The organism is Microcoleus sp. D3_18a_C4, assembly GCF_036702415.1.
GTDB lineage: Bacteria > Cyanobacteriota > Cyanobacteriia > Cyanobacteriales > Microcoleaceae > Microcoleus.
Genome location: NZ_JAUBTI010000047.1, coordinates 1 through 50,466, shown reverse-complemented (window position 1 = coordinate 50,466; position 50,466 = coordinate 1). Strand labels below are relative to the sequence as shown.

The window sequence follows — 50,466 nt, the reverse complement described above, 5'->3', positions numbered from 1 at the left end:
GCGTCCCCGCTCGCGTATTGTACAATACGCGAGCGGGGACGCTCGCACTGTAAATGCAAAACTGAGATGCTCCCCACACCCTTAACCTAATACAGGGAGAGAATCGTGTTTGGCGGCTGAGGGTCTAAAGTCTTCAAGCTGTTTCCCTATCTTGTTTTCAGTTTACTCTTTCTGGGTTGAACTCACGTTTAATAAATAATGCTTATGGCGATCCAATATCGCTGTTCTCAAAAGAACGGTTGAGGATTTAAACAGCGTTTAGTGCGTTTATGCTCGTACATTAGTTTGTCAGCCTTGGCCAGCAATTCTTCTAATAAAACTTCATTGTTTAAATCCCCAAACTCCACACCAAGACTTATTGATATAGAAGCTCGCTCGGACTGTTGATTAAAGCGATCTATATTTTCTTGCAGCCGAGCATGAAAATTAGTAGATGAATCACCCGAAAAATTAGGAATAAATAAAGCAAATTCATCTCCTCCCAGTCGAGCCACAATATCCGCCTCACGAAAGGTTTGCTTCAATATTTGAGCTGCGTCAACGATTACTCTGTCTCCCATTTCGTGTCCGAAAGTGTCGTTAATCTTTTTCAAACCATCTAAGTCAGCGAACAAAATAAAATAGGATGTTTGCGTGCGTCGAGCAATTTTGAGTTGTTGATCGGCTAGTAAAAAGAAGCCACGTCGGTTATATAATCCAGTTAATTCATCCGTCACGGATAGCTGCCTTACTTCGGCTTCTGCCCTCAGACGTTCTTGGATTTCGTGTTCTAAACGTTGATTTTGTTCGAGCAGTTGTTGGCGTTGCTGTTGGATGAGTAATTGATTTTTTACTCGCATCAGCACTTCCTGCTCTTGAAAGGGTTTGGTAATATAGTCTACACCACCCAGTTCAAAGGCTTGTACCTTGTTTTCTACTCTTTCGAGCGCACTGATAAAAATAACCGGGATCTGAGCAGTCGCTTCCGATGCTTTTAACTTTTGGCAGACTTCGTACCCATTCATCTCCGGCATATTTATGTCAAGTAAAATTAGACTCGGTGGGTCGCGATGAACACCTTGGAGTGCCATTCTGCCGTTGAGCGCTTTACGCACAATATAGCCCTGTGATTCTAGAATTTTGGCTAACAAGCGCAGATTGTCTGGGGTATCATCCACGATGAGAATATTCGTTTCGGCGGCAAGTTTGAATATAGCTGTCATGGTCTTCTTTCTAAATCTGGGTGAGAGTTGCGATCGCTTCAAGCTGAAAGTTATCGACCAGAGATGTCATCGCCGCGATGAAATCTTGTTTGTCCTTGGGAATTTGAGCGATAAGTTGATAAAGCTTATTATCACTAAGATCGAGTGCTGCTTCATGAACTTCTGCAATCCACTTGGTTGGCATGGTTTTCAAGTCGGGAGTAAATATCTTTGGTGGCGAAGCTGATGAGTCTGGTCGAACTTTTTCGGCGTAGCAGTAGCGGACGCCCAAGTGATGAGCTATTTTGGCGAAAAGTGTGTCTTCAGTAAACGGCTTGGCAATGTAGTCATCGCAACCGACTTGCAGACTGGCGATGCGATCGTCTTCAAAAGCATAGGCAGTGAGGGCAATGATGCGTGTAATTTGTCTTTTGTCCTGTGACATTTGCCCTCTCGTGTCTGCTGATGACCCATGACTAAGGACTAATGACTGTTGCGATCGAATCTGTCTGGTGGCTTCATAACCATCCATGACAGGCATTTGAATGTCCATCAAAATCAGGTCAGGGTGCCATGTTTGCCAGCGCTCGATCGCCTCTACCCCATTTTCCACGGCACACACATCAAACCCAACTGACTCCAGCAGCGTCACCAGCAGTTGCCGATTTTCTAGAACATCTTCTACTACTAGAATTCGGTAGATAGGTTGCCCAGGTGCGAGCCCGATAATCCGATCGCTCGTTTCAGGTTCCTCTAAATCAAGGGACTCTGGTAGTTCCAAAACGACTTTGCAGGTAAAAGTCGAGCCTCGATCCAGGGTGCTTCGCACGGTGATATCGCCTCCCATCAGACGCGCAAACTCACGACTGATAGACAGTCCTAAACCTGTTCCTCGATCGTGACGACCGCGATTGGTTTGGATGAATGCGTCAAAAATCGATTCTAAATCTGAGGGGGAAATGCCAGATCCGGTATCCTCAACTTCGACACACAGGGTAATAGTTGGTTTAACGTCGGGTTGATTAGTGGCCCGATCGCAATTTGTACCGGATGGCATATCATCTGATGAAAAAGCTCGTCCGCGCAGGGCTATGCTTCCTGTTGTGGTAAATTTGAGCGCGTTCCCAAGCAGATTAATCAAGATTTGGCGAAGTTTTGCTTGATCGCCACACACATAACGGGGCACAGTAGCATCCCACTCGCTGCTCAGATGTAACCCTTTCTCAGGCGCTTTGAGGGAGAACATCTCGTTAATAGAACCCAGCAGTCGATGCAGATTAAAACAGCTTTTACTCAGTACCAATTGCCCTGCTTCAATCCTAGACATTTGCAAAACATCGTCGATCAATGTCAGCAGATGTTCTCCACTACGGGTAATGATGCCTAAATGCTCTTGAAATTCTTCTGGGATATAGGGGCTGCGGTTCATAAGCTGGGTAAATCCCAGAATGGCGTTGAGCGGCGTTCTGAGCTCGTGGCTCATGTTGGCAAGGAACTGGCTTTTGGCACGGTTGGCTATTGCTGCCCTTTCAGCAGCGTGTTCTAGGGCAGCTTGCGAAAATTCTAACACCGCCAGCATGAGGATATGTCTCATTTCGGCTGCAGCTTCTAACTCTGCAATCTGCCACGGATAAGACATCTGGCGCACTGTCTCTTGCCACCGTTCAAAGGATTGGCGGGGACACAGGTGCATTTTTCCAAGTTCGTCGATCGACACAGCATCCTGTGGATTACCTGCCCAGTTTATGGTTTGAATTTGTTCGGGTCGGAACCACAGGATGTGGTATGACTTTTGTGTGGCGTAGCATAGCAAGATTGAGATTGCTAAAACACCGCTAGCTCGATCTTTGAATTGCTTCGCTTGGGGATAAAACTCAGACAAAGAAGCTGTTGCAAACACTCGTTCTTTGTTCTGTTGCACCAACCACTGCACGAGCTCGCCAACCTCAGCTTCAGATGGTGTTTGACCCACCAATGTCAGACGACCGTCGAGCAGGATTGCAGCTCCCTGAGCGTGAACTAAATCTAGCAATTGAGAAGCATTTTCGGTCAATACCTGTTCGATAAAATTAGACTCTCGCCGGAATGCCTGCTGAAGTTTATCCTGAATAGTTTTCGCCTGCGATCGGTAAACGTTCAATTCTCGCTCTTGTTGATGCACCAGTTCGATCGAGGCAAATTGTCCTAAAAACTCACAGGTTTTGCGAGTTTCGTAATCTACCAATCGCGGGCTGTAATGGTGACAGGCAATTAATCCCCACAGCCGCCGATCGTCAATTAACGAAATCGTCAGTGTCCCAGCCACTCCCATATTCTGCAAATATTCAATGTGGTAGGGAGATACTCCCCTTAACACACAAGCACTTAGATCCTGGGGTGTATTGGTTAGGGGATGGTGGGTGGGAATTAGGCGGGCCGGGGTGTAATTGATATTGGGAATTTGGCGAACCCAATTGCTGTAAAACAATTTGCGGGCGGGTACGGGAATATCGATCGCCGGGTAATGCAATCCCAGATAGCTTTCTAGATAGCTTTCTTTCTCTTCAGCAATCACCACCCCATGATCATCGGCTTCAAAGCGATAAATCATCACGCGATCGAACCCGGTCATGGCTTTAACTTCTCTAGCAATGGTTTGAGCTAAATCAGAAAGACCGATCGCAGTGCGAAAGTTGAGAATAACTGTTTGCAGGCGATGATAGAAATCCATTGAATGATTCTTTTCAATAGACCCTTGGGCTTCTAGCTCCAGAATCAACTCATTTGGTAGCTGATGCAGTGTGCTTCTAAATGTTTGAAGTTTGCCGTTTTTGAGAGGTATTTTTAGATCGAAGCTATTATGAATGTTTAATTGTTGTTGAGCTGCTAGATACCTGACAATTTCTTGTACTCGATCGTGACCAAATAACCCTGGCAATGGCTGACCTAGCAATTCTGTGGCAGAAATGCCAAAAAACTGTTCTACATTTTCGCTAGCTTGTAAAATCTTGAGGCTTTTTTCTTGCAGCACTAAAACGATTCCGTGGGGCTGAATATGACCGGGAGCATACACGGATTCTTCACTGCATTCCTCTAAACTTTTTAAATTTAAAGGAGTAATTGGGGAAATTTTGGGTGTGTTATGAGGCATTTTAGAGCAACAATTTTCAATAAAAATTAACGAATTTTTTTTCAAAACTTACCAAGAATTCACTTGAATTATTGTTGGCTGTTCCTAATTCCCCAGTCCTAATCAAACGTTTAACTGCACAACAGCTTATAAATCCAATGGAGGAATTCCACTTGGGAAATTACCTTGAATTAGATTAAGGATTTTCTCAAATTGATACTGGTGGGCGAGTTCCGTCAGATGAATACCCAATTGAGCGAGGTTTGAGGAAAGTTGAGCTACCAGTTCAACGATCGCAACATCATCCCCACATAAAGCAGCATCTTCCAACTCAACCACCCATTCTTTTGGTAATGTCGCCAGAAGCGTTGGATCGAGGGAATCTGGAACCCCAGGGGCAACAGAACACAGGTAAGAAGGAAAACAATCTGTTCCCCGTTTCCCCTTTTCTGTTTCCTCTTCCTCATATACATACTCTAAACCTAGGTATTGGGCCATCTTAAGAAATAGGGTCTGTTCCCGGAAGGGCTTGCTTATGTAGTCGTTGCAGCCAGCAGCTAAGGCGAGGGCGCGATCGCTCTGGGAAGCCTGGGCCGTAAGTGCAATAATGATACTGTTGTGTCCGTCTTCCATTGCCCGAATTTGCTTGGTAGCTTCGTATCCATCTAACACGGGCATCCGAATGTCCATCCAGGTTAGGTCGGGTTGCCATTCTTGCCAAATCTGCACCGCTTCCTGTCCGTTGGTAGCTTCTTTTACCTCTAATCCTAATTGTGTCAGTAATCTGACTATTAGCAAGCGATTTTCTGCTCGATCGTCAACCACCAAAATGCGACGATCGGGTTGACCGGGAGCCAGCCCAATCACGAGGCGATTATTCTCTTCGGGTGTAACATTAACTCCACTGATGGGGCTGACGGGAAGGGTAAAGCTGAAGGTACTCCCCTGTCCCAGAGTGCTGCTGACAGAAATTTTTCCGCCCATGAGTTCCAACAATTTGCGGCTAATGGTTAGACCTAGCCCAGTACCGCCGGTCAATAGCTTCCCAGCTTGGGCTTGCACAAACGCATCGAAGATGGTATTGAGTTCGATCGGTGCAATCCCTACACCTGTGTCAGCCACTACAAACTGGAGAATCGGCCGAGTTGTGGCTAATGCCCCTGTACCGTTCGGCTCAATGCTGACTTGCAAAGTAATGCTTCCCCGATCGGTAAATTTGATAGCATTACTCAGCAGATTGAGCAAAACCTGACGGAGTTTTTGAGCATCGACAAGCATAAATTGGGGAACTTCTGGCGCAATCTCGAAACAAAGGTCAAGTCCTTTAGAACTTGCTCGTTGCGCCAACATATTTCGGAGGGAATGCAGTAGCGCAATTAAGTCCAATCCGCTTTCTTCAACGGTGAAGTGTCCCGATTCAATTTTGGAAAGATCCAACACATCGTTAATCAAACTCAAGAGGTGATCGCCACTCCGCCGAATTGTTTGCAGGTCTTCTTTTTGGTTGGGAGTTAGAGAGGGGTCATGGGTCATTACCTGAGCAAATCCTAGAATCACGTTGAGGGGAGTGCGTAATTCGTGGCTCATATTGGCTAGGAAGGTACTTTTTGCCAAGTTCGCTTCTTCTGCTGCTTCCATTGCGTGCTGCAGTGCCAGTTCTTTTTGTTTGCGATCGCTAATATCTTGCCCAATGCCCAAAAAATACCCGCTAGAAAGTGCCACGTTTGCCCAAGATGTCTCTAACTGCTGTCCCCTGGCGGTGAGTGTTGTGAAATCCTTCCACTTTCCGGTTGCCGATAGCATATGTTCTAAGACACTTTGGCAATAAACCGGGTCAGGATAACACTCAGCTAAGATATCTTTTTGCTGCCAATCTTCTAGCGACCAACCTAAAATTTTTTCAAATTCCGGGTTGAGCAATTCTATTTTACCCTGCTTGTTAAACAAACCAATCATTACTGGAATATGATCGACGATTGTTTGAAACATCTCTTTCTGATAGCGCAGAGCTTCCTCTGCCTGTTGTCGAGCCGTAATATCTCGCAGAAAGGTAGTAAAAATAATTTCACCGTTGATCTCGATCTTGGAAATCGAAGCCTCTGCCGGAAACTCTGAGCCATCTTTGCGTCGTCCAAAAATAGCTCCTCGCTCTGCCATTTGCCTTGCACAGCCTCCATTCTGGGCATAGTGGCTGACGTGCTGATGGTGAGCATCGGCAAGGCGCGAGGGCATCAACATCGCCAGGGGTTTCCCTAAAATTTCCTCGGCCGCGTAACCAAAAATTTGTTCGGCTCCCTTGTTAAACAAAGTGATTTGCTGATTGGTATTGATCGAAATGATCGCATCGCTGGCAATTTCTAAAATTCCGGCAAATCGCGCTTGAGAGATTTTTAACTCGATTTCGGATTGTTGGCGATCGGCTTCGTTGCGTTTACGTTCGCTAATATCCCGGCAGATACAGAAGTTCATCATCTCATCTTCTAATTTCACCCGGTTCCAGCTAATTTCCACGTCATATACAGAACCATCCTTGCGGCGATGTCGCGTTTCAAACAGCGGAATAACCTCCTCTCTATCGAGTATAAGTTGTAGTTCTTCCTGCGTCCATTCAGCATCCCAATCAAACACACTCAGATTCAGGGTTTCTTCTAGGGTGTAGCCTAGCATTTGAGCAAAACTGGGACTCGCTTCGACAACTTTTCCGACCCTATCCATGACAACAACGCCGTCCAGTGAAGTGTTGAAGAAGGTTTTACTCCGCAGGAGTTCCTGTTCTAGTGCAAGTTCGGCTTTTTTGCGATCGCTAATATCTTTCATGAAGCAGTAATGCCCCAAAAATTGATGCTGTTCGTCGTAAGTTGAAATCATCACCAATTGCTTATAAAAAACAGAACCGTCTTTACGGACTCCTTTCGTTTCAACTTCTACTCTGCCCTCTTGCACCATCAGCCAATAGGCCGCAACCAGTTTTTTCAACTCATCGGGATGTACGGTTTTTTCCCAAGACATCCCCACCATTTCTTCTGGCTGATAGCCTGTCACGTCAGAATATGCTTTATTGGCATAGAGGTAACGTCCTTGTACATCCACTTTGGAAATGCCGGACAGCGCATTTTTCATCACCTCACTCAGTTCTCTAAGCTCTGCTTCTGCGTGTTTGCGATCGGTGATATCTTCTGAAAAACAAAGTAGGTACTGGGACTGATGCTGTTCGTCGTAAATGGGAATCTCCACCGTATGCAGCCAACGTTTTCCCAGACAATGACGGTCAATGACTTCTTCGAGAATATCCTCAGTCATACCTTTTTCAAAAACTTCTCTATCCTTTTGGTCAAAAAAGATAGCCTGTTCTGTTGGGAACAAATCATAGCCAGTTTGGCCGATCGCTTGTTCGGCTGAAATGCCAAATAACCGTTCGCTGGTTTTATTCCAAAACTGAAATACACCAAATTGTTTAGGCTGTGCGTCCTTAACAAAAACCGCAACCGGTAAATTATCCAGCAGTGCTTGTAAGAAATTGCGAGTTTTTTGGATTTCCAGCTCTACTTTTTTGCGCGGGCTAATATCAATAAACGTAACTATAACTTGTTTAATTTGACCTTTTCGATCTAACTCCGGGTAGGCATTAACTAATACCCAAACACAACTATCAATTTCTTTTTTAATTCCTAAAACCTGATTTTTAATGGAACTTCCAGTAGATAAAACCTGATTCACGGGATATTCCTCTAGGGGCATCTCGCTGCCATCTTCCCGCACCAAATGCAATGCCGGATCGCTCACGGGTTTTCCCAGCATTTGATCCATTGAAAACCCTAATAATTCAGCGGCCGTTTCATTACAGAATTGGAGGCTGGTATCTGTCGCATGAATCACAAAACCCGCATTTAAGTTATCGATCAATTGCCGATATCTGGCTTCGCTGACCTGTAAAGCAACTTCAGCTTGCTTGCGCTCCGTAATGTCGGTGTGAGAGCCAGTCATCCGAATTACGTTACCTGCATCATCCCAAAGCGCCTGACCGCGATCCAAAATCCATTTGTAGGAACCATCTTTGCAGCGAAGGCGATGTTCTGTGATATAAAAAGGAGTTTTCTTGGCAAAATGATCTTGAATGACTTGCATCACCCATCCCAAATCATCGGGATGTACTAGATTAGCCCATTCGTCTAGAATGTTTTGGATTTCATGGTCTTCATAGCCCAGCATTTCCTTCCAACGACTAGAAAAGAAGACCTCGTTGGTTTGAACATTCCAATCCCAAATGCCGTCATTATTCCCGCGTACAGAAAGTTCCCAGCGTTCTTCACTTTCACGTAGTGCTGCTTCTGCTTGTTTGCGGTCAGCAATATTCCTGCCAATCTTTGAGGCTCCAATTATATTCCCTGCTTGGTCTTTAATGGGGGAGACACTCATCGAGACATCGATTAATGTTCCATCTTTCCTCAGCCTCTTTGTATCGTAGTGTTTGATGCGTTCTCCTCGCCGAATTTTGGTGATAATTTCGTTTTCCTCATCTCGATAGTCTGCGGGAATCACTTTTATCCCTGATTGCCCTACTATTTCGACCGCTGTATATCCAAAAATTGTTTCTGCTCCTACATTCCAACTTGTAACTACACCATCTAAATCTTTGCTGATAATGGCATCTTCCGAAGATTCAACGATCGCAGCTAGTCGAGCGATCGCAATTTCTGCCTGTTGTCGTTGGTGAATTTCCCATTGCAACTGGCGATTTACTTTTTTAAATTTATCGACTTCGCCATAACTAACTTGTGCGAGATACACGACCAACATCAGCAGCCACACTAAAATTAAGCCACCAATTAACACAACTGTTGGCAAATAAAAATCTTCTTTTCCTACTAAATATAAGTTGGGATAAATATCTAGTCGCCACTCTGCACTATAGGCTCTTATTACAACTGTTTTATGCAGTGAATGATGAGATAAAGGCTCTTGACCGTAGATCAAATTTGTGCCATCATATATAGCCACTTTGTACCCAGGAGGCACTTTTAAAATACTGTCAAATAGAGTTTTAAACTTAAAAACTCCGACAATAAACCCATCAAACCGCTCCCCTACAAATAAAGGAAAACTTGCTAGAAATCCTTGACCCCCTTGAGCGAGGGAAACATTGCGAGTTAACATAGGTTGACGCAAATCACGAGCCACTTGCAAAGTGATTTTGCGACGCAGTTCCAGATTAAGATCTAGGTTTTGCGCTGCCTCATTCCCAGCCAGTGGCACAATCGATCGCACTTTAAATGATGGATCGACTAATGCGATCGCCTGATAACCGTAGAAATCCTTTACATAAGCCTCAGCATCGGCTTCCCAAATAGCCTTTGGTGTACCGCCATTGGCTTCCCAGCGATTCGCCATCTGCCGAAGTGTCAGCATCCGAATTGATAATTCTTGGGTCAGTTGTGAATGAATCGCATTGGCTTCCTGCTGAATTAACTGCTCGATGTGAATTTGTCCGTTGAGGGTTAGCTGTTGCCACGTAAGTAAAACAGCAAGAGAACCCACCACACCAAGCAGAAGAGGTAGCAATCGTTTAAGTGGTCTTTGCCATAAGGTTATCATCAGGTTTAGTCTAGTAATAGCCATAAATTAAGCGATCTCTGAATAGATATGCATTCAATTTGTTGGGCGATAATTTCAATTTAATTATACAACACAGCAAAGTTTTGAGCGTGAAAACCCGTTAACGCTAGGACAATCTCTAAAGTTTATCAGCCCTAAATAACACTGTTAAATTCTACATATAAAGAATCTTGTTCCTTAAGCCCTAGCTGGCTAACTAAATTTAGAGAGGGCGATAAGCTAGATATGTTCCGATTGTAAATAGGTATTGTTTGCCAACAGTGGCGGCAAAACCAGTAGATTTGATGCTCGCGAACGTGACGGAGCATTTGATTCGAGCAGCAGGGGCAGTGTGTCATAAAGACCTCTTTTTTAACTAAAAAGTATTTCACTCTTGTGGCAAAGTGCTGTAAGCTCGCTTGAATCAGCAATAACAAGACCCTAGAGAACAAAAATAAAGATTTGGTAAAGAATACAAAATGGTTAAGGAAAAGATACAAGTTTAAACATTTTGTAATAAAATTAAGAGCGCAGAGAATTTTTATCCCACAATACGCACCTTCTAATGTCCCATCTAGTTTGTTATAATTCTATACTATTCAGATGCAGCTTTTGAGACCCATTCCTACATAAAATAATTTTCCTGTTCCCTGTTCATTGATTTGATCGGAGAGTCTAAATCCTAGCCCTACACCTTTGTATGAAGGTATCGCGGGCCGACAGTCTGGTGTAAAAGATGCGGCATCCGGCACAATCGATGCCTTCGCTAGCGACGGAATGCTGTTAGTAGGAGAAGCGCTGAGACAGGGTTTAACTCAAAGCCAATATTCTGTTATACCGCAGCAGCCTTTAACCTGCATTTCTTACGGCACGATCCTGCCAGCCAGCGACACTGAATGGAAAGAAACAGTCAATAATTTTATTCGCAATCAAAGTTCGACGAATTTGTTGGAAAAAGTGCTCGGGCGCAATTCTCCTTTCCTACCGATGAGTGTCGCCGATCGAGATAAATGTATTTGAACTCACATCTTGCACCATTCTCAATTACTTGTTTAGGAACAGGCTTTTCGGCCTGTGAAGCGAGAAAACTCATTCTTTGTGGAACGGGCCGGAGAGCCCGTTCTTGACAATGGTGCAACATCTGAGTTTGAACCCAAATCGTGCGGATCTTGTCAGGGCAAGTCCGATCGCTGCAACCAGTGGCGTCAATAGGCTCTAAACTGGATTCAGGAAGGCGCGCAGCACAGGTTTAGGAGGGTCATCAGTGACAGAAAAAAGTTATCAATCGTCTTCTCTACCCACCTACGCGCGGAAAGAACTGCGGGAATTAGTTCGATCGCAGTTAAGGGCCCTGTTGGAAGAAGGAGACTTTAAAGGAGCAAAAGCGATTTTGCACCCGGTGCAGGAAGCAGACATAGCTGAAGCTATCGAAGGCCTGCCAGAAACCATGCAAGTAATAGCTTTCCGCTTGCTTTCCAAAGACGAAGCAATCGCAGTCTACGAATATCTCGACTCCAGCGTTCAGCAGTCCCTCTGCGAAAAATTCAAACGCCAAGAAGTCATTGACATTGTAGACAAAATGTCCCCGGACGATCGAGCTAAACTCTTTGACGAACTCCCGGCAATATTAGTCCGTCGCCTGTTGGGTGAATTGAGCCCGACGGAACGCGAAGCTACGGCTCAACTTTTGGGTTACGAAGCCAGTACCGCCGGTCGGATCATGACCCCGGAATATATTTCTCTCAAAGAAAGCTTTACCGTCGCCCAAGCTTTAGACCGAATTCGCTCTTTGGCTAAAACTACCGAAACAATTTATTCTCTTTACGTCACCGACGCCGGACGCAGCTTGACAGGTATTTTATCTCTGCGGGATTTAGTAACTTCCCCCCTCGACAAAACTGTCGGCGAAATTATGACCCGCGACGTAGTTTCTGTTCAAACAGGAACGGATCAAGAAGAAGTAGCTAGGCTGATCCAGCGTTACGATTTTTTAGCTGTGCCCGTTGTAGACCGCGAACAGCGTCTCGTCGGCATCATTACAGTTGACGACGCGATCGACATTTTAGAACAAGAAGCAGCCAAAGATATTTATACCTTGGGCGGCGTCCAGTCCGGCGGCGACAATTATTTTCAGACCGATTTAATCACTGTTGCCCGGAAAAGGGTCGTGTGGCTGTTTGTTCTGCTTTTAACGAATACTGTCACCGGCGCAATTATTAGAGCTCAAGAAGATGTTTTGAACCAAGTAGTCGCCCTAGCAGCCTTTATTCCCCTGCTGACTGGCACTGGAGGCAATGTCGGAGCTCAGTCCTCAACTGTGGTAATTCGCGGTTTGAACACTGACGAAATTACAGCTATGGGCCCGTTTCAAGTAATTGTGCGCGAGGGGATGGCGGGAGCGCTGCTAGGAGCTATATTGGGGACTGTAGCGACGGGCTGGGCTTACACTCTGCAAGGGAGTTTAGAAGTGGCGATGGCGGTGGGGATTAGTTTGTTTGCGATCGCAATTTTAGCTTCTATTGCCGGTTCAGCTCTGCCGTTTCTATTTCGTTCTTTGGGTTTAGACCCCGCTTTAATGTCTGCTCCTTTTATTACCACCGCCGTTGATGTCCTCGGGGTCTTGATTTATTTCACTTTAGCTCGAGTAATTTTGCAGATTTAATATATTTAAGTAGATTGGCATCAATAAAAAAACCATAGTAATTTTAAATTCGGTGATGTACAGCCTCCCAATGACTGATGACCAATGACCAATGCCCAATGCCCAATGCCCAATTCCCAATTAAGCTATGTCATCATCCAACTCACCCACCAAAATCCAAAATCCCAAGTCGAGCAATTGGTTAGAAACTGCTGAAGTGGTTTTTATTGCTGCCTCTGCTGTGGGATTGGCTGCTAGTTTGGTTTGGGGGCAGAGCGTTTATGCTCAAGTGCCTGTAGTGATTTCGTTGGTGTTGAATTTTGTGAACCGGCAGAAGCTGCACAGGCAAGTTAAAGCAAGTACGGCTGCCACGTTCGATCGCGTAAATCAACAAGCAGCTACTACCGATCGGGCGATCGAGCAATTGCAACTTGCTGTAAATGCTTTAGACGAAGCTCTTGCTCAAACATCTCGCGAAAATCTCAATGTTGCGCCGGGAGAAAACGTACACTCTCTAATTTCAGCAATTGAGAACCTGCGCCAGCGACTAATAATTTTAGAAAAAACTATTAAAATGATTCAAAGCGAGATCGAACTCACCAGCCGCCAATTCAAACAGCGACCGGAGTTGCAACAAGTCGAAACTTTGACAACAATAATTCTGGACTTGCAGCAGTTTATCAACGAACTGCCGCAGTGGGGCAATTTGCAGCAGCGGCAGCTAACAGAACTTCAGCAAAAAGTAGACAATGCTTTGGCTGAGCTCTCAGAAGAAATTGCTGCGCTTCCCAACCGCGTGCAAGAGGCGCTAGCTAGTCGCGCTGGGGAAATTAACCCACAGTTGGGTTCTGGTTTGAATGGCGAGCAAAAGAATGGTTATCGACCTAAAACCCAGAATGAGAAAATTCGCCAAAAATATCCCAGAGCTTATGTCAAGTGGAGTCAGGATGAAGACGAAAATTTGAAGAAAGAATACGCTAGCGGTCAACAAATTGACGAATTAGCTCAGAGATTTCAACGACAGCCTAGTGCCATTCGTTCGCGATTACACAGGTTAGGATTAATCGAATAATGGGAATGGTATAAGCTGCTACGCATTTAAATTGAATTCAGAGACGGGCAGGATGCCCGTTCCACAATAATTGTAGAAAAATTGAGTGTCAAATTAGGTGCACAACAGCTTAGACAAAAATGAGTAAATCTAAAATCTAAAATCTAAAATCGGCAATAACAAAGCGATCGCCCTTTTTTTTCAAAAGAGCGATCGCTTTGTGTCTGTATTCAGTACCGGCTGCCAACAGCGCGCCACTAACATTACATCTCAAGGCTTTTTAGCCTTGGTCTACCGATACTTTTTTGCTAACATTTGCTAACAAATACATAAGTTGAGAGCTGATCTCAACCAAGGCGTATCAACCGATGCCCGTAGAAATTTCTACAAGCACTTATATTCTTGCCTTCAGCTTGGTTATCGCTTACAGCTATTAGCCAATCTGATTATTTGCTTTGATAGTGTAGAGGCAACTTATTTATATAGCGGTTGCGTACTACCAAGGTTTTTCACCTAAATCAGAGTGGCTAAATTCATTCTAAGCTGTCGCGCATTTAAATTGTATATTCAGGGCGGGCGGGACGCCCAACCCCTACTCCCCACAAGACTTTAATTTTTTTTGACAGACAATTTAAATGCCGCAACAGCTTATATGATATAAAGATCTCTGGCAAATGTAAGTGATTGTTAGCAAATGTCAGAAAAAGTCTTACTGTTAATCTACCTCATTTTAGAAATCTTGGGGTAACAAAGAACTTAAACGCTCCAACAAAGGATCGGAATCCCGAGGACGAGCAACTTCAGCATCAGACACTACATTATCATCCGCCACAGATTCAGATTCAATCGGGCCAGGCTCTACTACTTTTGAAACTGGGGCAAAAGAAACTTGAGCAAACTTACTGTTAACACTCCCCTGCAATTGATCCAACTGCGCGCTGAGTTGATTCAGGTGATGTTCCAGTCCCTCCAAACGGCTTAATTCCTCTGCCGAAACATTGTGCTCAAACTCAGCAAATTTTACCACAAGTTCAGCAATACGCTGTTCCAACCGCTGAAAGTTCTGTGTAGAGCTAGCAGACTCAGATACAGACAAAAACTGCCACAAAGCTTGCTTGCAGAGATTGCTGAAAGTCTGATACTTCGTGAAAGCCAACTCTTTTTCAATAGCGGCCAGCAAAGTTTGATCCGCAGCATCTTCCGTAAACGCCACCGAGAAATTCGCCTTATTTTTTGCCCACAGTGCCATAGGGTTCAAGCCTTAATGCGTTACTTTATCGTGGCTAGCTGAGCCTCAGCATAAATAAACTGTCCCAAAGCATTAGCTTTCCGGGAAGGCTGAGCCAAGTGAGCCTTAAGATTGGCGTCTTTAAGCAAAGGTTGCAAAACCTCCCAGAAAAACTCGCCGCCACCGCCAGTCAGAACCACATCCGTCACACGTTCGGGCAGCCACTGCACCAAACGTTCGGACAGTTCGTTAGCGAAAGCCTCCCGCAAGTCCTTAATAATCGGATCCAAATTAGTCGGCTTAGTCGCTCCTCTGGGACGGTAAAAACGCTGGCCCTCGGGTTTATTCACTGCTTCCAGTAAAGACAGAGATTGAGGGTCTGCTCCCGGAATCTTTGAGGCAACTTGTTCGTAGAACTTGTTCATTGCGAAGGAATCGCTCTTAGAAGCAGCCCGCGCGAACCGGAAACGATCGACCATTAACAAATCCGTAGTTTGGTGTCCGATATCCACAACCGCCACCGACAGTTCGGGCAACTCCGGCGTAAACTCCTTGTTATCTTGAGCCTCGCACCAAATCAGGCTGCCGAACCCTTCCGGCATCACCCAAACGTGACTGATGTTAATATCCACCCGCTCGCCCCGGTACACCACAACGTGGGGAGAGCGCAGTTGGCTGATAATCTCTTCCTTTTCCTTCTCAAACTGATCCTGCGAATAAAATGGCAAACCCAGCACAACTGCTATTTCGCCTTTCATCTGGAAATATCCAGCACAGGAAAAGACCTTAACCAAAGCATCTACTACTTTCGACTGGTCAGCGCCACCGAGATTAGCGCCAAAATCTGCCGCCAATTGACCGATCGCGTAGCCCTTGCCCTGGTACTCCAGCCACATATCCAACAGAGGGTCTGTTGCTTTGGACTCAAAGCTGCCGCCCCGCACCTTTTCCACGGGCATAGCAGCCACGTTGGCAGGGATGAAAACAACGCTACTAGGGTTGCGACTCACGCAAGCTTTAGTTGCCGTCCGACCCAAATCAGCACTAATAATCGATTTGTTAGAAGCGACTTTAGTCTGCTGGGTCAGCATAGCCGAATTAGGAACAAGCTGTCTAGTTGTCATTGAAATGTGTTACCTCACTGAGCCTCACCATTATCATGCCTTATCCCTTGACACTGCCACGCTTAAAGACAGTGGGTTTTGCGGCGATTCTTCTAACTCTACCTAGATCGGTATCGAAATCAGCACCAAACATTATATTCGGGACGATCGCCCTTACCGTAACTAACCTAACTTTTTCTGGAGCGATCGTCCTCGAACCTCTGTTGCCTGAGAGTGCATTGTTAAGTTAAATTTAGTTAAGATTCTGAGTGTAAACTTTTGTCGCACTTCTCCGACACCGCGATCTTACCCGATCTGTCCCCAATTCAAGGCATCCGCATTTATGAAAATTTCTTGGCGAACTATACTACTTTGGACTTTACCCGCCTTAGTCATCGGCTTTTTCTTGTGGCAGGGGGCCTTTGCCCCATCCCCGGCAGAAATGAGCAAGAACACCGCCAGCACCCGCCTGAGCTACGGTCGATTCTTAGATTACTTAAACGCCGGTCGAGTGACCAGCGTTGACCTTTACGACGGAGGCCGGACGGCTATTGTCCTAGCAGTCGATCCCGAACTGGACAATCACGAGCAGCGGTGGCGGGTAGACTTGCCCTCAAATGCCCCGGAACTGGTTTCTAGGCTCAGAGACTCCAAAATCAGCTTCGACACTCACCCACTACGCAACGACGGCGCTGTCTGGGGACTTTTAGGCAATCTAGTATTTCCCCTCTTGTTAGTAGGAGGCCTGTTTTTCCTCTTCCGCCGCGGTGGCAACGTGCCAGGGGGCCCTGGCCAAGCCATGAACTTTGGCAAGTCCAAAGCTCGCTTTCAAATGGAAGCTAAAACAGGCGTACTGTTCGACGACGTAGCAGGCGTTGAGGAAGCCAAAGAAGAACTACAAGAAGTAGTGACATTCCTCAAAAAACCCGAACGCTTCACCGCAGTCGGGGCGAAGATTCCCAAAGGCGTGCTGCTAGTGGGCCCTCCCGGAACCGGTAAAACCCTGCTGGCAAAAGCGATCGCAGGCGAAGCCGGCGTGCCTTTCTTCAGCATCTCCGGTTCGGAATTTGTCGAAATGTTCGTCGGTGTCGGCGCTTCCCGCGTTCGGGACTTGTTCAAGAAAGCCAAAGAAAATGCTCCTTGCATCATCTTTATCGATGAAATCGATGCAGTCGGTCGCCAGCGCGGCGCCGGTATCGGCGGCGGTAACGACGAACGGGAACAAACCCTGAACCAGTTGCTGACCGAAATGGACGGTTTTGAGGGCAATACTGGCATTATCATCATTGCTGCCACGAACCGCCCCGACGTGCTCGACTCAGCGCTGCTGCGTCCGGGACGTTTTGACCGCCAAGTTAGCGTAGATACGCCGGATATTAAAGGCCGTTTGGAAATTTTGGAAGTTCACGCGCGCAACAAGAAGCTGTCTGCGGAGATTTCTTTGGACGCCATCGCCCGCCGCACTCCTGGTTTTACCGGCGCTGATTTGGCTAACTTGCTCAACGAAGCTGCTATTTTAACCGCCCGCCGCCGCAAAGAAGCGATTACGATGCTCGAAGTTGACGATGCAGTCGATCGCGTGGTAGCAGGTATGGAAGGCACTCCTTTGGTGGACAGCAAGAGCAAGCGCTTGATTGCTTACCACGAAATCGGCCACGCGATCGTCGGTACAATCATTCAAGCCCACGATCCAGTTCAAAAAGTTACCTTAGTTCCTCGCGGACAGGCCCGCGGCTTGACTTGGTTCATGCCCAGCGAAGACCAAGGTTTGATTTCTCGATCGCAAATTTTGGCCCGGATTAGCGGTGCCTTGGGTGGCCGCGCAGCCGAAGAAGTAGTTTTCGGCGATGCCGAAGTAACCACCGGTGCCGGCAACGACTTGCAGCAAGTAAGCGGCATGGCGCGGCAAATGGTGACTCGCTACGGGATGTCTACCTTGGGCCCCATCGCCCTGGAAGCTCAGCAAAGCGAAATTTTCCTCGGCCGCGACTACACAGCGCGATCGGAATATTCCGAAGAAATAGCCTCTCGGATTGACGGACAAGTTCGATCGATTGTAGATCACTGCTACGACGACGCGCGCCGAATTATTCGCGAAAATCGCACTGTGATCGATCGCTTAGTCGATTTGTTGATCGAAAAAGAAACCATCGACGGCGAAGAGTTGCGCCTAATCGTCTCTGAATACACTTTTGTTCCTGAAAAAGAACAATACGTTCCTCAGCTTTAAGACTTGTTTAAAGATTAGGGACACGGCATTGCCGTGTGTTTAAAAAGTAGGGACGCAAGACTATTGCCACGTCCCTACTTTTTTATTAAACTGTCAATAATAGACTTTTTGCAAAAGTCCTTTTAAGCAAATTTTCGGACGGGCAAGATGCCCATCCCACAAGAGAAAAAACTTTTTGTGGGATGGGCATCTTGCCCGTCCCAGCTATTTTTGCAAGAGGTCTAATATTAAACCGCCCCTAAACGCCAATTAACGCAGATGAATACTACATTAGCCATACATACTAAAAAGTCGTCATTTTTTTTAATAGCAGCTTTTATTTTTGTTGGTGTCAATACTTTGAGCGCCCGCGCCGAAAAATCAAGATGTTTTGTAGATATTTGCATCGACTCCAGCAGCGTTGAATTAAGCAAATCCGATATTCCCGGTGCTCCCTCTTATCCAGTCAGAACTATTTTAGTAACTCAAGAGTTTAGTAACGATAAATTGTTGGCGCAAATGGAAGTTGACTGCCAGCAACGACAGTTGAGAACTGTCAGAGTTAGCCAAGATGGCGAAAATTGGTCGAATTTCTCTCCGAAATGGACTTTAGTCGATGGCCACTCATCTTTGTCTCGGCTGCTTGACTATACTTGTAAATTGGCGATCGCAGAACAAGAGAATAAATAAGTAGACCCAGAAAAAAAGCGAGCACCTATATCTTCAACCCTTGCCCCTTGCGGGTGCAAGTCTGACAAGCAGCGCTTGAAACCGCCGAGTGTTAATATGACACTCAATCTAAAATCTAAAATCTAAAATCTAAAATCGGATGACAAACCCCACCGAATATCGGCAAAGACGCGAACAATTAATGGCAAAAATTGGCAGCGGGACGGCGATATTTCGCAGCGCCCCCGCAGCCGTCATGCACAACGATGTAGAATATGCCTACCGACAAGATAGCGATTTTTTCTACTTAACCGGTTTCAATGAAGCGGCGGCGGTAGCAGTGCTCGCGCCGCACCACGAAGAACACAAATTTGTTTTGTTTGTGCAGCCAAAAGACTTGGAAAAAGAAACTTGGCACGGTTATCGCGCCGGAGTAGAAGGCGCTAAGGAATTGTACGGCGCGGATGAAGCTTTCCCCATCGCCGAACTTGCGGAAAAATTGCCGAAATATTTAGAAAAGGCCGATCGCATATACTATCACTTCGGGCGCGATCGTAGTTTCGACCAAACAGTCCTCAATCACTGGCAGCGCTTGATGGCAACCTATCCGAAACGCGGCACAGGCCCCACAGCAATCGAAGATTCCAACATCATTTTACACCCGATGCGGCTGGTGAAAAGCGAAACAGAATTAGCATTAATGCGAAAAGCCGCTAATATCTCAGTTGCAGCGCACAACCGCGCCCAAGAATTCGCTAAACCGGGCAGGTACGAATATGAAATTCAAGCTGAAATAGAACATACTTTTGGCTTAAATGGCTGCACTCCCGCTTACCCTTCAATTGTTGCATCCGGTTACAATTCCTGCGTCCTCCACTACATCGAAAACAACCGCCAAATGCAGGAAAACGATTTGCTGCTAATAGATGCCGGTTGTGCTTGCGGCTACTACAACGCCGATATTACTCGCACCTTTCCTGTTAGCGGCAAATTTACAGCCGAACAACAGATAATTTATGACTTAGTTTTGCAAGCACAATTGCAGGCAATTAGTCAAGTATATCCGGGAAATCCTTACAGCAAAATTCATGAAACAGCAGTGCGCGTTTTGGTGGAAGGTTTAATGGATTTAAAACTTTTGGTGGGGGACATTGAAGAGATAATTAAAGAAGAGAAATACAAGCCATTTTATATGCACCGCACCGGTCATTGGCTGGGATTGGACGTGCACGATGTCGGCGTTTATCAGTACGGCGAAAATCCGCAAGTTTTGCAGGCAGGACAAGTGCTGACGGTGGAACCGGGGATTTATATTTCTCCTTATATTAAACCGGTTGAAGGACAGCCGGAGGTTCCTGAAAAATGGCGCGGTATTGGTGTGAGAATTGAAGATGATGTTTTGGTGACATTGGAAAGTCATGAAGTCTTGACGGCGGGAGTTCCTAAGTGACATCCTCCTGCGCTAAATCGAAGATTATAGCGCAGGCTTCCAAAGAATCACTTCTTTGATTTCCTGGTTGCTAAGAATGCGAGATTTCGCCACTTGCCTAGACTGACTTTCATCAATCCCCGGTAGATCGGCTGCACAGGCGCTTTCGGTTCCCGTCTGCCCAACGGTACTAATGAGTTTAATTCCTCTGTTCCTTATGTTCTGACCTGCTGCTATATCTCTATCCGTTGTGTATCCACAGTGAGGACAGTTATGAACTCTAACACTCAGGTCTTTTTTAACTTCACCACCACATTCAGGACATTCTTGAGAAGTCCCTCTAGCGTCAACTTCACTAAAGAACTTTCCTCTCTTCCAACACACATACTTGACGATGGTTCTAAACTGACCAAATGCAGCGTCAAGCATATGTTTTCCAAGCATCCCTTTGGCACTGATGCGGTAATCCAAGTCTTCCATAAAGACCATATCGCCAGCATCACAAAGGGCATGAGCTTGTTTGTAGTGAAAGTCCGATCTTGTGTTGTCGATTTGGTGATGAAGTCGTGCAACTTTAATGCGTTGTTTCTCGTAATTCTTCGACCGCCTCTTCTTCCTCGAAAGCCTGCGTTGCAGCAATTTCAGCTTACCTTGCAAGCTTTTAAAGAACTTTGGCGGTTTTACAAGAACACCGTCGCTTGTTGTCAAAAACTTTTCCAGACCAATATCAACCCCGATGGGATGACCATGAGGTTTTGGGTCGGGAATACTAACATCGCACTGGAGAGAAATAGACGCATACCATTTGTCAGCTTTCCTCAATATCCTCACCTGCTTGACCGTAAACCCGTTCGGGATAGGTCGATGCAAGTTAATTGGAATTGCTCCTATCTTGGGCAATTTAACGTGCAGATTCGTTACTGGATTTTCCTTAAATTGAGGAAACAGCAAGGATTTGAACTGACCGTATTTTTTGAATCGAGGAAAGCCAAACCCTCTTTCCTGGAAATATTCCCAACCTTTATGCAGTTGTTTAATAGCTTGCTGAAGGACTTGGGAAGGAACTTCGCATAGTTTAGGAAATTCTTTCTTAGCCTTGGGCAAGTTATTGAGCTGGTAGATTTCGCCAGGAAACTTAACTTCAGGAGAGAGAATATACTCTTTTTCGAGAGAGCATTTATCTATCGCACACTTACGGCTATCGCACCAATCCTTTATCTCTCGAAGTGCATAGTTAAATGCCCCACGACAGATTTCCAGCCACTCAATGAGTGTTGGCTCTTGAATGGCGTCTGGATAGATTCGGTAACGGTGAGTAAGTGTAAGCATTCCTGTATTATAGGGTATTTACTGGACGACGATCAACCGCTAAATATTAATTACAGGGACATCGAGTCCCTGTAATTAACTTGGGGGAGTCCATGTATCCTCGCGCGGAATCAAAGATTATGGCGCGGGTCTTATAACTCCCCCAAACCCCCACGTAAGATAAAGGTAGAAGGCTTTCGGCAGAAGTCAAAAAAGATTCTGGCTAATTAAGTTGGCAGTGAAGGCTTGAGCTTTGTTAGTATTGGCTTGAAAAAGCTCAAGTCCGCAACTGCAAAACATAGAGCCATTATGTGTATTGATCCTACCAAGATCGATCGACCTCTGGAAACCAGCGAAGCATTAGTCGCAGAGCAAAAAGCAAAAATTCGGCAACTTGAAGAGGATTTGCAGCAGCAAAGAGAATTGTGCCAGAAATTAGAAGCACAACTCAAAGCAGTCGAGAATGCTGGCTTTTCGGGGTCCGTAACTGAATTTGATATCACTGAGGACGATCGCATTCAGCTAATCGCATCTCTGGAAAAAAGCCAGGAAATGTACCGAACTCTCATCAAACATTATCCCAATGGCTCGGTGTTTTTGTTCGATCGCGATTTGCGCTATACTCTGGTTGACGGTCAAGGTTTGGCAGCAGTTGGTTTGTCCAAAGAACAGTTGGAAGGCAAAACATTGTGGGAAGTATCGCCACCTGAAGATTGGCAATTTTTTGAGACTAAATATCGCGCGGCTTTGGCAGGAAAAGAGAATAGTTTTGAATATAAATACCGCGATCGCATTTATTCAACAACCATTGCTCCCGTCAAAAACGACCGGGAAGAAATTTTTGCAGGCATGGTCGTTACTCAAGATATCACCGAAAAAAAACAGGCAGAAATAGCGCTGCAAGAAATCAAAAATCAGTTAAAAATTAAATATCAAAAGCGCACTGAAGACTTGAAAACAGCCAACACTCAATTGCGGGAAGAAATTATCTATCGTTGGCAGGCCGAAGAAGCTCTGCGAGAAAGCCAGGAACAGCTAGAATTGTTTTTCTCTCAATCTTTAGATGGCTTTTTCTTTATGATGCTGGACGAACCAGTAAACTGGGACAATACCGTTGACAAAGAAAAAGTTTTGGAGTACGTCTTTGCTAACGGGCGGGTAACGAAGGCAAACGATGCTTTGATAGCTCAATACGGAGGTACTAGGGAAGAGTTTATTGGCCGGACGCTTTACTCTTTATTTTCGCACAACTTGACTGGTAGCAGAGAGATAATCAAGCAACTTTTTGATGCTGGCAGAATTCACATCGAAAATGAGAATCGCACGTTTGACGGAGTTCCAGTTTGGATAGAAGGCGACTATATTTGCATTTACGATTCCCACGGCAGAATTGTGGGCTATTTTGGCGTGCAGCGCGATATTAGCGATCGCAAAAAAGCAGAAGCAACCCTCAGAGATAGCGAAGAACGCTTTCGGGCAACCGTCGAACAAGCGGCAGTCGGTATTACCCACCCTGACGAAACAGGCCGCTATTTGCGAGTCAATCAAAAATTCTGCGAAATAGTCGGATATACTGCGAGCGAACTGCTGTCGCGAACTTGGATGGACGTTACTTACCCAGAAGATATAGATGCAGATTTAGGACAAAATAAGAAATTATTTGCCGGGGAAATTGACAGTTTTACAATGGAAAAACGCTTGCTGCACAAAGACGGCAGTGTAGTTTGGGTAAATATTACAGTATCGCTAATCAAAGAACCGCTGAGCGGGGCAATTTACAATGTAGTAGTGACAGAAGATATTAGCGATCGCAAAAAAACCGAAGCAGCACTGAAAGAAAGCGAAGAAAGGTTCCGACAGCTAGCAGAAAACATTGAAAGCGTGTTTTGGATGGTAAACGTTCAACCCCAGGAAATTATTTATATCAGTCCGGCTTACGAAAAGATTTGGGGCAGAAGCTGCGCTAATTTGTATGCTAACAGGCGCTTTTTTGCAGATTCCCTCCATCCAGAAGATCGCGAGCGGGTTATTGCTAATTTAACTAGACAAATTGAGTCGGAAGATGAGATAGAATATCGAATTGTCAGGCCTGACGGCAAAATCCGCTGGATTCGCGATCGGGCTTTTCCGATTAGAAATCAATCTGGTAAAGTTTACCGCATCGTGGGCATTGCAGTAGATATTACCGCAGGCAAACAGGCAGAAAAAACCATCCGCGAAAGTGAAGAACGCTTCCGCCAGTTAGCAGAAAATATCCAAGATTCCTTCTGGCTAATGTCTGCGGACTTCACCGATTTATTGTATCTGAGTCCAACTTACGAACAAATCTGGGGGCGCAGTCGCGAAGAATTGTATGCCGATCCATTAAAAATGATGGAGTGGGTGCATCCAGAAGATAAACTCCTGTTGGAAGAGGCAATGGGGCGAGTGTTGCAGGGCGAGTCCACCAATACCGAATATCGGATTTTTCTGCCAGACGGCACAATTCGCTGGGTGTGCGATCGAGCTTTTCCCATTTACGACGAATCGGGCAAAATTTACCGCATCGCGGGTATTGCCGAAGATATCAGCGATCGCAAATGTACCGAGGCCCGCATCCAAGCAGCACTCCGCGAAAAAGAAGTATTGATCAAAGAGATTCACCACCGAGTCAAAAATAATATGCAGGTAATTTCCAGCTTGCTGCAACTTCAAGCTCAATATATTGAAGACGAACCGACGCTAGCTTTATTTGAAGAAAGCCAGACCCGCATCCATTCAATGGCTCTAATTCACGAGCAACTGTATCAATCCGAACATCTCGATCGCATCGCCCTTCCCCCCTACGTCGAAAACTTAGTTGCTAATTTGTATCAATCTTTTGGTTGCGGCAACACTGCCATCCAATTCAATCTCAACCTTGACCCAATTTATTTAAATATAGAAACAGCCATTCCTTGCGGTTTAATTATAAACGAAGTAGTTTCTAATTCCCTAAAATATGCTTTTAGCAAAAGTGCGAAAGGTGAAATTAACATAGAATTTAATGAGTTAAGTTCTCAGGAACTCCAATTAATTATTCAAGATACTGGTAGCGGATTTCCGCCGGGTTTCGACGTAGAAAATGCGGAAACATTAGGATTGCGATTAGTGAGAATGTTGTCTAGCCAATTAGAGGCGAGTATTGCCATTGACAGTCAGTGTGGAACCTGCTACACTCTAATTTTTAAAGAGTTAAATTATCGGCGACGCATTTAAGGAAAAATGAACCAGATAAAAATTTTGGTTGTCGAAGACGAAGTTATTGTAGCGCAAGACATAGCAGGTCGATTAAAAAAACTGGGATATGCAGTAACAGCTACAGTTTCTTCAGGAGAAGAAGCAATTCAAAAAGCGATAGAAAACCCGCCCGATTTAGTGTTGATGGATATCGTGCTTAAAGGTGAGATAGACGGGGTAACAGCGGCAGAGAAAATCCGAACTAATATGAATGTGCCGACAGTATTTTTAACAGCTTATGCCGACGCTCAAACGCTGCAAAGAGCGAAACTTACAGATCCATTCGGTTATATTATCAAACCATTTCAACAAAATGATTTGCGGGTGGCGATCGAGATTGCCCTGCACAGACACGAAATCGAAACCAAGATGCGAGAATCTCTCAAAGCTGCAGAAGCAGTCAGAGAGTCGGTGGAAGAAAAATCGCACCGCCAAAACCATTATATTTCAATGGCCGCTCACGAATTGCGGAACCCGCTCAACGCGATTTTAATCTCTGCGGAACTTCTAGAGCTCGATCGAACTCGCAGCAGTGACGAATCCCAAGTGAGAACCCTGCGGCTGGTGCACTCAGCTACCCAAAAGATGAACCAGCTAATCGATGATATGCTGTTTATGGGTCGAGCAGAAGCAGGTCAACTCAAATGCAATCCATTACCGATAAATCTAGTCGAATATTGTCAAGACTTGCTCGCTCAATTGCAGTTAGGAAATGAAGCCAAGCACAAACTAACATTAATCCCATCAGATGTTACCAGTGCAATATTAGATCAACAATTGCTGCACGGCATTATTTCTAACTTAATCGTCAACGCCATGAAATATTCCCCCAACGGCGGGCAAGTCACCTTGGAATTGGAATACCGTCTAGCAGGCGAAGGAGACAAAGAAGCTATTTTTTGCTTATCTCCTCAGTGTTTGTTTGGCAATTCCCTATTTACCAATATTAACTCCCCCTTACTAATTCTGCGTATCCGAGACGAAGGTATCGGCATCCCAGAAACCGAAGTAGGGAAAATATTTGAAATGTTCTACCGATGCAAGAATACGGGAAAGATTAAAGGTAACGGTTTGGGATTAACAATTGTTAAAAAAGCTGTGGAATTGCAAGGAGGGGCGATCGCCTGCGAAAGCAAAATGGGCGTGGGTACAACCTTCACAGTCGCCCTTCCTTACGTTTCCCTTTCCTGTAAGACTCAACGATAAACAACTTAAATCCCACTACAAACACTAATCAAAGTGTTGCAAAATCCACTCCACAGCCACCGCTAAATTTGCTGCAATAAAATCCGGTTTAGTATGGTGCTGATACTCCCCGCTCAACACACTTTCTCCGTAACCAGTCTGCACCAAAATGCCAGTACAGCCGGCATTGTGAGCCATATCAACATCAGTCGCTTTATCCCCCACCATAAAACTATTTCGCAAATCTAAATCCTGTTCCCAAGCCGCCGCTACCAACATCCCTGTATTTGGTTTTCGCCAAGTCGAATACCGCGTAAATTCGGGGTTTGTTCCGCCTTCTGCTGCGCTTAAATAAGGACAGTAATAAAGAGCATCTAACTTGGCTCCTGCTTCATTTTCTAATAACTGACACAGGCGTTTGTGCAAAGCTTCTACATGGCTGACGGGATTATAACCCCTCGCTGGGCCGGATTGATTGGAAACCAAACAGCAAAATATTTGTTGGTCATTTAAACGGCGTACAGCTTGGGCTATTCCGGGGATTAAATGCAAATCTTCTACTTTGTGGATGTAGCCCACTTCGATATTGAGAACGCCATCTCTGTCAAGAAATACTGCTCGTTTCATTGTTGTATTGTTTTTGATATAATATAAAACTCGGTGGTATCGGAATTGATGTTACTTAAGCTTTTCGTCCCCTAGTCCTCCCGCCTACCCGCTAGTCCGCCAGGGAATGAATTCCCTGTCTCATAGCGAAAGTCCTCTAAAAGAGGACTGAATAATTTAAGTGTTTTTTCCGCATTAATTACACAATATTTCTACTGAAACCCTTGCCTAGCAAGGAGTCTTTATGTAATTAATTTTGTGTGGTTACTTATTAGTCCTCTTTTAGAGGACTTTAGCTTTGAGGCAGGGGTTTCAACCCCTGTCGGACTATCGGTGTAACGTTAAGTTGACTCCTATGGACACTGCCTTGTCCTCATCATGATTCTAAAATAGATTGTTTGCCTAGCCATTCCCGGAAACTATCATGATACAAACTATAGCAAATCTCTCCTCCCATTTCTTGTTTATTTAAGAACTCGATCCAATTGTCTAACACTTTTTCAATATCGTATTCATCCCGATCAATTATATTGGATATCGCACTTACAGACAAACCTGTTGGGGATTTTACCAAAACATTCAGCACAGACAAGTCGATCGCCGATAAGCCATCACCTGTCATCCGCAGCCAGTGGTTTTGATAATACGCTGCTAAACCGGGAGGAAGTTCAGAGAGAAGTGAGGACTCTCCCAGATTAGCATCGGGGTGTGAATTCTCGCCGATCGCCCTTAACATCTGACTCAGATACATGAAATTGTTTTCGCTGACTGTGGCGAGTTGTTGGCAGAATTCGGGTTGAGTTAAATCCGGTGCGGTTGATAGGTATTGCTGAATGTAGTTAAGGGCATCCTCCCGATTTTGGGCGGGATAATCTCTTAAATCGAGAGTTTGAGAGGGGGTTTCAATTAACAAACCGGATTTCTCTCTCAAAAACGGGCGGCGGGCGAGGATAAAATAAGTACGATCGCCCAAATATCTCGGCAGATAAAACAGATTTGAGCTGGGAGGCTGACTGGTGCGGGCGATCGCGTCTACAGAATCAATGACTATTATCAACTTTTGGCGATGACGTGCCGTCTCGCAAGCTACGGCTAATTTATCGCTAATTTGCTGAAGCAACAAAGACAGAAACCAACTCCCATCATGGGATTCGAGATTTTGAAGTTGAGATCTTAGCTTGACAATTTCCGATGTTTCCCCATTGGCGGCAAGGTATTTGTCAATCAGTTGAGTGCAGACAGAAGCGAGAAAATCTTCAGCTCGATTTTTGCCCTCAACTGCAGCGTTGTAATAGATACTGCGAGGATGGGCGGTGACATATTGGGCGAGGATGGAAGTTTTGCCGCAGCCGGGAGTGCCGACAATTGTGAAATAACCGCGGCTGTGGGAGGCTAGAAAGTCGGAAATAGCAGAAAAAACAAATTTGCGGCCTGTAAAATTCTCGGTTTTTTCTCGCAGGAGTTGCTGAAATTCCTTTGGGTAAGAATCGGTAGAGATGGGAGTTGAGAGAGGTGATGAATTCATGTTAGTTCCTCCATCCCTTCTAGCCGCAGGAAATATACTTGACCCGATCGATCGCCTGCTACAATTGTGACTCCATCCGGTGCAATGGCGCAACAGGCGATCGGGCTTTCACCTGTGAAACTAGCAATGACATTTCCAGTTGTTAAATCCCAGACTTTCAGGGTATTATCATGTGAACTAGAAATCGCCCGCTTCCCATCAGCAGTGACGGCTAGTGCATTTACCCAGTCGTTATGACCTTTGAGAGGAAATTCTGCCTTTCTAGTTGTTAAATCCCAGACTTTGATTGTTTTGTCAATTGAACCAGAAATCGCCCGATTGCCATCAGCAGTGACGGCTACTGCATTTACCAAACTGGTGTGACCATTGAGAGTACGCAGCAGTCCCCGGCCAGGGGGAGTTAAACAAGATGTCAAAGGACGCAACCAAGGTGCTGCTTTCCACTGCTTAGCTACCTCTGCCATTCCCTGAATTGCCGGAATGTTAAAGTGCAGCAAGCGCCCTAACAATTGCTCTGCGAGTTGCGTCTTATCTAGAGTCAAAATATCCACTGAAATCCACAGTACCGATTGAATCAAGTTCAGGGCTTTAACTTTTTCTGAGTTGTACTCTGGGTGAGTTAATGCTTCTGAATCGTCAACCAAATCGAAATCATCAATAAGTGCCTGCAGTCCAAAATCAGGATGCTGAATCTTTGCCATCATGAAGTTAAAATCAGTCAGCATTTGATAATACTTTTCTAAATTCCCTGACTTGACATAATTTGGCAGTAAGCTGCCCAGATAAGCACGTTGATAGAAAAGTGGTTTAGCCGCTAACTTGTCAGCAAATTCTCCCATCTCACGCCATCTCCTCTTCTAAATACTCAGCAATCCGTTGATTTACTTCCTTAAAAATTTTCCGCTTTGAATCCATCTCCCGTTTTGCTTTCAGAAAGTCAAGGAAACTAGCATGATAGATGGTGTAGCAGATTTCTCCTTCTACATTCTGCTTTTTCAAATACTCAACCCACTCATCTTCTAAAACCTGTTTCACATCGCATTCATCTACCTCGGCAATTCCAGCAATCATCTCGCAGGGAATCGGCGTGCCAATCTCTAGTAAAATATACAAGACAATCTCCATCAATTGCCCTGGCTTAGCGTCCATCCCCATCCGCACCCAATGGTTTTGATAATATTCTTGCAGCCCGTCTGGCAATTGCTTTAAATCCAAGTCATTGTAATCGCCCTTAGCAATTGCTGGTAAAACATACCGCAAATACATAAAATTATTTTCGCTTTTATTGGTCACTTGTTCAACAAAAATTGAATCGGCAATGTTGCGGGTTTGAATCCAGTTTTTCAGTCCATTTTGATAGTCAGAATCGGTATTTATAACAAAGCGAATATATTCTTTAATATCATCCTGATTAGAAGTAACATACTTGTTATCTCTTAAATCTAACTCTTTTACCCGAACTCCCGGAGATACGGACAGCCGCTTTTTTCCGAGGTTATATGGCCGCCTCGTCAGCAAAACGTAAACCTGCTCTGGCAGAGTTGTCGGTAAATGTAAAAGATTTTCTCCCGCTTCTTGTGCGACTTCATCCAGTGCATCAATCGCAATTACCAAACGTTCGCCCAAAGTAAGTTTTTCTGCCACGTTTGCCAGTAAAGTTGGTAAATCGGCGTCTTCAGAATTTGGCAATTGATAGCGGTCAATTAATTGCCGACGAATGCTCTTCAAAAACAATTCTGGTCTGTTGCGGCGTTCGACGAGAATATTGAAATAGCAGGGAGATTTATGTTCGGAGACGTATTTGGCAACGATCGAACTTTTGCCCATTCCCGCATCCCCGATGATTGTAAAATAACCGCAAGGATTTTCGGTGATAAATTGCTGAAAAGCCTTGAAAACAAATTGGCGGCCACAAAAGGTTTTAATTTTTTCTGCTATGAGTGATTCAAACTCTGGCGGCAGCGAATTTTCGGCATTCCAATTTTTGGTGTCAACAATATCTGTGGGTTCTATTCCTAATTTTTCAGCTATCTTGGTAACTTGCCATCTTTCTACGCCATTGGGGCAGTCTTTTGTACCGAGTAAGCGCTTAATCGTGTCGGTGGAAACTTTGGCGAGTTGGGCAAGTTTTTCTTGAGTAAAACCTTTTTCTTTAATTTGTTCTCGGAGATACTCTTATCCCTTTGCACTCGATTGAACTTTATCGGAGTCGCGCATAGTAATTTGTTAGCTATTGTTATTGGTTTTTCAGTTAATTCCATCATCCGACAGTCCGACAGGGAATGAATTCCCTGTCTCATAGCGAAAGTCCTCTTAAGAGGACTGAAAATTAGTATTTTAGTCGGTTTTAACCGACTTTTGCTATTAGCCAGGGAATTCATTCCCTGGCGGGTTTTGGGAGAGTCCGACAGTCCGACAGGGAATGAATTCCCTGTCTCATAGCGAAAGTCCTCTTAAGAGGACTAAAAATTAGTATTTTAGTCGGTTTTAACCGACTTTTGCTATTAGCCAGGGAATGAATTCCCTGGCCGATTTCGGGGGAAGGAAACAGCATGGGGGCTAGCGGGAGCGAGATTTCATGATTATTCATCCGTAACTCCGATCGCACTCACATTCTATATTTAAATACTTCTGTGTGTCTAGGGCAGATAGGTTTTAATCTCCTGCCCTATCTGCCCCAAAAATTAGGGCATATCGCAAATTAAAACTCGCCCTATCTGCCCTAGACTCTCGCTGTTTGCTTCGGTAGAGTAATTGTAGAAACAAAAACTTATCAGTATTTAGGAAAGGAAACAGTTATGAATTTTAACTTATTCGGCAACTCGCAACCTGATGAATATTATAGCGAAATTAAGAAAGAAATGCTGCGAGAATCGTTGCGGCAAGTTCGCCAAAGCTACAATCTTGCCTTTTTTGTCACCGCCGCATCGGCAATGGTTACTTTCGGATCGATCGCACTTCTATTTTGTGAGAAAATCTCAGAGGCTACTCTCACTGCTTCGGGCGGATTGTTGACAAGTTTGGGCAGCGTTGAGTTTGCCAAGCAAAAGAAGAAGGAAATGCAGCAGATGATGGATGATTTGGAAGACTAACATCGAGTTTTAGATCCCCCACTTCTTTCCTCGTCCCCCGGCTTGGCTCCTGTGAAGCGCACACAAGCAGCGAGGCAGAGCCTCTAGATATGGGTTCCCAGACAGAGCCTGGGAACCAGCTAACCAGCTAAAAGTCCTTACTACGAACTTTTGTTCTTAGCCGCCCCAAACCTTCTTCAAAACCTCTTGAGGAGAGATGTCTGCCATTTTGCCAGTAGGAGATTTAATGCCCAAAAATCGATCGCTCTTTGGCAACAATTTCGCCGGTTCAGTCGGGCCAAACAAAGCTATTGTATAAGTTTGAACCGCCACAGCTAAGTGCATCGGCGCACTGTCAGTACATATCATCAAATTAGCAGCAGCAATAGTGGCCGCCAACTTGCCGACATCATCCGGCGAGATAACTTTTACATTCGGACATAACTCGACTAACTTTTTCACGAACTCTGCATCTTCTGGGCCTTTCACAACAACAACGGGCAAATTCGGCTGCCGCTGCTGACAGTCTTCGATGATTTGCTTCCACTTGTCTGTAGGGTAAATTTTGTCAATACCTTTAGACAGAGCTAATTGACTGGAACCGCCGTGAATCAAAATGTATCCGCTTTCTTTTACGCCCAACCGCTGCTGTTCGGCTTCCGCCCACTGGATGTCCTGTTTAGGTACATTAATTGCGATCGCCGGACAAGGATTTGTAATGTTAAATCCTTGCAGCAAATCATGGTACATTGAAGCGGCGTACTGTTCAGTTTTCAGCGGTACAGCAGCAGTGAGAAATCGAGCGCCGTTAGTTCCCGAATAGCCAACTCTCTGCGGAATGCCTGTCAGCCACAGCAGCAACCCTACAGTCCACCGCTGGCCAAGGGAAATCACTGCTTCGTATTCGCGATCGCGAATTACGCCCAGTAAATTGCCCAAATCTGCCATAGCGTTGCGGTCTTTGAAATTGTACGTCAAGACTTCTTTGACGGATTTGCAGACTCGGTAAGCACCCTTTGCCCTCGGTTCCACGATGACATCAATTTGCGCGTCGGGATAAGACTGCTTGAGGTCATCAAGAGTGGGGAAAAATAAAATTTGGTCGCCAATCCCGCCAGGGACAAGTGCTAGTATTCGCATCATAAACGATCGGGCTATTATTGATCGAGGTAGCTCTCAGAGATCGGCTCTCAACTATCAGCTTATAGTATTTCTAGACCTTAAAAGCTACTGGCTGACAGCTAAACAACTGACTCAAAAGTACAGGACGCTCTTATTATATATATCTAGTTGGGTTAAAAACGGTTAGTAAATGCACTTATTAATTCCTGCAGCGGGTTCGGGGCGACGGATGGGGAGTCAGCGGAACAAACTGCTGCTGACTTTGCTCTCTAAACCTTTGCTGAGTTGGACTTTGGCTGCGGCTGAAGCTTCGCAGCACATTAGCTGGATTGGCATCATGGGCCAGCCAGACGATTTTCCTGATTTTAAAGCCATTCTGAGCGATTTATCTTTGGTTAAGCCCGTGGAACTGATTCAAGGAGGCGCCACCAGGCAAGAGTCAGTTTACAACGGTTTGCAAGCTTTGCCGCCCAATGCCGATCGAGTGTTGATTCACGACGGCGCGAGGTGTTTGGCAACTGCTGAATTGTTCGATCGATCTGCAGAGGCCCTATTGACCTGTCCGGGCTTGATTGTCGCCATCCCGGTCAAGGATACGATTAAGGTCGTAGATGAGCGTAGGATCGTGCGAGACACCCCAGACAGAAGCAATTTGTGGGCAGCCCAGACTCCCCAAGGATTTGAAGTGAAATTGTTAAAGCAGTGTCACGAAGAAGGGCGACAAAAAGGTTGGGAAGTTACCGACGATGCGGCGTTGTTTGAAAAATGCGGTTTACCAGTGCAAATTGTGGAGGGAGAAGAGACGAATTTGAAAGTCACAACGCCCGTTGATTTAGCACTAGCTGAATTTATTTTGCGGCAGAGATACGGGGAATAGTTTTAAATTGTGTAATGGGGAATGCGACTCGGCTATGTTGTCGTCATTAGGAGAAAATCTGTAATGCAAGTGGAGGATGAAAGCAATGGAATATAGCGGTACATGGCGGATCGCAGAGATGGCAATGTGGGATAGTGATTACTTGGACATGGAAGTGGAAGCCTATATCGAGATTGAACCTACAGGTTCGGGAGAATTTCAATTCGGTTTAGTATCAGGTGAAATTGACGGCGAAGTCGTAAAAGATGGAAAGGATCAGCGATTTGAGTTTACATGGGACGGTAATGACGAGAACGATCCTGCATCTGGTAGCGGTTGGCTAAAATTAAAGGATAAAAACTTGGTAGATGGTCGAATCAAATTCCACCAAGGCGACAGTTCTAGTCTTGTAGCTAAGCGCATGAAATAAGAGACCTCTTGCAAAAATAGCTGGGACGGGCTCTCCGGCCCGTCCCACAAAAAGTTTTTTCTCTTGTGGGATGGGCCGGAGAGCCCGTCCGAAAATTTGATCGAAAGGACTTTTGCAAGAAGTCTAAGAAATCAGCGATCGTACTATTGTATGCCATTTTTTTTAACCGCAGATGAATGCAGATAAACGCAGATAAAATCCCATCCGCCTTCATCTGTTTTCATCTGCTGATATCTGCGGTAACAAAATCCCAATCTCACAAATAACCAATAACAACTGACTTAAGTTTCTCATGAAGGATTAATCGGAAACTCACCCTCACTATCAACCTCTGGAGCACTTTTAACTAAATCCAAAAACGCAAACACCGCCGGAATTAACAGCCCATCCCTCAAAACAGCCACCCCAATTACCCTTTCAAAATCAGCAGGTAAACTGCAAACTTTCACCGAAGGAGGTATCGGTTCCGCAGCCAAACGCGGCAGAATTGCTGTACCCAAACCTTGCATCACCATACTGACAATAGTTGAATCTTCGCTGAGTTCGTAAGCGATATTTAAGGGAAACCCCGAAGTTGTCAAATATTTTCGCAGCGGTACAGAACAAGCATTTTCTACCGGCTGCAAAATCAACGGATAAGCCGCTAATTCTTTCCAGGTAATCTTAGCACTTGACAATTTGGCAGTTGGCGGCAGCAATACAACATATTTATCCCGCAAAATTTCTCTAGTTTCAAATTCATCCGAGATGGGAAGAGAGACAAAACCGATGTCTGCTTTGCCCGATCGCAAAGCCTCTTCCACAGCTTGGGTATAATAAACTTCGGTAATGCTGACCGTAATTTTGGGAAAGCAACTGCGAAATTTAGCAATAATACCCGGTAGGATATGAGTTGCGACACTCCGAAAAGTAACTATCCGTACCTGGCCTCCCTGCAAACCTTTTTCCAAATCCGCTTCTTTGACCATCATTTCTAAGGCGCAGGCTATTTGACGCCCGTGACTCACTACCCTTTCCCCCACTGGCGTCAGTTGAGCACCGTGTCGCCCCCGGTGGAACAATTGCACTCCCAATTCTGTTTCTAAAGAGGCGATGGCGTGGCTGACGGCGGATTGGGACAGTTCCAATTGCAAAGCCGCCTCGCTAAAGTTTTCACAGTCTGCTACAGCTATCAAAGCTTGAATCTGAGAGAGTTTCATCCGCCGCGTATTGATTTCGTTCATAGCGTTTGTGCCAGTAGTACCCAAATTGTCACAAGGGCTTCGATATATCGATTTTATTCATACAACCTATGCAAGCAATGCTTTGATTGTCAATTGCCCCAGAGTTAAGGTTAATTTATCAGGTAACAGATAGACTTTTACAGGGCTTGCACGATAACCATATTGTGCTGTAATTGCGATGACGTTATTGCAGCTAAAAGCTATTTTTTGTAATTTTATTGGTGCAATGTTTGTAGGAGTTATCACTTTAAGGTGTTGGCTATGTCTACTTACAACAGTGGGATAAACCCCCGAATAATGATGTTTTTTTTGATAGCCGATCGAGCTAAACCATCCGAAAAACCTAAAGGGCTATCTCTCTTTCCAGCTATAAAAAAAATTGGGCAGTTTTTGCTCGACCTCATTTCTAGTGAGGACGAACTGAGAATTTGGCAGACGTGCGATCGCTATGGTAACACTTGGTGGCACGGTTGCGATCGGGCGACTGGTCGTTCTACCTGCGTGGCGACGGATGATGAAATGCGGGCTTGGATCGATCGGCGTTATTGCCAATAGTAGTGTGTGGGTTGCGTGGAAATGAAGTGAAATACAGTCCTCGATTACCAATTACAAATTAGCAATTACCAATTACCAAGTAGGAGATGCTATGCTTCAAATATCTTCCGAATGTGCAGCGCCAGATCGTATTATTCTGATGGAAAACGAGGTATACAGATTGCCTCAAACTCATCGAGAAATTCAAGTTTTGTCAGGAATTGCTTGGATCACGGTTGACCAACAGGACATCATCTTGCAAAGCCCTGAAAAAGCATCGCTTCCACCCAGCAAAAACTTTGCTGTCATATCCGCTCTCAACAATATGCCGCTGATTATGGCAGTCTGGCAAGACAAAAACCCAGTCATGGGATTTTAGATTTTAGATTTTAGATTTTGGATTGAAGAATTGGGAATGACTGATTGTGTATGGGTTTGAAGCACGGGTCTACAGTTGCCTTCTTTTTTGAAACTGGTATCAGAAGCTAGCGATTGAGAAAAAGTTTGGCAGGAACACCCCAAAAAGCTCTATCTTAATAGTTATCACTTAGCTATTGGAGGACTCGATCGGTGTACTGCCGCTCTTATCACTTCAGCTATCTCGCAGCTATAAGTATTGTGTTATCGCCCGCACTCAGCTTGCTGGCAATTTCAGACGCCCGGGCTTATGCCCCAATTATAAATGCGAGGCGCGCCCAAGCAAACGATTCCCTACGGGATAGCTTCGCCGCGCGTGCTCAGGGAACTGACCCCAAAACGCAAGCAGACCAACTCTTTGAAACAGGAGTAAAACAGCACCGCGAGGGTTTGTTTCGAGAAGCAATCGAGACTTTCGAGCAAGTTTTGGCAATTCGCAAGCAACTAGGCGACCAAGCGGGAATCGGAGAAACCCTCAACAATATGGGGGAAGTTTATGGCGAAATGGGTTTGAGGCCCAAAGCTTTGGAAGTTCTGCAGCAAGCTTTAGTCATTCACCGAGAAATCAGCGGAGGGCGTCGTACCGCGCGCACTCTCAATCTCATAGGTTTCGTCAACCGGATTGGGGACAATTTTTCCGAAGCGATGAAACTGCACCAAGAAGCTTTGGAACTTGCCAAAACTACCGACGACCAAATTGAAATTGGAGAATCCCTCCACAACATCGCGGCCGTGTACGCACAACAGGTCAATTACGCCAAGGCGATCGAATTTTACCAGCAAGCGCGGACGATTCGCACCGCCGCCGGCGATCGGCGCGATTTAGGCCGTACCCTCAATAACATGGGCGGCGTCTACTACAACATCGGCGACTTTAATAGAGCGATGGAATTTTACCATCAAGCTTTAGCAATTCGCCGGGAAATCGGAGACAGGGCTGGCGTCGGCCGCCTCCTCAACAACATGGCACTTACATCCCGCAAACTCGGCAAAGATACTCAAGCGCTGATCTATTTTCAGCAAGCAATACCGATGTTAGAATCTATCGGTGACAAGACAAGTATCGGACGCTTGCTCAACAATATGGGCGCAATTCATGAAAGTCTCGGTCAAAATGCTCAAGCTCTAGAATCCTACGAGGGAGCTTTAAAAATTGCCCGCGAGGGCGGCGACAAAGCCGGAGAAACTACAGCGATGGAGGGCATTAAGCGATTGTCTTCCGGTCAGCTTGTACCGCAATAAGAGTAGTTAGTAAGTCGGGTCGAAGGAAGTAAAACCAGATATTTAAGGAATTGAAAATGATAGATTTTTGAACAATAACTTGCTATGATTGCCTGGATGTAACATTAATCAGCCCGTGCCTCGCAACGATATTGACCGTATCAGAGAGAAAATTCGCCTCCGCCAGTACGATATGTCAGCCCACGCAATGGAAGAAATGGCTGAGGACTTGCTGACTATCCTGGATGTAGAAGAGGCGGTTCTGAGCGGTCAAGCGATTTTAGATTTTAGATTTTAGATTTTAGAATTGAAGCATTGACTTGCGCGAGATAAATTCGGGGGCTCCTTTATCGGATACAGGTTTTTTATTTCTGGACGGATGAATCCGGGGGTTTGTATCCTGGATGCTTTGGGTCAGATTATCCGGGTTGAAAAAGACGACCCCAGAGGTACAAAATATGTAGTAGTGGGGACTGCACTGGATCGACAAACACCTGTTGGAGTGGTTGGACGTTTCGCTAGTAACGGACGTTATCTAATCATCACGGTTTATGAAGTCACTCAACTTAATGGCTAATCGTATGTATAAATACAGATGTGAGTATTGCGAAGGAACCGTTCAACCCCGCACTGTCAAGCGCGAGGCATTCAAACATAAAAATGGATTTGTCATTCTTGAAGATGTGACCATCGGTGTTTGCGATAACTGCGGCAATCGATACTATTCAGCCGATATTCTTCATGCGGTTCATGCCGTTGCAACGGTCGCGAGATTGCCTGAAAGAACCGAACAAATTCCGGTTACTCATTTAGAATCAGCATGGGAGCATCTCAGTTTTGTAAAAAGCATTTTTTTTATTGTAGTGCGAGCGTCCCCGCTCGCGTATTGTACAATACGCGAGCGGGGACGCTCGCACTGTAAATGCAAAACTGAGATGCTCCCATCAGCATAACCAGTGGAACGCTTTAATTTCATTAAAACGCTGTGACGATAAAGGAGACTGTCCGGGGTTTAAGATTGGAAGCGATCGACTTTTGCGACGATTTGACATTCATCTGCAACTCGTTGTATAATTGGTTGCCAAAAATATATAACTCCAAAAGAGGAAAAACGCTTCAGGGGCGCTATAATTTGATTGATATCCCGCTCGAAAGATAGAAACAATTTCTGTAGTAATTTGTCTGCCAGAGCGGCCGCACAACCATTAATCTAAGCTATGGATATCCGTACCGAAAAGCCAGAAGATGTAGAAGCTGTTCGCAACATTAATATTGCGGCATTCGGGCGAGAAAATGAGGCAAATCTAGTCGATCGATTGCGGGGAATCGCATCTACATTTTCCTTCGTTGCCGTACAATCCGATCGCATTGTCGGACACATTTTCTTCAGTCCGGTTGTTGTCGCAGGAAAATGTTCTAGCACTTTGTCGATTCTGGGGTTGGCACCAGTCGCAGTTCTACCCAACTATCAGCGGCAAGGTATAGGAACGCTGCTGATCCGGGAGGGTTTAAAAGAGTGCGGGCGATCGGGATTTCAAGCAGTAGTTGTGCTTGGTCATCCAGATTTTTATCCGCGTTTTGGGTTCATTCCTGCTAGTAGAAAGACCTTAAAATGTGAATATGATGTGCCCGATGAAGCGTTTATGGTATTGGAGTTAGAAAGTCGAGCCTTGCAGGATTGCAGCGGAACGGTGAAATATCGATCGGAGTTTAGTCTCTGCGAGTGATATTAATTGGGCCCTTCATCGGAATTATTCATCTCTCTCTGATCTCCCTCTGCGTTCTCTGCGTTCTCTGCGGTTAAATCATTCCGATGCAACCGGAACTGATCTGACGCAGTGGCGGTTTTTATCGTGATGTATCGTAAAAAAATATAAAAATAACATTTAGTAGTCACAGTGGAAAAAGGTTGTGCTGTACTTGCCTTTGTGAACCATAAAACCTGTACAACTATTACCCAGCAAAGTTATTTAAACGCCCCCTTTCCCCTTCTCCCCTTTTGCACCTTGCAAAGCAAAAATCGGAGTTTGAGCAGATTTCCCCTTCAGAGCAACAGATCCCAAAGCCTCGCAAATAAAGTTTAGCTCGATCGACTCAAACACCCTTTCAGCAATCAAAATTTGGTTTTCCCCCGCCTTGCTCATCAACCGAGCAGCCGTATTCACCGTATCGCCGAGGATATTAAACTCCCTGCGCCCTCGCGGTTCCCCAACCTCAGCAGCAAACACCGGCCCCAGGGATAGCCCAATTTGACAGCTTACTCCCACCTCTTCACCGCCGATAATTACTGGCGGCAAACCTGAAATAATATCTCGGATGGCAATCGCCGCACTAGCCGCGCGGCTGGCGTCATCCCTGTGAGCGTCGGGCACGCCAAAATAAATCAGCATATCCGAACCGTCTAAGTGCGCCGTTACTTTTTGCAACACGCCCCCTTTAGCTGAGACTACAGCATCGATCGACGCAAACACCCGAGAAAAACTCACTACCAGATTGACTTCTTCCTGGGGCGAAGCTTTCTCCACAGACTCCGGTAAACCAATCAAGTTGACAAACATCACCGTCGGTTCAGGAAAATCCGGCGGTATTTTGCGCCTGTCTGCATTTTCCACCAGCAGTCTCAGGATAGTTTTGGGAATATAACTAGCAAGGGGTTCAACCCGCTTCACAGCTTCCCCGATTTCTTTTACCAAGCCCGCCACGCTGCGATCGAGCAATACCGAACTCGGCATCCGTCGCCCAGTCAAAGTGATATCATACTCTCCGAGTCGATCGTCCGTGAAATTGTCCGCCACCAAAAAATAACCCGGTTTGCCCGGTTCAAAACGAAATTGCTCTCCCAAAGACTCTCTAGCAGTTTCCGTCACACACACCCGCCCCACAATCCCAGAACCCTCAGCTTGCTTAGCTTGCTGGACTGAATGCCCCAGCAGTACATGGGCCATCCGCAGCGGGGTACCGATGTCAGCACTAATATAGCGGCCGCAGTGGATGCCCACCCGCATCCTCAAAGACAAAACACCCCGCGCCGTTTCAATATTGGCAAATTCAGCCATCGCCCGCTGCATCCGCAAACCCGCCCGCACCGCCCTGGCTGTATCCTCTTGGTAAACTCCTGACGGAAACTGCACCAGCATCGCATCTCCGGTAAACTCCAGCAAATCCCCGCCCGATTTGCTGACAATTTCAATCATCGAGGCAAAATAGTCGTTAATCACGCCCAGCAGGCTTTCAGCTCCCTTGCGCCCCTGGGTCGCGTTCGCTTCCAACAGCGAGGTAAACCCTGCCAAATCCGTGAACAGCAAGGTGCCTGTTTGCCACTGGTAGCGCACCTCGCCTGGGTTGGGCGGAGATTCGGACACGGGCCTGGGCACGTAGTCGTGGAGGATGTAGCGCAGAGTTCGCAGGTGATCGAAAACCCCCATTAGCGTTGCGGGGGACGGATCTACCCACGCAGCAGCGTACAGTTGAGCCGAAAGGAGCGATCGCAGCTGCAGTTCGAGCGCAGCCAAGGGAGGATTGTAGGTTAATCTATTAATAATTTCCACCTAAGTTTATTCTTAAAAAATAGGGTAAGTTCGATCGATCGAGATGCCACACCAATAACTCTACCTATACCATTATGATAAGTTTCCAGTGACTCCATACCAGCCCAACCCACAACCCACTAGAGAAACTTCCGAACGTCACAGCTTGCTAGCTCCCGATTTGATCCGAGCTGCTCGATCGGCCTATGGTATGTATCTGAAAGTGCATTCCGAGCAGATGCAGCGTCCGGCGGGTGTAGTTGTCAGTCAAGGAAGCGATCGAGGTCAGTTAATTTTTGCTTCGCAGCCGATTTTATTGCCCGGTGAACGTTTTGTTACTTTTGACGAAATTGAATCTCAAATGTATTAATTGGTAATTGGTCATTGGTGGTAACTGGTAATTGATAATTGAGCAGGGGGAATTGGTAATTGGTAATTAGTAACTAATATTATGTCCGCTCGAACGCTCGCACTAAAATAGGTTTCTAGTGAAGAGCCATGTTTTCAGGATTTTATGAAAACTTGCATTCTTGAGTCTTCACACCTTTTATGATGGGTAATTGACCGTACAGGCTCTAACAACTGACAACTAACTATTGAGAAGTAACAAGTGATACATAACCCCAGTCAACAGTGAACAGTCAACAGTGAACAGTCAACTTAATGGAAATAATCTTTAATTGCCTTGTCATGGCGCTCGTCTTTATTTTTGGAGCGGCTATTGGCAGCTTTCTAAATGTGGTAGTCTATCGGTTGCCTGCGGGTTTGTCGGTGATCCACCCTCCTTCTCGCTGTCCCAAATGTTTAAATCAACTCAGAAATTACGAAAATATACCCGTTTTCGGTTGGCTGTGGCTGCGGGGACGCTGCAATCACTGCCACAGTCGCATTTCGGCTCGTTATCCGCTGGTGGAAGCAGCTACGGGTTTGCTGTTTTTGTTAATCTTCTGGCGGTTTGGCGTAACAGTGCAAACTCTAGGTTTTTGGGCTTTGTTTAGCTGGCTGTTGGCTTTGTCTTTGATTGATTGCGATACAATGACTTTGCCTAATTCTTTAACTCGATCGGGTTTGGTGCTGGGATTGGTTTTCCAGGTGGCGAAAGGTTGGTGGCCGACATTTAGTTCGATCGACTCGATACACTATCTGGTACTCGACGGGATCGCCGGATCGGTTGTCGGGTTGTGGCTGTTTGACGCAATCGGACTCGCCGGCTCGATCGGGCTGGGGCAGAATGCTATGGGCGCCGGAGATACCAAATTGGCCGCCTTGATGGGAGCTTGGCTGGGGTGGAAATACTTGCTGCTAGCGGGATTTATTGCTTGTGTCGCCGGGGCTTTTGTTGGTGGTGGGGCGATCGCTATCGGGTTACTCGATCGGCGTCAACCCATGCCTTTCGGCCCGTTTCTGGCTCTCGGTACAGCAATTACTGCTCTGTGGGGCGAAGCGATCTTATCTAGTTACTGGCAGTTGTTTTTCCCGAATTTTAGTTTCTGATCCGCAGGTAGTCAGGCGCGATCGAACATAATATTGTCTCAAAAATTGGTAAAATTGTTCCGTGTCTTGGATTACACTTACAACTACTAGCTTTCGTTGGGAAGCGGAATTAATGCAGCAGCTCCTAGCTGCTCATGAAATCCCGGCCCGGATTGTAGACTTGGGCATAGCATCTTATTTCGGGGCTGGAAGTGCTACAGCCCTGCAAGTTCTTCCACAACACCAGCGCACAGCATGGCTCCTCATCAGTCCAGTTGAAGAGGAGAATAGTCAGTAGTCAAGTCTGTTGTTTATTGTCTGTTGTTATGGTTATTGGTTATTAGTTATTAGTTATTAGTTATTGGTAGCAGCTAACAACTCACAAATAACAACAGTCAACAGTCAACAGTCAACAGTCAACAGTCAACAGTTAACAATTACCAAGTTTTAATGTCTTTATTTGATTGGTTTGCAAATCGACGAAAATCAGTACCGAACTCCCAAGAACGGCCGGAACGAGAAATTGCGGACGGACTTTGGAATAAATGCGAAGCTTGCGATGCCCTGAGTTATACCAAAGACCTGCGAGCAAATCAAATGGTTTGCTTGGAATGCGGGCATCATATCAGAGTTTACAGTGACGATCGCATCGAGCAGTTGATCGATCCCAATACCTGGGTGCCCCTTAACGAAGGACTGCACGCCACAGATCCCCTTAAATTTCGCGATCGCAAAAAATATAGCGATCGACTCCGAGAATTTCAGGAAAAAACAGGCCACCTAGACGCCGTAGAAACAGGCATCGGCAAACTCGAAAATTTGCCAGTCGCCCTCGGAGTCATGGAATTTCAGTTCATCGGCGGCAGCATGGGCTCAGTTGTCGGAGAAAAGCTGACTCGCCTCATCGAACACGCCACGCGGGAACGCTTGTCCGTGATCATTGTCTGCGCTTCCGGCGGTGCAAGAATGCAAGAAGGAATGCTCAGCTTGATGCAAATGGCTAAAATTTCCGGGGCTCTGGAACGCCACCGGGAAGCGAGACTGCTTTACATCCCGATTTTGACCCACCCGACCACCGGCGGCGTCACCGCCAGTTTTGCCATGCTGGGAGACATTATAATTGCAGAGCCAAAAGCTACTGTGGCTTTTACGGGCGGCCGAGTAATCGAGCAAACTCTGCGGGAAAAGCTGCCGGAAAATTATCAAACTTCCGAATACTCCTTCGCCCACGGTTTTGTAGACTTGATTGTACCCCGGACTCAATTAAAGAAAACTCTCGGTCAGCTCATCAGCCTCCACCAGCCCCAGCCTTTCTTGGCCGGCTCGGAATTTCCCGCCCTCGAAGCCAGCGACAGTCACGCTTTGCCCCCGCAGACTCACGCTTTCAAACTTGCTCCGTAAGCTGCTGCGCCGGAGGATTGTCTGTTGGTGAGTGCGGGGCACCGAGGGAAATTTCTGAGGAATTGCTCAAAACCCGGCTTCTACCAAAAATATTTAGTTTGTTAACGAGACGTTCACGCAGACACCGGGTTTTGAGCCCCGCCCGCGCAACTCCTATTGGTAATAACGACCCAGCAGTGGGATGATATTGATCGGAAGTTGATTGGCCCTGAAGTTAGGCTGGGCAAAAATGCCTAGTCGCAGTTAGCGGTTAGTTAGCTTGCGATCGAACAAAATCTCAGAACAAACTAACAGAACAAGCTAACAGCGCTTTCTAAAATTGTCCGGCTTTCAGTTAATAGCCGTCAACTCAATTTTGACCTGTCAGCGACCTAAAAATTATGGGTTTTGCAGACCTGTCCATCGCAGAAATAGCAGAGGACTTCAACGTCCCTGTTGAAGAAGTGATCCGCTTGTGCGACGAGTTGGAAATTGCCTACAAGCACCCTCAAACCCGTTTGGCTTTGGAGGATGTTAAGGCAATTATGTCCACTCTCGAAAAAAGGCGCGACTCAAAACTTCTTGCAGATTAGATCGCAAAATTCCTCTACCTTTAAAGGTATGGCTGCACAAACTTTCGCCAGTTGTTGCAGACTCAGGGAATTTTGAACACAAATCTGTTTGCCAGGTATGATCTCTTAGCGTTCAATAATTTGCCGGATTTTTTTAAGGAGAACCATGCTTAAAAGATATTTCATTGCTCTGACCGCTGTATTCTTGACATTTCAGTTATTTGTCAGCAGTGCGATGGCTATCGAACTGAGTCCTGAACTTCGCACTCTGCCTTTGAATGACAAGGGTACTCCAGTGGTGCTGAGCCTCAAACAAGTTGAGCAAGGCAAACGCCTGTTCAATTCGGCTTGCGCTCAATGTCACGCTGCGGGCATGACCAAAACTGACCCGAACGTGAATTTGAGCCCGGAAACTCTGGCTTTGGCCAACCCGCCCCGGAATAATATTGAGTCGCTGGTGGACTTTATGAAAAATCCCACCACTTACGACGGGTTTGAGGAAATTTCGGAACTGCATCCGAGTACCAAGAGCGCGGATATTTTCGCTGAGATGAGAAATCTCTCGGATGACGATTTGTACGCGATTGCCGGTCACATTCTGTTGCAGCCAAAAATTGTCTCCAAGCAGTGGGCTGGTGGCAAAGGCGCTCGCTAATCGATTTTAGATTTTAGATTTTAGATTTTGGATTTTGGATTCGGAGAGGGCTGAAGTTCGGCAATAATTGCTGGCTGGTCGTTTTTCGCTCTAAAATCTGAAATCTAAAATTTACCTCCGGCTCATTGATTCTCGCAAAAGGTTGTAGTCCCTCATGCTGCGTCGTGGTGCTTTTGTCTGCTTTCTGTTGGGGATGTTAATTATTTTGCCGATCGTGCTGTTGGCTCCTCAACCTGTTTTGGCTGCTGCCGATTCTTACGTGAATAGGTATTTACAAGCCAGCGAACCTGTGGCTCTGGAGTTGGACTCTGAGGGACATACTCGCTTGTTTTCGGCTCAGGATTTGTCTGCAGGCAAGGTATTGTTCGAGCAAAGTTGCCTGAATTGTCACGTCGGAGGAGCTAATTTGCCCGATCCGACCATATCTCTGTCTTTGGCTGACCTCAAGGGGGCAACGCCTCCCCGCAACAATATCAATAGTCTGGTGGCGTATCTGAGAGAACCGATGACTTATGACGGTACTGAGGAGACTTTTTGGTGCCGCCAAGTGCCGGAAAGCTGGATGCCACAGGCTGAGATTGAAAATTTAGCGGCTTTTGTGATCCGGGCTGCTCAGAAAGCTCCGGGCTGGGGCGTGGATAATTTTGAGAGTTGAACTGCCACTGCCAAAAAGTGGTAAATTACTCGAAAGAAGGCGATGCAACTGAGCGATCGCGCCTGTTTTAACTAATTTGGCGTAAGTCCCACGCTGTAATTGTACTCAATTGGGCGTCGGGATATAAGCTTTCGCAACGTCTATGAAAAAGAGCGACAATTTACTGTTTCTCTAGCAAAAAAATGTGTAAGATATAAGTGGTTGCGACCCACCCACTCGACTGCAAACAACAGGCTACAGTAGCAGTAATATGCTTGGCCAAGGACAACTGCCAGAGAAAGGGGGAAAGAACAGACCGCTGGTTGGTAAGGCACGTCCCACCATAAAATACAATCCAAGTTTGTTGTACGAAAATAGTTTTTGCCTTGGGAAACAGGGCTTCTGCGTGGGTTCCCTACGAAGGGATAAAGGGTGTAAAAGCCCAGAAATGCTGTGTAAGACTCGGATCGTCTTCAGTGACGAATCTCTGTAATGAGATACCCAACAGAGCAACGGCAAACGAGACACGAAGCCTACACTGTAAAAAAGGTCAGTGCTAGGTATTTCACCAGGTAAAATATCTAAAGAATCACCCCTTGCGTGTCCATTAGAGGAGAACTGCGTTGAAAAGACTCTTATCGATCGCCCTGTTAGCGATCGCAATTTTTACCGTCGGCTTTGGTCGCCCTGCTTTGGCAGGTGATGCGGTTAAAGGAGCTAAAATCTTTAGCTCGAACTGTGCTGCTTGTCACATCGGTGGCGGCAACGTGGTTATGGCCATGAAAACCTTGAAAAAGAGTGCTCTTGAGAAGTACGGTATGAATTCTCTCGAAGCTATTACCACTCAGGTAACTAAGGGCAAAAATGCTATGCCTGCTTTCGCCGGCCGCTTGAAGCCCGAACAAATCGACGATGTAGCAACCTACGTGCTCGAGCAATCTGAGAAAGACTGGAAAGGCTAAACTGCCTCTTTGAAGTCGGGCAAGCTGGGCGGGCTTGATTTAATTTAAAACTTGTCCTCCCGATCGCACCCTCTCTCACCCTTTGGCGAATAAACATCGGTTTGCAGCGATCTTAACCTATTTGGGAAAGCGCGCCAGAAATCCGATTTTTATTAGCTCAAGGGCGAGGGAGGGACATTTTATTTTAGATTTTAGATTTTAGATTTTGGATTGAAGAATTGAAGAATTGAAGAATTGAAGAATTGAAGAATTGAAGATTTAAAGATTTGAGATTGCTAAATACTGACTTTGTATAAACTGTCAAGCACCTAATATTAAGATTCATGTATGGAAGCCAGTCATAAATTGGGGTGGTGTGCTAGGATGTAAACCCTTTACTAGCAAAGCCTTGAAATCCAAATTAAAGTCGATCGGGGATCTGGAATCTACACCTGCCATGAACGTAAAAACATCAGCAAAAGTTAAAACTCAAGTTAAAACTCTCGGAGACGCAGCCTCTGAGGCGATTGAGAAATATTTCCGCAAAAGTGTAGCGCACGAGGCTGGAGTTCTCAAAGACCAAGACGCCGAAGAACTTCATCAAATGCGCGTGGGATTGAGACGCTTGCGATCGGCTGTGACGGGTTTTGCTCCGGTTTTAGATTTGCCAAAAGAGGCTTCGGAAGGCAAAATTGGTAAGGTGGGGCGGATTCTGGGAACGCTCAGGGATTTGGATGTGATGCTCGAAAGTCTCCAAAACCGCTATTACCCGAATTTGCCGACTGAGGAACAGGAAGTTTTGGATAAGGCGTTGTCGAATTTGCTCAAACAGCGCCACCGGGCTTTGAAAGGGGTGAGGGCGATTTTAGAGCACAAAAGCTACGATTCGCTGAAGCAGTCGATCGAGGATTGGCTGGAAAAACCGAAGTTTCAGGCGATCGAACATTTGCCAATTGCTGAGGTTTTGCCCGATTTACTGTTACCTCAAGTCAGCGAGTTTTTCCTACATCCGGCTTGGTTGCTGGGTACAAAATATGAAGATGGCAAAGTTAAAGTTGCTGATGATTTAAATGCTGAGGCTGTCGAAGAGAAGTTAGCAGCCGAGGGAACTATTCTGCACGATTTGCGGAAGCAAGCTAAGCGGGTTCGCTATTTGATGAATCTGTTTGGGGATTTTTACAGCGAGGCTTACGAAGTTTATGTCGAAGATGTGAAAGCTATTCAGGAATGTTTGGGCGATATTCAAGACAGTGAAGTTTTAGGCGAGTTTCTGACAGATTTTGTCGATCGCGATCTGAAAAAAGAGTTGCCGAAGTTGGCTGGTTTGTTGGCCGAAAATCGCTATGCAGCTTGGCAAAAATGGCAGGTTTTGCAGCGCAGGTATTTGAATTCGGAAATGCGGCAAGGTTTCCGATCGGCTTTAATTCATCCTATGGTTGAAGATGCTGCTAAGGAAAAGTTGCCCCAGGAAAGTTAGGTTTTTCGCGCCCAGAGAATGCGATCGGCTGCCGGGAGGGACTAAAAGAGGGATATTTGTAGGGACACGGCATTGCAGTGTCCTTCATTGTGTAACTCAATAAAGGGCGATCGCGCTTGGGGAGAGGTTCAAGAAAAAACCTTAACAATTATTCTTTCCAGTAACGAGTTAAAACCCGAATTACTTCACGAGTGTGAAGTAAAAAAAAGGGCGATCGCGTTTTTTACCATAGCAAATCACGACTGCAACCACTTCATAAACTTATTCGTCGCAGTACCAATAGACTGTCCCACCTGTTTCTTCAAACGCCACCGCTGAAACGCTTTTTCGTAATCTTCCCCTTCAGTTTGATAAACATTCCAAGCATTCAGCGACAATCCCAATCCCCACGTTAGTAAAATGAAAAGCGACCAAGAAAGCTCGTGCGAACCTGCTAAATTAAACAAAACTAAAAAAGTATTGATAATGCCGTACTTGGTCACATTTTTCTGCAAGTTGCGACGACGGTAAGAGTTAAAAACCAGCTTTTCTTGAACTTCTCCTCTAGTTGCTAACCATTGCTGTTCCGCCGCTACAATATCCTGTTCGGAAATGCCCAATTCCGCTGCAATCTCGAAAAGCTGCACTCTCGATAATTCCCCTTCATCCTGTCGCCGCGCGATCGCAAGCTGTAAAATACCCTGAGCATCCTCTGAACCGTAAACTTGACTTATTTGACTTTCATTTGTCGCCATAACAGGTTTCCTAAAATTCCTGACATCTTTTCTATGATAGATATAGACGCAGTTAAAGGACAGGTAGTGACATTGGCGGATTTCAACACCCGGACATTTGAGTGAGACTCCTGACTATGGGAGGGGAAATCGAATAACCGATATATTTCCTCAAATTGCAACTAATTAATTTCCCGCACTTTGACTAAGTTGGCTATCTCGTTTCAACATAAATTGATAAAAGATCCCAAACAAAACCACCGCAATCATCCCCACCACTAAAGAACCTTCACCCTCATGCCAATATTTAAACAAATCTAGGCGATTAGATGCAACTAACAATGCCATTCCCGCCACTCGAAAAACATTAATAATAAAACCAAAAAGGACAGCGACACATATTACCAAAGCCTTATTTTGTTTAGTAGGAAACATCACCAAACAAACTACAGCTAAACCTAATAAGTAATTCATTGCCTCTATACCCGAACAACCCCCATTTACCAACACCCTTCCTGTCGGTAAAGCAACATAATTACCGTCACGTGTTACATTAAAACCGACATACCACAAAGAATAATAAGCAGTCTTAGCAGTAAGCGAGGTAACAAAATCCACTAAAGGTAACGTAATGACACTGGGGGTGCCATGAAAAAATAGTATTACCAATTCACGCCAAAATAGTTTTAAGTTCTGATAACCTACTGCAAGCAGGCTCAAACCTAAACCAGACAAAAAAGGTGCCAGTCTTAAAAAAGGATCGGATTTACTGGAAACCCCAGCACTTTGAAATAAAATAAAAGCTATTAATAGCGTCCCTGCTATTGTCGATAATAGGTCACTTTTTATCTCACGCTGTTTGAGAATATCCTGGTTGTCCCAAAGCAGGGAACCCACAGCACACCAAAAAACTATACTCATCCAAAAATGAGCAACATCGTCCACTTTCCACAGGAGTGTCATATTCAGAGTTACTAAGGCTGTGGCGATAATGATGAGCCAAAAAATTTTTCTCTTGAACATTTTAGATATTAGTTATTAGTTGATTGATGAGAGCCATACTGCGGACTGTTTTTGATGGCAAACCGTAGAATAAGGGTTTCCCGGCGATTCGGCAATCAAAGTACCCACGGAAAATCGAGGGTTTCAGACTACGGACTAAAAACAGTCCAGACTATTGTAAAAGCATATCATAAAAATAGTAGGGTATGTGGACAACTCAGTAGCTTGAACCCCTCCTACGGAAAGGACTCGGAGGATTTTAAGGGCTGTAAATCTTTGAGATGAGGTTAGTAGACACTCTGGAATTTGATGAATGATGAGACTCAGAGGCAACGCATAGCTCAGCATTAGGACACCTATTGAAAAGACTGCTACTCAAAATGATTTGTTGGGTTGCCTAGCGCTTGCTTACTTGGCCCCTGGAAGCAAAGACTAAAAAGCGAGTGAATCAACAAAAATTAAAAATAAGTAGCCTCAAGGAGGCTTGGATTTCTTGAGACTAGACGCAATTGGCACCGCGCACGGTGTGACACTGAGGTTCGAGTAAATACGGCTGAGCGAGTTAGAGTTGGAGCCATGCTCAATGGTGATTATCTGCTTTTCAAGAATCGAGCGTGTCTTTAGAGCAATCCTAAATCATTTGTGAATTTCTTCCTCAGAGCGGCTTCGGGGCAGGGCTATTTCATTTTCTTGTAGGGGCCAACCCTCGTCAAGAGCCCTATGCCTGAAATGCCCATGAAATCATCTGTGGGTGGGGGCGGGCACTCTTGGCATCGCCCCTACAAAAGCCGGGTTTTCCGTAGGGGCAATCCGACCCCTACTCCCCGTGGTTGCCCATTAGTGACAAGTTAAGGTGAGGGGTAAATTGTCAAGGGGGTATTTACATTGGTTAAAAAATAGATAAAACTCAGAATAGGCAAGTAGTTGAGCAATTATGACCAGCCATGACCAAGACCAGAACTACCAATCGGGACCACGCGAAAAAGAAACAACGACCACTGATAGAGGATGAAGTAATTGCCCAGCAACTAGAAGCATTACTGACACCAGCCATGCTCAATCAGGAAAATTCCTACCGTCAGCTAAAACTTCGAGACCGAATTCTCAACTTGCCATTGATGATG

Annotated in this window: 43 protein-coding genes; 28 read left to right on the top strand and 15 right to left on the bottom strand. The window is 45.5% G+C overall.

Annotation, left to right across the window (positions count from 1 at the left end):
- Window positions 1-227: 227 nt before the first annotated feature.
- The 3 genes from QUB16_RS19910 to QUB16_RS19900 form a co-directional block, all read right to left on the bottom strand.
- Window positions 228-1,202 (bottom strand): diguanylate cyclase, encoded by a 975-nt coding sequence (locus QUB16_RS19910; protein WP_333318718.1) that lies wholly within the window; start codon window positions 1,200-1,202, stop codon window positions 228-230.
- Between the two features lie 10 nt (window positions 1,203-1,212).
- A complete protein-coding gene (locus QUB16_RS19905) occupies window positions 1,213-4,311 on the bottom strand; it encodes a response regulator (RefSeq protein WP_333318716.1) in 3,099 nt (1,032 codons plus the stop codon).
- A 126-nt stretch (window positions 4,312-4,437) separates the two neighbouring features.
- Complete coding sequence (locus QUB16_RS19900; RefSeq protein ID WP_333318714.1) at window positions 4,438-9,906, bottom strand: PAS domain S-box protein; 5,469 nt, start codon at window positions 9,904-9,906, stop codon at window positions 4,438-4,440.
- Between the two features lie 672 nt (window positions 9,907-10,578).
- On the opposite strand from QUB16_RS19900, the gene QUB16_RS19895 reads away from it, so the two are divergent.
- The 3 genes from QUB16_RS19895 (at window position 10,579) to QUB16_RS19885 (ending at window position 13,595) form a co-directional block, all read left to right on the top strand.
- Window positions 10,579-10,902 carry a hypothetical protein gene (locus tag QUB16_RS19895; RefSeq protein ID WP_333318712.1) on the top strand — a complete coding sequence of 108 codons (324 nt, stop codon included), beginning with the start codon at window positions 10,579-10,581 and terminating at the stop codon, window positions 10,900-10,902.
- 244 nt (window positions 10,903-11,146) lie between these two features.
- Complete coding sequence (gene mgtE, locus QUB16_RS19890; protein WP_333318710.1) at window positions 11,147-12,544, top strand: magnesium transporter; 1,398 nt, start codon at window positions 11,147-11,149, stop codon at window positions 12,542-12,544.
- 127 nt (window positions 12,545-12,671) lie between these two features.
- Window positions 12,672-13,595 (top strand): hypothetical protein, encoded by a 924-nt coding sequence (locus QUB16_RS19885; RefSeq protein ID WP_333318707.1) that lies wholly within the window; start codon window positions 12,672-12,674, stop codon window positions 13,593-13,595.
- 709 nt (window positions 13,596-14,304) lie between these two features.
- Here QUB16_RS19885 and QUB16_RS19880 read toward each other — a convergent pair.
- Both QUB16_RS19880 and QUB16_RS19875 read right to left on the bottom strand, forming a co-directional pair.
- Window positions 14,305-14,823, bottom strand: coding sequence for a hypothetical protein (locus tag QUB16_RS19880; protein WP_333318705.1), 519 nt, complete (start codon window positions 14,821-14,823; stop codon window positions 14,305-14,307).
- Between the two features lie 20 nt (window positions 14,824-14,843).
- Complete coding sequence (locus QUB16_RS19875) at window positions 14,844-15,926, bottom strand: ParM/StbA family protein (RefSeq protein ID WP_333318703.1); 1,083 nt, start codon at window positions 15,924-15,926, stop codon at window positions 14,844-14,846.
- Between the two features lie 322 nt (window positions 15,927-16,248).
- Here QUB16_RS19875 and ftsH2 point away from each other — a divergent pair, with 322 nt between their 5' ends.
- The 3 genes from ftsH2 (at window position 16,249) to QUB16_RS19860 (ending at window position 20,233) form a co-directional block, all read left to right on the top strand.
- The gene (gene ftsH2 / locus QUB16_RS19870) at window positions 16,249-18,135 is read left to right on the top strand and encodes an ATP-dependent zinc metalloprotease FtsH2 (protein WP_006633417.1); all 1,887 of its coding nucleotides are present in this window, start codon (window positions 16,249-16,251) and stop codon (window positions 18,133-18,135) included.
- A 258-nt stretch (window positions 18,136-18,393) separates the two neighbouring features.
- Complete coding sequence (locus QUB16_RS19865; RefSeq protein WP_333318701.1) at window positions 18,394-18,804, top strand: hypothetical protein; 411 nt, start codon at window positions 18,394-18,396, stop codon at window positions 18,802-18,804.
- Window positions 18,805-18,943: 139 nt separating this feature from the next.
- The gene (locus QUB16_RS19860) at window positions 18,944-20,233 is read left to right on the top strand and encodes an aminopeptidase P N-terminal domain-containing protein (RefSeq protein WP_333318699.1); all 1,290 of its coding nucleotides are present in this window, start codon (window positions 18,944-18,946) and stop codon (window positions 20,231-20,233) included.
- A 24-nt stretch (window positions 20,234-20,257) separates the two neighbouring features.
- On the opposite strand, the gene QUB16_RS19855 is transcribed toward QUB16_RS19860, so the two are convergent.
- Window positions 20,258-21,541: a transposase gene (locus QUB16_RS19855; protein ID WP_333318697.1), complete on the bottom strand. Its 1,284-nt coding sequence runs from the start codon at window positions 21,539-21,541 to the stop codon at window positions 20,258-20,260.
- A 288-nt stretch (window positions 21,542-21,829) separates the two neighbouring features.
- On the opposite strand from QUB16_RS19855, the gene QUB16_RS19850 reads away from it, so the two are divergent.
- Both QUB16_RS19850 and QUB16_RS19845 read left to right on the top strand, forming a co-directional pair.
- Window positions 21,830-24,757, top strand: a complete 2,928-nt coding sequence (locus tag QUB16_RS19850; RefSeq protein WP_333318695.1) for a PAS domain S-box protein — start codon at window positions 21,830-21,832, stop codon at window positions 24,755-24,757.
- 6 nt (window positions 24,758-24,763) lie between these two features.
- The gene (locus QUB16_RS19845) at window positions 24,764-25,984 is read left to right on the top strand and encodes an ATP-binding protein (RefSeq protein ID WP_333318693.1); all 1,221 of its coding nucleotides are present in this window, start codon (window positions 24,764-24,766) and stop codon (window positions 25,982-25,984) included.
- A gap of 24 nt (window positions 25,985-26,008) precedes the next feature.
- Here the strand turns inward: QUB16_RS19845 and QUB16_RS19840 are convergent, their stop codons facing one another.
- From QUB16_RS19840 to QUB16_RS19825, 4 genes are all read right to left on the bottom strand, one after another.
- Window positions 26,009-26,590 (bottom strand): HAD family hydrolase, encoded by a 582-nt coding sequence (locus QUB16_RS19840; protein WP_333318692.1) that lies wholly within the window; start codon window positions 26,588-26,590, stop codon window positions 26,009-26,011.
- Window positions 26,591-26,945: 355 nt separating this feature from the next.
- Window positions 26,946-28,094 carry an ATP-binding protein gene (locus tag QUB16_RS19835; RefSeq protein WP_333318690.1) on the bottom strand — a complete coding sequence of 383 codons (1,149 nt, stop codon included), beginning with the start codon at window positions 28,092-28,094 and terminating at the stop codon, window positions 26,946-26,948.
- Window positions 28,091-28,933 carry a WD40 repeat domain-containing protein gene (locus QUB16_RS19830; RefSeq protein WP_333318689.1) on the bottom strand — a complete coding sequence of 281 codons (843 nt, stop codon included), beginning with the start codon at window positions 28,931-28,933 and terminating at the stop codon, window positions 28,091-28,093. Before QUB16_RS19830 ends, QUB16_RS19835 begins: the two co-directional genes overlap by 4 nt.
- Window position 28,934: 1 nt before the next feature.
- On the bottom strand, window positions 28,935-30,251 hold the full coding sequence (locus QUB16_RS19825) for an AAA family ATPase (protein WP_445251142.1): 1,317 nt from the start codon (window positions 30,249-30,251) through the stop codon (window positions 28,935-28,937).
- Between the two features lie 641 nt (window positions 30,252-30,892).
- Between QUB16_RS19825 and QUB16_RS19815 the strand changes: the two genes are divergently transcribed.
- Window positions 30,893-31,186, top strand: a complete 294-nt coding sequence (locus QUB16_RS19815) for a TRADD-N-associated membrane domain-containing protein (RefSeq protein ID WP_333318685.1) — start codon at window positions 30,893-30,895, stop codon at window positions 31,184-31,186.
- 156 nt (window positions 31,187-31,342) lie between these two features.
- Here QUB16_RS19815 and QUB16_RS19810 read toward each other — a convergent pair whose 3' ends face one another.
- Window positions 31,343-32,305, bottom strand: a complete 963-nt coding sequence (locus QUB16_RS19810) for a glycosyltransferase family 9 protein (RefSeq protein WP_333318720.1) — start codon at window positions 32,303-32,305, stop codon at window positions 31,343-31,345.
- 172 nt (window positions 32,306-32,477) lie between these two features.
- Here QUB16_RS19810 and ispD point away from each other — a divergent pair, with 172 nt between their 5' ends.
- Both ispD and QUB16_RS19800 read left to right on the top strand, forming a co-directional pair.
- Window positions 32,478-33,164 carry a 2-C-methyl-D-erythritol 4-phosphate cytidylyltransferase gene (gene ispD / locus QUB16_RS19805; protein ID WP_333318683.1) on the top strand — a complete coding sequence of 229 codons (687 nt, stop codon included), beginning with the start codon at window positions 32,478-32,480 and terminating at the stop codon, window positions 33,162-33,164.
- Window positions 33,165-33,240: 76 nt separating this feature from the next.
- Window positions 33,241-33,573, top strand: coding sequence for a hypothetical protein (locus QUB16_RS19800; protein WP_333318681.1), 333 nt, complete (start codon window positions 33,241-33,243; stop codon window positions 33,571-33,573).
- 290 nt (window positions 33,574-33,863) lie between these two features.
- Here QUB16_RS19800 and QUB16_RS19795 read toward each other — a convergent pair whose 3' ends face one another.
- Window positions 33,864-34,796, bottom strand: a complete 933-nt coding sequence (locus tag QUB16_RS19795; protein WP_333318680.1) for a LysR family transcriptional regulator — start codon at window positions 34,794-34,796, stop codon at window positions 33,864-33,866.
- A 297-nt stretch (window positions 34,797-35,093) separates the two neighbouring features.
- Here QUB16_RS19795 and QUB16_RS19790 point away from each other — a divergent pair, with 297 nt between their 5' ends.
- The 7 genes from QUB16_RS19790 to QUB16_RS19760 all read left to right on the top strand — a co-directional run bounded on the left by QUB16_RS19790 (window position 35,094) and on the right by QUB16_RS19760 (window position 38,695).
- Window positions 35,094-35,351, top strand: coding sequence for a hypothetical protein (locus QUB16_RS19790; RefSeq protein WP_333318678.1), 258 nt, complete (start codon window positions 35,094-35,096; stop codon window positions 35,349-35,351).
- A 91-nt stretch (window positions 35,352-35,442) separates the two neighbouring features.
- Window positions 35,443-35,709: a hypothetical protein gene (locus tag QUB16_RS19785; RefSeq protein WP_333102082.1), complete on the top strand. Its 267-nt coding sequence runs from the start codon at window positions 35,443-35,445 to the stop codon at window positions 35,707-35,709.
- 191 nt (window positions 35,710-35,900) lie between these two features.
- Window positions 35,901-36,989, top strand: coding sequence for a tetratricopeptide repeat protein (locus QUB16_RS19780; protein WP_333318676.1), 1,089 nt, complete (start codon window positions 35,901-35,903; stop codon window positions 36,987-36,989).
- 115 nt (window positions 36,990-37,104) lie between these two features.
- Window positions 37,105-37,266, top strand: a complete 162-nt coding sequence (locus tag QUB16_RS19775) for a hypothetical protein (RefSeq protein ID WP_333142207.1) — start codon at window positions 37,105-37,107, stop codon at window positions 37,264-37,266.
- A gap of 81 nt (window positions 37,267-37,347) precedes the next feature.
- The gene (locus QUB16_RS19770; RefSeq protein ID WP_333318675.1) at window positions 37,348-37,545 is read left to right on the top strand and encodes a hypothetical protein; all 198 of its coding nucleotides are present in this window, start codon (window positions 37,348-37,350) and stop codon (window positions 37,543-37,545) included.
- Window positions 37,520-37,921, top strand: coding sequence for a YgiT-type zinc finger protein (locus tag QUB16_RS19765; protein ID WP_333318673.1), 402 nt, complete (start codon window positions 37,520-37,522; stop codon window positions 37,919-37,921). The genes QUB16_RS19770 and QUB16_RS19765 overlap by 26 nt, the downstream gene beginning before the upstream one ends.
- 264 nt (window positions 37,922-38,185) lie before the next feature.
- Entirely contained in the window at window positions 38,186-38,695 is a 510-nt protein-coding gene (locus QUB16_RS19760) for an N-acetyltransferase (protein ID WP_333318671.1), read from the top strand.
- Window positions 38,696-38,938: 243 nt separating this feature from the next.
- On the opposite strand, the gene QUB16_RS19755 is transcribed toward QUB16_RS19760, so the two are convergent.
- Complete coding sequence (locus tag QUB16_RS19755) at window positions 38,939-40,516, bottom strand: adenylate/guanylate cyclase domain-containing protein (protein ID WP_333318669.1); 1,578 nt, start codon at window positions 40,514-40,516, stop codon at window positions 38,939-38,941.
- An 88-nt stretch (window positions 40,517-40,604) separates the two neighbouring features.
- Between QUB16_RS19755 and QUB16_RS19750 the strand changes: the two genes are divergently transcribed.
- The 9 genes from QUB16_RS19750 (at window position 40,605) to QUB16_RS19710 (ending at window position 47,627) form a co-directional block, all read left to right on the top strand.
- Entirely contained in the window at window positions 40,605-40,865 is a 261-nt protein-coding gene (locus tag QUB16_RS19750; protein ID WP_333318667.1) for a hypothetical protein, read from the top strand.
- Window positions 40,866-41,158: 293 nt separating this feature from the next.
- The gene (locus tag QUB16_RS19745) at window positions 41,159-41,989 is read left to right on the top strand and encodes a prepilin peptidase (protein WP_333318665.1); all 831 of its coding nucleotides are present in this window, start codon (window positions 41,159-41,161) and stop codon (window positions 41,987-41,989) included.
- Window positions 41,990-42,050: 61 nt separating this feature from the next.
- Window positions 42,051-42,266 (top strand): hypothetical protein, encoded by a 216-nt coding sequence (locus tag QUB16_RS19740; RefSeq protein ID WP_333318663.1) that lies wholly within the window; start codon window positions 42,051-42,053, stop codon window positions 42,264-42,266.
- 152 nt (window positions 42,267-42,418) lie between these two features.
- The gene (gene accD, locus QUB16_RS19735) at window positions 42,419-43,369 is read left to right on the top strand and encodes an acetyl-CoA carboxylase, carboxyltransferase subunit beta (protein ID WP_333318662.1); all 951 of its coding nucleotides are present in this window, start codon (window positions 42,419-42,421) and stop codon (window positions 43,367-43,369) included.
- Window positions 43,370-43,749: 380 nt separating this feature from the next.
- Complete coding sequence (locus QUB16_RS19730; protein ID WP_333058460.1) at window positions 43,750-43,941, top strand: translation initiation factor IF-2; 192 nt, start codon at window positions 43,750-43,752, stop codon at window positions 43,939-43,941.
- 145 nt (window positions 43,942-44,086) lie between these two features.
- Window positions 44,087-44,575 (top strand): photosystem II cytochrome c-550, encoded by a 489-nt coding sequence (gene psbV / locus QUB16_RS19725; RefSeq protein WP_333318659.1) that lies wholly within the window; start codon window positions 44,087-44,089, stop codon window positions 44,573-44,575.
- 154 nt (window positions 44,576-44,729) lie between these two features.
- Window positions 44,730-45,230: a photosystem II cytochrome PsbV2 gene (psbV2, locus tag QUB16_RS19720; protein ID WP_333318657.1), complete on the top strand. Its 501-nt coding sequence runs from the start codon at window positions 44,730-44,732 to the stop codon at window positions 45,228-45,230.
- A 602-nt stretch (window positions 45,231-45,832) separates the two neighbouring features.
- Window positions 45,833-46,171 (top strand): cytochrome c6 PetJ, encoded by a 339-nt coding sequence (gene petJ / locus QUB16_RS19715; protein WP_333318655.1) that lies wholly within the window; start codon window positions 45,833-45,835, stop codon window positions 46,169-46,171.
- A gap of 436 nt (window positions 46,172-46,607) precedes the next feature.
- On the top strand, window positions 46,608-47,627 hold the full coding sequence (locus QUB16_RS19710) for a CHAD domain-containing protein (protein ID WP_333318652.1): 1,020 nt from the start codon (window positions 46,608-46,610) through the stop codon (window positions 47,625-47,627).
- A gap of 236 nt (window positions 47,628-47,863) precedes the next feature.
- On the opposite strand, the gene QUB16_RS19705 is transcribed toward QUB16_RS19710, so the two are convergent.
- On the bottom strand, window positions 47,864-48,361 hold the full coding sequence (locus QUB16_RS19705; protein WP_333318650.1) for a 2TM domain-containing protein: 498 nt from the start codon (window positions 48,359-48,361) through the stop codon (window positions 47,864-47,866).
- A gap of 165 nt (window positions 48,362-48,526) precedes the next feature.
- A complete protein-coding gene (crtA, locus tag QUB16_RS19700; RefSeq protein WP_333318648.1) occupies window positions 48,527-49,363 on the bottom strand; it encodes a cyanoexosortase A in 837 nt (278 codons plus the stop codon).
- 923 nt (window positions 49,364-50,286) lie between these two features.
- On the opposite strand from crtA, the gene QUB16_RS19695 reads away from it, so the two are divergent.
- Window positions 50,287-50,466, top strand: a 180-nt coding sequence (locus QUB16_RS19695; RefSeq protein ID WP_445251143.1) for a hypothetical protein, incomplete at its 3' end; no start/stop codon positions are given.

Coding starts and splice junctions, on each gene's coding strand:
- QUB16_RS19810 (WP_333318720.1), bottom strand. CDS start 32,305: ATGCGAATACTAGCACTTGTCCCTGGCGGGATTGGCGACCAAATTTTA.
- QUB16_RS19855 (WP_333318697.1), bottom strand. CDS start 21,541: ATGCTTACACTTACTCACCGTTACCGAATCTATCCAGACGCCATTCAA.
- QUB16_RS19850 (WP_333318695.1), top strand. CDS start 21,830: ATGTGTATTGATCCTACCAAGATCGATCGACCTCTGGAAACCAGCGAA.
- crtA (WP_333318648.1), bottom strand. CDS start 49,363: ATGTTCAAGAGAAAAATTTTTTGGCTCATCATTATCGCCACAGCCTTA.
- accD (WP_333318662.1), top strand. CDS start 42,419: ATGTCTTTATTTGATTGGTTTGCAAATCGACGAAAATCAGTACCGAAC.
- QUB16_RS19760 (WP_333318671.1), top strand. CDS start 38,186: ATGGATATCCGTACCGAAAAGCCAGAAGATGTAGAAGCTGTTCGCAAC.
- QUB16_RS19705 (WP_333318650.1), bottom strand. CDS start 48,361: ATGGCGACAAATGAAAGTCAAATAAGTCAAGTTTACGGTTCAGAGGAT.
- QUB16_RS19910 (WP_333318718.1), bottom strand. CDS start 1,202: ATGACAGCTATATTCAAACTTGCCGCCGAAACGAATATTCTCATCGTG.
- QUB16_RS19800 (WP_333318681.1), top strand. CDS start 33,241: ATGAAAGCAATGGAATATAGCGGTACATGGCGGATCGCAGAGATGGCA.
- ispD (WP_333318683.1), top strand. CDS start 32,478: ATGCACTTATTAATTCCTGCAGCGGGTTCGGGGCGACGGATGGGGAGT.
- QUB16_RS19815 (WP_333318685.1), top strand. CDS start 30,893: ATGAATTTTAACTTATTCGGCAACTCGCAACCTGATGAATATTATAGC.
- QUB16_RS19785 (WP_333102082.1), top strand. CDS start 35,443: ATGCTTCAAATATCTTCCGAATGTGCAGCGCCAGATCGTATTATTCTG.
- QUB16_RS19845 (WP_333318693.1), top strand. CDS start 24,764: ATGAACCAGATAAAAATTTTGGTTGTCGAAGACGAAGTTATTGTAGCG.
- QUB16_RS19745 (WP_333318665.1), top strand. CDS start 41,159: ATGGAAATAATCTTTAATTGCCTTGTCATGGCGCTCGTCTTTATTTTT.
- QUB16_RS19900 (WP_333318714.1), bottom strand. CDS start 9,906: ATGGCTATTACTAGACTAAACCTGATGATAACCTTATGGCAAAGACCA.
- QUB16_RS19795 (WP_333318680.1), bottom strand. CDS start 34,796: ATGAACGAAATCAATACGCGGCGGATGAAACTCTCTCAGATTCAAGCT.
- QUB16_RS19730 (WP_333058460.1), top strand. CDS start 43,750: ATGGGTTTTGCAGACCTGTCCATCGCAGAAATAGCAGAGGACTTCAAC.
- QUB16_RS19905 (WP_333318716.1), bottom strand. CDS start 4,311: ATGCCTCATAACACACCCAAAATTTCCCCAATTACTCCTTTAAATTTA.
- QUB16_RS19770 (WP_333318675.1), top strand. CDS start 37,348: ATGAATCCGGGGGTTTGTATCCTGGATGCTTTGGGTCAGATTATCCGG.
- QUB16_RS19710 (WP_333318652.1), top strand. CDS start 46,608: ATGAACGTAAAAACATCAGCAAAAGTTAAAACTCAAGTTAAAACTCTC.
- QUB16_RS19860 (WP_333318699.1), top strand. CDS start 18,944: ATGACAAACCCCACCGAATATCGGCAAAGACGCGAACAATTAATGGCA.
- ftsH2 (WP_006633417.1), top strand. CDS start 16,249: ATGAAAATTTCTTGGCGAACTATACTACTTTGGACTTTACCCGCCTTA.
- psbV (WP_333318659.1), top strand. CDS start 44,087: ATGCTTAAAAGATATTTCATTGCTCTGACCGCTGTATTCTTGACATTT.
- QUB16_RS19790 (WP_333318678.1), top strand. CDS start 35,094: ATGATGTTTTTTTTGATAGCCGATCGAGCTAAACCATCCGAAAAACCT.
- QUB16_RS19830 (WP_333318689.1), bottom strand. CDS start 28,933: ATGGGAGAATTTGCTGACAAGTTAGCGGCTAAACCACTTTTCTATCAA.
- psbV2 (WP_333318657.1), top strand. CDS start 44,730: ATGCTGCGTCGTGGTGCTTTTGTCTGCTTTCTGTTGGGGATGTTAATT.
- QUB16_RS19875 (WP_333318703.1), bottom strand. CDS start 15,926: ATGACAACTAGACAGCTTGTTCCTAATTCGGCTATGCTGACCCAGCAG.
- QUB16_RS19885 (WP_333318707.1), top strand. CDS start 12,672: ATGTCATCATCCAACTCACCCACCAAAATCCAAAATCCCAAGTCGAGC.
- QUB16_RS19880 (WP_333318705.1), bottom strand. CDS start 14,823: ATGGCACTGTGGGCAAAAAATAAGGCGAATTTCTCGGTGGCGTTTACG.
- QUB16_RS19835 (WP_333318690.1), bottom strand. CDS start 28,094: ATGAATTCATCACCTCTCTCAACTCCCATCTCTACCGATTCTTACCCA.
- QUB16_RS19865 (WP_333318701.1), top strand. CDS start 18,394: ATGAATACTACATTAGCCATACATACTAAAAAGTCGTCATTTTTTTTA.
- QUB16_RS19840 (WP_333318692.1), bottom strand. CDS start 26,590: ATGAAACGAGCAGTATTTCTTGACAGAGATGGCGTTCTCAATATCGAA.
- QUB16_RS19765 (WP_333318673.1), top strand. CDS start 37,520: ATGAAGTCACTCAACTTAATGGCTAATCGTATGTATAAATACAGATGT.